Origin of the sequence: Flavobacterium sp. Leaf359, assembly GCF_001423985.1 — a bacterium.
Taxonomy (GTDB): domain Bacteria; phylum Bacteroidota; class Bacteroidia; order Flavobacteriales; family Flavobacteriaceae; genus Flavobacterium; species Flavobacterium lindanitolerans.
In genome coordinates this window covers 4,194-59,340 of sequence record NZ_LMPW01000010.1, presented here as the reverse complement: position 1 = coordinate 59,340, position 55,147 = coordinate 4,194, and the positions used below count along the sequence as shown (strand labels likewise).

Genomic DNA, 55,147 nt, shown 5'->3' with positions numbered 1-55,147 from the left:
AATTGCTTCCACCCTTTTTGCCCCAAATCTACCATAAACTTAACCTACTAATGCTATGGTCCTCCAAATATAAGATAATTTGCGCCAACAGACAAAATTAAATAGATTAACTATTTCATAAAGTCGACCAACTGCATTATTTCGCCTGATTTTAGTATGCTCTCGAATCTTTTCCTTCGTAAAAATTCATGAAAGCTCTGTTGACCACCCTGTTCCCTCCCGGAGTTGGATAATTTCCTGTGAAATACCAATCACCCAGATTTTTAGGACAGGCAACGTGAAGGTTTTCGACCGATTGGAAAATAATCTTTACTTCAGCCTTTATTCCTTCCGAACTCAGCATTTGGGCAATCTTGTCTGAGATTTCCTCCGGCTGAAACGGAGCATATATTTCATTGACATAATTGATCACATCTGTATCCTTAAAGTTTTCCTGTGCCTTACATTTGGCATAGACTTCATCCACAATATGATACAGGTTTCTTTCTTTCAAAAGTTCTAAAGCCGCCTGAAAAGCAACCAGGCCTTCCAGCTTGGCCATATCGATACCATAACAGTCCGGATAGCGGATTTGTGGCGCTGAAGAGACTATCACAATCTTTTTAGGATTCAGCCTGTCCATCATTTTTAGGATACTTTTCTTTAGCGTGGTTCCCCTTACGATACTGTCGTCGATAATAACAAGGTTATCCTCCGGCTTAATTACGCCATAGGTAACATCATAAACATGGGCAACCAAATCGTCACGGCTACTGTCTTCCGTAATAAACGTTCGCAGCTTGGCATCTTTGATAGCTACTTTTTCAGTACGTATCTTAACGGCAAGCAACTGCTGCAGCGTTTCCTTGGTTAGCGTATTCCTATTTTCGAGTATGTAATTGTTTTTTCTCTGGTTAAGAAAATCCTGGGCAGCTTCCACCATTCCGTAGAAAGAGGTTTCTGCCGTATTTGGAATATAGGAGAAAACCGTGTTGTCAGTATCCTGATCAATTGCTTCCAGCACGGCAGGAAGAATCAGTTTTCCTAAATCTTTTCTTTCCTGATAGATTTCCGCATCGCTGCCTCTGGAGAAATAAATCCTTTCAAAGGAGCAGGCTTTCTTTTCTACCGGAGCAATAATTTCTTCTTTGGATACTTTACCGTTTTTCTTGATAATTAAAGCATGACCCGGATCAAGTTCCTGTACTTTGTCAAACGACACGTTAAAAACCGTCTGGATTACCGGTCTTTCTGAAGCTACTACTGTAATTTCATCGTCTTCATAAAAATAGGCCGGACGAATTCCTGCCGGATCTCTGAAAACAAAAGCATCTCCATGTCCAAAAAGACCTGCCATTGCATAACCGCCATCCCAGCCTTTTGAAGCTCTGCGGAGTATTTTGGCAACGTCTAATCTTTCAGCAATAATTGGAGAGGCATCTCTTTTGGAAAACCCTTCATTTTTACAATCCTGATAAAGACCTGTCACTTCATCATCCAGAAAGTGGCCTATTTTTTCCATTACAGTAACAGTATCTGCCATTTCTTTTGGATGCTGCCCCAATTCGACAAGACTGTCGAAAAGTTCCTTTACATTGGTCATGTTGAAGTTTCCGGCAACAATAAGATTTCTATGCATCCAGTTGTTCTGGCGCAAGAACGGGTGTACGCTTTCTATACTGTTTTTTCCGAAAGTTCCGTAACGCACATGGCCCAAAAAAAGTTCTCCTATATAAGGTATATTTTTTTTCTGAAGCGCTACGCTTTCGGCATATTCGGGATGATTGGATAATTCGTCATTAATGCGGGCATTGATTTGGGCAAAAACATCCTGAATCGGTTGTGGGTCATTGGATCTGACACGGCTGATATACCTTTCGCCCGGCTCAACATCAAATTTGATACTGGCAAAACCTGCTCCATCCTGTCCTCTGTTGTGTTGCTTTTCCATCAGGAGATACATTTTCTGTACTCCATAAAAAGCCGAACCGTATTTTTCTTTATAAAACTCTAACGGTTTTTTCAATCTTAAAAGGGCTATACCACACTCGTGTTTTAAAGCGTCGCTCATTGTGTTGTTGTGTTGTTGTAGTTGTCGTGTTATTAAAGCAATTCTTGTACCAATTTGTTTTTCAAGTCTTTGTGGCAGTTATAAAGTTTTTTATGGCATAAAAACTTTATTATATAAATAAAAAAAAGCCCCATCATGAGGCTTCGGTCTTATCCGCTATTCTTCCAATACGATATCGAACTGGGTGAGGGCCTTAAACTGTTGCAGTCTTTGCTGCACTTCAGTTTTGCTCAGGTTTTCCATTCTTTGCGTCCCGAATTTTTCGACACAGAAAGAAGCCAGGTTCGAACCGTAGATAATTGCATTTTTCATGTTTTTGAAAGATATGTTTTCACTCTGCGTAATATATCCTGCGAATCCACCTGCAAACGTATCTCCCGCTCCGGTCGGGTCAAAAACTTCTTCCAATGGCAATGCCGGTGCAAAGAAAATTTCTTTACTATGGAAAAGTAATGCTCCATGTTCGCCTTTTTTAATTACGACATATTCCGGACCCATTGTGTGAATTTTTGCTGCCGCTTTTACCAAAGAATATTCCCCTGTCAGCTGTCTTGCTTCTTCGTCGTTGATTGTAATCACATCAACACGCTTCATTATTTCCAGTAATTCCGGCAGTGCGCAATCCATCCAAAAATTCATTGTGTCCAATACAACCAATTTCGGTTTCTTCTCCATCTGATCCAAAACACTTGCCTGAACCAACGGGTGCAGGTTGCCCAACATTACAACATCAGCATCTTTGAAATCCTGAGGAACTTTTGGCTGAAAATCGGCCAATGTGTTTAATTGTGTATCTAATGTATCTCTGGAATTAAGATCGTTATGGTAGCGTCCGCTCCAAAAGAAAGTCTTGCCTCCTTTTACGATTTCCAATCCTGAAATGTCAATATTTCTTGCTGTCAGCAAATCCAAATACTCTTGAGGAAAATCATCACCCACAACAGAAACTATGGCAGATTTAAGGTTAAAAAACGAAGCGGACAATCCGATATATGTTCCTGCTCCCCCTAAAATTTTATCTGTCTTCCCGAAAGGAGTTTCTATAGCGTCGAAAGCAACTGTTCCAACAATCAGTAATTTATTCATATTTAGATTTTCGAATTAAGGCGCAAAGATACTTTATAACTTGCAAACATGCAATGTTGTTGTTTTATAAACTTTTTTACTCCAACCTATTTCAGAACAAGCCTATACAGTTATCGCAAAAACAACTTATTATCACCAAAATTTCCACCAAGCCTTTTTAGAAGTTAAGGCTAATTTGTTGTCTTTAGTTTTTTGAAGCATCATTTTAATCCTGCTCTCAGCTTCTTTTTTACTTATTCCATTATAGTAATCTCTTACAAACGGATGGTCAAAACTCTCATGAGGAAAAATTTCAGGCCTTTGATTCCCCTTTTTTGTTACAACTGTTGTCGGAATACTTTCAGGAAACTTATATTCAGGTATATCATTACAAAGCCAACCAAAATATTGCACCTCATGATTATCATTATCAAAATTCTCCATATAATCTTGAAAACTTTTCTCGCTTAATGAAACCCAAAGACCATATTCTAAACCTTCGCAATGATCATTAACATGCTGCGTCAATGTACAACGAATAAACCTATCTGTTTGATTTGGGTGATTGATTATACATGTGTCACTTTTTAATTCTGCGATATTTTTCTTATCGTCAGCGGAAAGAAAATCATAATTATCAGGTGAAATAAATGTCAGCGCTGGCCAATTTTCATGTATGTCTCCACAACATTCACAAGTATACTTAATTGGGCCATTCATTTTATCCATCTATAATATATTTGAAATCAACTATTCTAAACAATTGTGAGAAATCGGACAAATAGCCCTAAACTCACAGCAATCCCTTCTCTTCCCTCTCATAAAAAGTATCCACAGACAAATTCGGTAATCCTGATGCCATAACCGCCAACTGGTCGCAACGTTCGTTTTGCGGATGATTGTTATGCCCTTTTATCCATTTAAAATCAACCTGATGCTTTCTGTAAACAATCAGGAAGCGTCTCCATAAATCCGGATTCTTCTTGTCTTTATAGCCTTTCTTTTCCCAACCAAAAACCCAGCCTTTGGTAACGGAATCGACTACATATTTAGAATCGGAAATGACCAATACTTTGGTATTTGGCAATTTGAGTTTTTCCAAACCTACAATAACCGCCAGAAGTTCCATCCTGTTGTTAGTGGTCAGGCGAAAACCTTCATAAAATTCTTTTCTGTAGGGCCTGCCCACCCATTCCATCACCACGCCATAGCCTCCGGGACCGGGATTTCCTTTGGCAGCGCCATCGGTATAAATATGTACTTGGTGCATAGTAAACTTTTTTAATCGGTGGTATCAGTTATTGCAACCAAAAACCAGGAATCCTTTTTACAGACAAAGGTATACTTAATATTTATTGGGTTATTAATTCCCTTTTTGTAACAAAAAACGCTATCTGTTTTCTTGTCTATACTAATTTCATACGGCTTACCGCTGCTTTTAGCGTTTTTATCAAAATGGATAATTTCAAAACTATCTTCATCCGTCATCCTTTCCATCATATCCAGCGGAAAATCCTCATCGGAGTAATATTCCATAATTGGAAAATCCACATGTTTTTTTTGGAACACACTATCACTAGTGAATTTTTCAAAAAAGGAATCGAAATCGGCATTACACGAAACCTGAGCCTTATTTCGGTTTCCGCAACCTGTAAGGCAAACCAAAACTAAAAGCAACAGGCATTTCATTTTATGGACATAAAAGTTCATTAATTATTTGAGGAAAATGCAAATGTTCCAATTCCTGCACTTTTACCGCTATTTCTTCCGGGGTCGTACAACCGTCAACTGCAACCTCTGCCTGAAAAATCATAGCACCCTCATCATAATTTTCATTCACATAATGAATACTGATTCCGGAATGCGATTCCTTATTTTCTAAAATGGCCCTGTGGACATTCATTCCATACATGCCTTTTCCGCCATATTTTGGCAACAGTGCCGGATGGATATTGATAATTTTATTCGGATATTGGACTACAATGTCGGTTGGAAATTTCCATAAAAACCCGGCCAGCACAATCAAATCCGGATTAAGCGTCATCACCTGCTCCAACACTTTGCCCGTATTGAGTTCTTCTTTGGTAAAAACATAACAAGGCACTCCTAGTTTTTCAGCTTTTTCTAAAACTTTAGCATTCGGATTATTTGAAAAAACCGCTACCGTTTCGGCTGTTTTCTTATCCTGAAAATAGCGGATAATGTTTTCGGCATTGGAACCCGAACCCGAAGCAAACAGGATGATTTTTTTCATGGAAACGTCATTAATTATAGCACAAAAAAAAGAATAATAAATGATATTAAATAGATTTTGAAAGCCTTTGTGAAATATTTTTTTTAAATTAGTACTCACATTTATCAACTAAAACGTTGTTTTAAAATAAAGTTTTTTATTTTTGCCAACAATTAAATTCAAAAATTAAAAGATTATGTCAGACATTGCATCAAGAGTTAAGGCGATTATCGTAGACAAATTAGGCGTTGACGAAAACGAAGTTGTAACAGAAGCTAGCTTCACAAATGATTTAGGAGCTGATTCATTAGACACTGTTGAGCTTATTATGGAATTCGAAAAAGAATTTGACATTCAGATTCCAGACGACCAGGCTGAAAACATTGCTACTGTAGGTCAAGCAATTTCTTACATAGAAGAAGCAAAAAAATAATAACAATTGACATCCCGTGTTTTCTTTGAGAATTCACGGGAGTTATTATTTTTACAAAAGATTCAATTTGATTGCTTTCAATCATTAAGATATTATGCAATACCCCTGTCTCTTTTTTACGACTAAGAAGAAAGCATGGGTATTTTTTATATAAATTTATAACTATAAAATTTTAAGTATGAAATTAAGAAGAGTTGTAGTAACCGGTTTAGGTGCCTTGACGCCCATTGGAAATAACGTCCAGGAATATTGGAATGGACTTATCAATGGTGTTAGCGGCGCTGCTCCTATAACTTATTTTGATACCACTCATTTCAAAACTAAATTTGCATGCGAGCTGAAAAACTTTAATGCAGAAGATTTTATAGACCGCAAGGAAGCCCGCAAAATGGACCGTTATGCGCAGTATGCCATAGTATCATCTGACGAGGCTGTAAAAGATGCCAATTTCGACTTTGACAAATTAGACAAAGACAGAGTTGGTGTAATTTGGGGTTCCGGAATCGGAGGTCTTGAAACATTCCAACAGGAAGTAATGGACTTTACGAAAGGGAATGGTACTCCAAAATTCAATCCTTTCTTTATACCAAAAATGATTGCCGATATAGCCGGTGGACATATTTCTATTAAATATGGCTTCAGAGGACCTAACTTCACGACAGTTTCTGCGTGTGCTTCCTCTACCAATGCGCTTATCGATGCTTTCAACTACATCCGCCTGAATCATGCTGATGTAATGGTTACCGGAGGTTCTGAAGCTGCTGTAACTATTGCCGGAATGGGTGGATTTAACGCTATGCACGCGCTTTCAACCCGCAACGACGATCCAAAAACAGCGTCAAGACCAATGGACAAGGACCGTGAAGGATTTGTTTTGGGAGAAGGAGCCGGAGCTTTGGTTCTTGAAGAATACGAGCACGCTATTGCCCGTGGCGCTACTATCTATTGCGAAATAGGCGGTGGCGGAATGTCGGCTGATGCGCACCATATTACAGCTCCGCATCCGGAAGGATTAGGCGCTAAAAACGTAATGTTGAACTGTCTTAGAGATGCCGGTCTAAAGCCGGAAGATGTAGACGGAGTTAACATGCACGGAACTTCAACTCCGCTTGGAGATATTGCAGAATCGAAAGCGATCCAGCACGTATTTGGAGAGCATGCCTATACATTAAACCTGAATGCTACCAAATCGATGACAGGACACTTATTGGGAGCTGCCGGTGCTATTGAAGCAATTGCAGCCATTTTGTCTATCAAACACGGTATCGTACCTCCAACCATCAACCACTTTACGGATGATGAAAATATTGACCCAAAATTGAATTTCACATTCAATAAGGCTCAAAAAAGAGACATGAAAGTAGTAATGAGCAATACTTTCGGTTTTGGAGGACACAATGCCTGCGTTTTGGTTAAAAAACTAGAACTATAATATTCGGATGAACATCATCAGAAAAATATTTCCAAATTCCCGTTCTCATGAAGACGGGATTTTTTTTAGCGACATCTATAAAATACTAGGTTTCAAACCCATCAACCTTGAATGTTACCGCAGGGCTTTCACGCATCGCTCTTCCAACAAACTGGATGCTGACGGAAATCAGATTAACTACGAACGCCTGGAATTTCTTGGGGATGCCATGTTGAGCTCTGTAATTGCCGCTCACCTATTCAATCAGGTTCCTTCAGGAGATGAAGGCTATCTTACTAAAATGCGTTCTAAAATAGTAAGCCGCGAACATCTGAATGAGCTGGGGCGCGACCTGAACCTCATCCGTTTCATCGAAAGCAAAGTTCCGGCCCAACATTTTGGAGAAAACATTCACGGAAATATCTTCGAGGCGCTTATCGGTGCCATATACCTCGACAAAGGTTATACCTACTGCGAAAAATTCATCAAAAAAAGGGTTATCACTCCTTATGTGGATATTGCCAAACTGGAAGGTAAAGTTATCAGTTATAAGAGTCTTCTGATTGAATGGTGCCAGAAAGAAAAAAGAGCTTTCCATTATGACGTCTATGAAGATAATGGCATTGACGGACAGCGTTTCTTTGGAGTCAAGTTAAGTATAGACCATAAAGTAGTTGCGAAAGCCAGGGCTACTTCAAAAAAGAAGGCTGAAGAAAAAGCTTCCCAAAGAGCATACTTCGCGTTTCAAGGAAAAATTAATGGTAAATAAAACAGGATTATTTATGCGACTTTCTTACCATGACAAAAAATAATATAGGAAAGAGAACCAATAAAAGGCAAAAACGAGACTATTAAAACAGAAAACAAAAACCTAAGTTTCACTTCTCTCCTAAATATTAGAATTAAGGAATATACCAAAAGCGATATATACAACAATAACAAAAAAAGAATTGTGTAAGAACTTACTTTTCCCATATCATTTTATTTAGTTATTAATTATCCCCCTTTTATATCTTGCTCTCTCATTTTCTGCACTATCGAATTTTTATATATTCCACCACACAAAAAGATACATTCATTTTAAATGCCTCCAATACAACAAATAAAACCTTAGTAAACCACAGAAATACAATATACTTATAATAATTTTAACCCCAATATGAATGCCTTTTTCAAAAATGAAATGTGCAAATATAAATGTAGACAAAAGCAGTAATATCATGTAGGTTTTCATACTTTTCGAATTTATATAATACTAAAATTATTTATTACAACCACCCGCACATCCTAACAATATTACACTTGTATAAGTAGCCGCAACTGCTCCGCAAGCCACACACCCAAAACCAGCAGCTACACCCATCCCTATTATCACTCTACCTATCGTAGTATGAGCGCTCAATCCTTTTTCCACACAACTCCCAAAACAGTCACTCCACTTACTTTTTCCTTTTGCAGTCTTATAAACAGAAACTGTATTATTTTTAAAATCAAAACTACCGTTTATTAAAATATAATTCTCCAAAGCTTTAGCATCTTCAATTACCATTAAATATTTAGAATAATCATCTTTTGAGTATTGGACAGCGTAAACATTTATAAGATTTAAATCAGATTTGGAATATACTTCAACATGTGTAACATTATAATAATGTCTTTTTCTAAACCCATTTGCTCCAAATATGTGGGCAAGTTTATTGGTCTCTTACTATCTGCTTTTAGAAGCTCACCATCCGATTTTATTTTGAAATCTTCTTTAAATTCATTTAACTGCCTATTATAATCTTCAAGAGTTTGAGCTACACAAAATGCTGAAACAGACACATATACCAAAATACTAAATAATACTCTTTTTATTTCCAATTGTTTTAAATTTATAAAAATTTTAAAAAACACTATTTTTTTATAAAAACTATTTTTTTTATAAAATTAAAGAACGTAAACTTTCCATTTTGGAAAAAACAATGTGCAAATCGGAATAAACAATACAAACATGTATTTTTATCACATGTATATTAAAACAATTAAACGCCATGAGAATAGGAGAAAAGCTACGACTATTACGCAAACTGAAAGGGTATACACAAGAAACAATGGCAGGAAAGCTGCACATGGAGCGGCGTTCCTATGCTAATCTTGAAAATAATGTCACTAAAATTGACATGGAAAGAATGACACAAATTGCTGAAGTCTATGGAATTGAATTAGAAGAATTACTAGCCTTTGACGAAAACAAGATTTTCGAAAAATGCTTTAATAAAAATATCGAAAGCTTTTTTTCGGTTCAAGAATTTAAATCCACAACCTCGATCGAAGAACGCGAATTTTTTATTCAGCAGATTCAACAATTATTAGAGACCTTTGATAAGGAAAGAAAAGTATTTATTGAAACAATTGAAAATCTTAAAGCTGCTATTAAAAAACAAAATAACACTGACTAAAGTTTGTTTTACTTTTCTCAATGCTAAATAATCATAAATCCCTTAAAACTATATCGTTTTCGTTGATAAATTAACGTTAACCTAATTGTATTTTGTATAATTCCTCAGTAAATATAGCTATATTTACGACTTATTTAATTTCAATATGGGCATCCATAAGTTACATCTTGACGAATTTGATGAAGTTGATTATGAGCTTATTGCTATCCACACTTCATTAGAAGATTTCAGATTGGCTTACTTCATCAATCAGCAATTACCTATTCTCTTAAGCCGAAGCAATGACGAGATTGGCATTACGACCAAAGATGGAGAAGCTGCGTTTACAAAATTCAGCTATGATGATGTGGCAAAAGACATACTTTGGAGTCTCGTCCAAAATAAAAATGAAATTATTACCTATAAAAAAAATAACACACAGGATCTTTTCCTGGATGAGAATGTAGAGATTGCCACAAAAGTATATCTGCTTCCTGAACTTAAAAAAGTGGATTACTTTTTGAAAATAGAAAACAACTGCAGCAGTTTTGAAATCGAAGAGATTGTACAGCAATTAAATAAAATAGAATGGATCACTACCGTTTATGAAGTGATTCCGGATAATATAAAATCTAAAAACAACTTAATTTTCTAATAATGTCGACAAGAAAAAAAACAAAGATCGTAGCTACATTAGGCCCCGCCTGCAGTACCAAAGATGTCCTTAAAGACATGATTGATGCTGGAGTAAATGTGTTTAGGATTAACTTTTCCCATGCAGATTATACCGACGTGAAAGCCCGAATAGATATGATCCGCGAACTGAATGAAGAATTTGGATACAACACCGCTATTTTAGCTGACCTTCAGGGCCCTAAACTTCGTGTTGGTGTAATGAAAGAAGACGTCATTGTAAGCAAAGGAGATATCATTACGTTCCAGACCGCCGAGGATGTTCCGGGAACAGCCGAAAGAGTCTATATGAATTATAAGCAATTCCCGGCTGACGTAAAACCGGGAGAAAGAATCCTTCTTGATGACGGAAAATTAATATTTGAAGCACTTGAATCCAATGGTGTTTCCGAAGTAATCTGCCGTGTCGTTCAGGGTGGCCCTCTAAAATCTAAAAAGGGGGTAAACCTTCCAAATACTAAGGTTTCATTGCCAGCCTTGACACAGAAAGATATTAAGGATGCGCTTTTTGCTATAGAAAACCAGGTAGACTGGATTGCTCTTTCTTTTGTTAGGACATCTGAAGACCTTCAGGAACTACAGGACCTGATTTCTAAAAATTCTGCACATAAAATTCCAATTATTGCCAAAATTGAAAAGCCGGAAGGCGTTGAAAATATAGATAAGATTGTTGCATTTTGTGACGGATTAATGGTAGCCAGAGGAGACCTTGGTGTTGAGATTCCTGCACAGGAAGTACCGCTGATTCAGAAAAAATTAGTCCACAGGGCAAAAACTGCCCGTATACCCGTAATTATTGCTACCCAAATGATGGAAACAATGATTACAAGCCTTACACCTACCCGTGCTGAAGTAAACGACGTGGCCAACTCTGTAATGGATGGTGCTGATGCCGTTATGCTTTCAGGAGAAACTTCCGTAGGAAACTATCCGGTACAGGTAATCGAAAAAATGACACAGATTATTGAAGCTGTGGAGGATTCTCCACTGATTCAGGTACCTCAAAACACGCCACAAATCAGGACTAAACGTTTTATTACAAAATCCATCTGCCATCACGCCGCTTTGATGGCCAACGTAATCAAGGCGAAAGCAATCTGCACGCTAACCAACAGTGGCTATACTGCTTTCCAGATTTCGGCCTGGAGACCACAATCGCATATTTTGGTTTTTACATCCAACAAAAAAATCCTGACACAATTAAACCTTTTATGGGGTGTCAATTCTTTCTATTACGATAAGTTTGTCAGCACAGACGATACCGTTACTGACGTCAATGAAATAGCAAGAGAAAAAGGATATGTTGACAAAGGTGATTTCCTTATCAATCTTGCCGCAATGCCGGTAGTTGATAAAGGAATGGTCAATACTCTGAGGGTTTCCGAAATGGAATAACACCAACTGACAAATAATCAAATCCGTTAGCTCCTCTAACGGATTTTTTATTGCTGCCGCAAGGAAAATAGAAAAGAAAAAATTATATTTGGGCTGATATTAAAATAAACGATTATGAATTTCAAGTCAAATAATCCATTTTTGGGCAATAAGAATTTTAGCAAACCAACTGTTCATTCATACAGCCCGGACGAAAACTCAACCCTGATTGATTACGGCCAGGAAATGACTGTTTCCGGAACCATCAACAAGAGTTTCTTTATGCTTTTGTTATTAACTGCCACTGCTTCTTTAACATGGTGGCTGGCTTTTAACGGTTTTAATCCGCTTCCTTTGGCAATAGGAGGAGCAATTGTTGGATTTATATTAGTCTTGATTTCATCATTCAGACCTCAATATTCTTCCTACCTGGCTCCGGCTTATGCTTTAGTTGAAGGATTATTTATCGGAGGTATTTCTGCCGTATTTGAAGCCATGTATCCAGGAATCGTAATACAGGCTGTTGGCGCTACCTTCGTCACGTTTTTAGTGTGTTTTGGCCTATATAAATATCAGATTGTAAAAGTAAACGAGCAATTCAAATCCGTAGTTATTGCTGCCACATTAGCTGTTGCTACGTATTACTTAATTTCATGGCTGCTTTCAATGTTTACCAGCTTTGTGCCGGTTCACCATGGCAATTCGCTAATGAGTATCGGAATCAGTGTTGTCGTAATTATTATTGCTGCCCTGAACCTGTTCTTAGATTTCGACCTGATTGAAAAAGGAGCAAAAAACCGACAGCCAAAATATATGGAATGGTTTGGAGCTATGGGATTAATGATTACTCTTGTGTGGCTTTATATCGAGTTCCTAAGATTGCTTTCCAAGCTTTCCAGCAGAAACTAAACAATAAACATATAAAATCAAAAAAGGTTTGACTTGAGTCAAACCTTTTTTTTTCCAGATGACTTTTGCAAAAACAGCCACTAACCCTGTTATGCTTGAGTCATACACCCCCATTATAATTCAACGACACATTGTTTGGGAAAGTTTGAGTTTGTGCAATTCATGTAAATTCCCAATGCCTGTGATTATGTTACAAAGCTATGCCGATGGTAAAAACGAAACAAGGGGAAATTTCCCCTTTTTTTCAGGGGAGAAAAACTTTAAAGATAAACATGATGTTATAAGGAACTAAAACATGTGTTTGATAAAAGAAATTTTCCTTATAAAGTTCGCGTCTCTGCAACTTTGCCAGCTAATTTCCACACTAAGGCGCAGAGAAGCAAAGGATAAAATTTGTTTAGAAAAAAATCTGGTTGGATTGGAGGTTTAGGCTGCTTTTTCAAACGCGATAAAATTCACAACCTGCTTCTTACGGTTAAATATTGGAAAAGCCTTGATATGGCAGGAATAGGTTTCCCCGTTTTTTTTGTAGTTTATGATTGTTTTTTCAAAAGGAATCCGGGCATCAATTGCTTCACGAATCTGTTGCAGTTCTTTTTTAGAAGTTTCGTCGCCCTGAAACATTTTAGGGCTTTTCCCGAGTACTTCTTCTGAAGCATAGCCTGTCATTCCTATAATATTTTCTGAAGCAAATACTATATTCAAAGAAGTGTCCGTCACAACTATAACATGGTCTTTTTGTAATTCTTCTTTAAAATCCCAATTCAACTTCCAGTGATTGGATTTTGAAAGCATCTTCAATTTGGATAAGTCAGAAAGGGAGTTCTTGAGCTGTTCGAGATATTCTCCAAAAAAATCCCACGAATATAAAGGCACGGGAATAGCATTCTGCGTAGCGGAATACCCCTTTTGTGCGTTTTCATATTCATTTAGGTCAAACATGGTAATATTTTTAGCAAATATAAATCTTTGATAGAAAGTAGTTCAGAAACTTTTCTTATTTCTGATTTTTGATTTTTGATTTTTGATACCACAAGTCAAAAATCTTAAATCTTAAATTAAAAATCAAACTTCAACTGTACAACTACCGTCTTTTTTACTTCCGTATTCAAATTCCCAAGTGATATTCCCAGCAGACGAACCGAGTCTTTCATTTTTTCCTGATAGAGCAATTCTTTGGCCACATCCAAAATCAGACTTTTGTCAGAAATAAAATAGGGCATGGTCTTGCTTCGGGTTTGTAATGTAAAATCGCTGTATTTAATCTTTAACGTGACCGTTTTCCCTGAAATATCATATTTCTTCAGCCTTCGTTCCAAAGTCGCGGCAATCGATTCGAGGCGTTCCATCATAAAAATTTCCGAAGTCAGGTTTTCATGAAAAGTATGCTCGGCTCCTACAGATTTCGCTATGCGTTCCGGCTTTACCGCGCTGTTGTGAATGCCCCGGACTACCGAATAATAAAAGGCTCCCGATTTGCCAAAATGTTTTATTAAAAAGTCTATTGTTTTTTCTTTCAGGTCTTTACCCGTAAAAATTCCCAATTGGTACATTTTTTCTGTAGTCACCTTCCCTACTCCATAAAACTTCCTGATGGGGAGTTCTTCCAAAAAGGCAAGCACTTCATCAGGATTGACCGTTTTTTGTCCGTTAGGCTTATTAAAATCCGATGCGACCTTAGCAATAAATTTATTTATGGAAATTCCGGCAGAGGCAGTCAATCCTACTTCATCCCATATCCTTTTGCGAATTTCGCGGGCAATTAGTGTGGCACTGGGATTTCCTTTTTTATTGACAGTAACATCCAGATAGGCCTCGTCAAGAGAAAGCGGTTCGACCAAATCAGTATAATCATAAAAAATCTGACGTATCTGTTCGGAGATTTCCCTGTAACGTTCAAACCTGGGTCTTACAAATATTAATTCGGGACAATTTCTCTTGGCCTGATAGCCGCTTATGGCACTGCGTACCCCAAATTTTCGGGCTTCATAGCTTGCTGCTGCAACAACACCCCTGTTTCCGCCGCCACCAACGGCAATAGGTTTTCCTCTCAATTCCGGATTGTCCATCTGCTCAACAGAAGCATAAAAGGCATCCATATCGACATGGATGATTTTGCGATTTTGAATTTGTTCCTGCTCCTCCATAACCCAACTGCCAATTTATCAAACCGACTCTATATCACAGTCCAATTGATATAAATCAAACCCTTCATCCCAGAAATCTTTCACAACTTCCCTGAGCCTGAGCCCAAATTTTTCATAAAACGGATAAACAAGCTGCGATGTTCTCACAGATAAAGTCTTAACCTGTTTGTTTTCTTTTATCTTCTCAATCCTGAATCGGGTCAAAGCACTGCCAAGTCCTTTTCCTTGATAGCCCGGGTCAAAAATATCCCAGGATATTTTTGCCGTTTGGCTATCTTCTGTCAGATTAAAGCCTCCACATCCAACAATCTTACCTTCCATGACAAGAACAAAATAATTATCCGCCTCATTATCCAAATAATACGACAAGTCCTTCTCTTCATTTGGAGAAAAGAATTCCGGTGTATTCAGTCTTAAAAGTTCCAATATTCTGTTTTTGTCAGAACTGGCATACTCTCTTATTATCATTTTTTATTTTTTGTATCTAAAGCCAAATACTCTTCCTCTGTTTGTGTTTTTATCTTTCTTTCTGATGGAAAAAAGAAACTCATAGGTTTGCTTTTGAAATGTTTCCAGATGGACAAGATAACAAAACGTATTTCACGCAACGGAATATTTCTGGAACGGAAAGCCAACCCCAAAGACAACGCAAAGCTTACGAGGAAATTGACCAACCCGATTACGCCAATTCCAATAATGCACCAGATTACCAATGACAAAGTTACCATAAAATCGGCTCCATAAAGCCCTAAAGCCATATTTCCACTTGCAAAAGTAATGTGCCGGATATCAAGATTTAACCCAAAAAACAATCCGATGGATGCGGTCGAGCCCATGAACACCCCAAACCAAAAATTGGAGATAATACCTGCCCATTTCTTTTCATACATATCGGCAATTTTTTTTGTCTTCTCCCTGCCAAAAGTCATCTTCAGTACAGGATGTTCCTGTATTCTGTAATACACCTGATGATGCTTGTCCCTATTGGCAATACTTCCTGAAATAATACCGGAAAGAAAAAGAAACACACCGGCGATTGCTGCGTGAAAAATAGCCGGCGAATGAACCGGACTTATATCTGTCAGCAGTTTTGTCCATTTCGAAGCGGCAATATTATATTCAAAGGCATAATCAATCAGCCAGATTCCCAACAGCGAAACCGGAAATGCCATAACAACGTTCCCTACAAAAGCAATAAACTGTGACCTGAAAACCCGCGCAAAAAATACCGCAAATGCCTGGTGTTTTTCAGACGAATTTCCTTGTTTTTTCATACCCTGCTCTAACGCCCTGACCAATGCTGATGCTGTCATGGCCGGCTGTTTTGTAGCCAAAGTAAACCCGCAGAGATAAATGGCAATGAATCCAATCGAATAGTTCATACTATATAAAAAAGCATGTCCAAAACCGCTGGTTTCTACCTTGCCCAACATCACTTTGATGATACACAAAAGACCCACTATGAGTCCGCCTCCTAAAGCTGCCCTGAACATCCTGAAATATTCCTGCCGTGTTTCTGTAATGTACTTTTCGCCTGTTTTTGCAGTATGCTGTGTAACTTCATAGGACAAAAGCTGCGTACTTTCGCTTACTAAACCTCTGATATCGTTTTTATAACAGTTGTATTTTATGAGTTTTAACGCAAGCTGAATCCCGTTATTTTTTTTGTTTTCTTCTCTATCCACAACCAAAAGCGGAATCAGTACTTTTAATCGGTATAGCTGTTGGCGTATGCGGAGCAGATTTTGGTTAACGCGAAGCGAAATACCGTATTTTGAAGAATTGGCAAAGGCTTTTTCTACAAAATCATTGCATTGCTTGTGCAATATCAAAAGTTGTTTGTAGTATAGGTCTGTGGATGAAATAAAATGATTGCTTTCCGCATTCCTCACCGTATCATCAATCTGATGGAGCTCTTTTTCCAAGGCAGCAAAAGGACTCTCCAGATTGTCATATTCCGGAACCATTTTTATAACGTCCGTTTCCATGGCACGACCACTAATACGTTGCGTAATAATATTCATAGAAAGCAACATTTCGGACAATACGGAATCTTCTTCTACCGTGTCATAAATCGAATTGAAAAGTAAAAGGTCATAAAGTTCTTCGATTTGGGAAACCGGAATTTTGTTTACCCAAATCGTGTCGGTTGCCAGATAAAAAACCTGATTTAAAATATACTCCAATGAATCTTTACTGGGCTGATGGGGAAGCAATTTGGAAAAAATCCTTTTTCGGACCTCAAAAATAAAATCAACATCACGGAGGATTCCCGCATCTGAAAGAAACTTATTGAATTTTTTATTGTGCAGCAGCTTTTTGACATAGTAAGAAAACTGTAATCGTATGAAATCATTTTGTTGAAGAAACTCCAACAATTCCTGGATATCGACGACTAAGACCGCTTTTGGTTTTTTAGGTCTTATAATACTGACCAGCTGCACCAATAATTCAATTTCGTCATTTGCCTTCGTCCATAGCTGGCTTTCATCAAAATAATGCTTCATAAAGGAAGCAATGGAGATTTTTGGCTTCGATTTTCTAATTTTCATGGGGTTTTAACTTAAGCTTTATCGTAAAAATACAAATAGAAGAGCATTTATCAGTAACTTCGTTAATAAAAAGATACCCATGCTTGAGATTGAAAGAAAATTCCTTGTCAACTCTGACCAGTTTAAGACACTTGCTTTTGCTAAAAATCATATTGCCCAGGGCTACCTCAACAGCCATCCGGAGAGAACCGTGCGTATCCGGATTAAAGGAGAAAGCGGTTTTCTGACCATCAAAGGAAAAGGAACCGAATCCGGGGTTTCCCGCTTTGAGTGGGAAACTGAAATTCCGCTTATGGAAGCCAGACACCTGATTCAGCTTTGTGAAAAGGGTGTTATTGACAAAATACGCTATGAAGTGCGGTCCGGAAACCATGTTTTTGAGGTTGACGAATTTTTTGGAGATAATGAAGGCCTCGTTATAGCCGAAGTTGAATTGAAATCTGAAGATGAAACCTTTGAAAAGCCTGATTGGTTGGGAAGTGAGGTTACAAACGATGAACGTTACTATAATGCTTTTTTAAGCCAGCATCCTTATAAAACCTGGAAATAATTTGTTTTATTATACGTCAATAAACTATAATTGATTACCCCACTTACAATGAAAAAAATCCTGATTGCCTTTTTGTTTCTGTTGTCTTTTCATGCAGGAAATGCCCAAAAAATGACAACATTGACTTATTTCCAAAACGATACCATTAAGTTAGACCTTGATTTATTTCTTCCGGCAAAAACGTCCGGCAAGAAACTACCATTGCTTTTGTATGTGCACGGCGGCGGATTTTCAGGAGGAGAAAGACAATCCGGTCACAGTCTTTGCCGTTATCTTGCCCAAAATGGTTATGCAAGCGCTACGATAACCTATACGCTGTATGCCAAAGGCAGGAAATTCAGTTGCGACGGTATTCTTTCTGAAAAGATTAAGGCATTTCAATATGCAGTAAACGATTTATGGCTGGCCACTTCCTTTTTTATAAAAAACAGTGAAAAGTATGCTATCGATACTTCAAAAATATTTATTGCCGGTTCCAGTGCCGGAGCCGAAACTGTGCTTCATGCTGCTTTTTGGGATTTTAAAACGATGAATTTATATGATAATTCACTTCCTGCCGGATTTAAATATGCCGGACTCGTTTCGGGTGCAGGAGCTATTATGGACTTAAATCTGATTACTGAAAAAAACATAATTCCTATGTTTTTCTTTCATGGAAATGGTGATACAACCGTTCCTTATGGTACTGCTCCACATCATTATTGCAAGACAAATGCTTCAGGATGGCTAATGCTCTTCGGTTCCTATTCTATCTATAATCATATCGTGAGCTTAGATGGTTCCGGAGCGCTCTATACGTTTTGTGGTGGCGGACATGAGTACAGCGGTTATCTTTTTGAAAAAGAGCACTACATTGTTTTAAATTTTCTGAATGATGTTTCGTCCGGAAAGAAATTCCAAAAGCATGATATTGTGCCAACCGGAAAAAAGAATGAGCTGTCTGCTACCTATAAATTTTGCGATTAAAGTTATTATTCACCGTTAAAACCATACAACAGGCTTCGGGTTTCGTTATGACTGTCATAGCTATGGTGGTAAACGAAAAACAAGGAGAACGAAGTCAATAACACCGCTAAAAAAACATAAAAAAGAGACTTGCTTATAACTTCCGTTGCTTTTAGGAGGGCTCCAATTAAAAAAGCCACAAAATAAAAGCCGAAGAGTGCCAGCACAAAAATCCCTAGAGAATGTTTATGTCCTGACAACCTTATAGTCACCAATACTAAAACGATTGTGATTATTGCTATGGTTATTTTTCCTATTTTATTTTCTTTCATCATCTTCTATCTTAATTTTACAATATGCCAAAAACTAATCTTTCGTCTTGTTATAAAATCCAGCTTTTCATATAATTTTATGGCACCTTCATTGCTTTCAACCACATGAAGGTAAGGCATCTTTCCCTGTTCTATTATAGCATTAGCCGTATGGGCAACCAACTGTTTTGCCAGGCCTTTTCCGGTGTGTTCAGGATGTGTGACCACCGCGCTGATTTCTACAAAATCATCCATTTTCATCCGCTCTCCGGTTACGGCTATCAATTCTCCTTTTTCAAAGATTCCGTAATAGTTTCCCAGTAAAGCTGTTTTCTCTTTAAAATAACCCGGCTGTACCAGATTAACCAGGTCAAATAAAGCTTTGGTATTGTTTGAGGTCAATGACACAATAGTATTTTTATACTCCATATCTATTTTATTCTCAACAATCATTTGTGCGCAAATCAGCTCATTTTTTAGTAGCAGTTTATCAGACAACAACGGTTTTTCACCAACAACAAAAAAACTATCTGTCAGGTGCGAATAAGAATCAATGCTTTCAGAAATATCATCTGGACTTTGAAAACCTCCAAACGGGCAATAATCCGGATGGTAAAACTTTATGTTATTATAATTAATTGCAAAATCCCGATGGCTTTCTGATAAAGAATACCAAACAGGATTGTCTAATTTTTTATATTTTTCAGGTTTCATAAATAATGTACTGTTTTAAGATTATTCCCAATCGCGCCAAAATCAATACCAATAGAACCCTTAAAACAAAAAACCACCGAACATCGAAATGTCCGATGGTTTTGAACAAAAACAAAATCAATCATAATCCCGCAAGCGGAACTATATTATTGCCATCCGCCACCTAAGGCTTTGTATAATTGGATAATGGCATTGTACTGTCTGTATTTATTGTCAATCAGATTCAGTTCCGTATTCAAAGCATTGTCTTTAGCTGTCAATACTTCCAAATAGTTCACCAAACCATATGTTAATAGTTCGTCTGAATAATCAGCCGCTTTTTTAAGTGCGTCTACTTGCTTTTCGCGGATTGTTATTTTAGCCGTTTCGTTGTTGTATTGTGCCAAAGCATCCGAAACTTCTTTTCCTGCAGTTAACAGAGATTGTTCAAATTGCAGATAGGCTTTTTCCTGGTTGGCTTTTGCCACTTCAAAACGCGTTCTGATTTGTCTCTGGTTAAAGATTGGCTGTGTTAATCCGGTAACTACATTTGAAAAGAACGAATTGGCACTGAACCATTGTTGCAAATCGATACTTTGGAAACCGCCTGTAGCCGTTACTTTTAGTGTAGGATAGAAATTACTTCTTGCAACATTAGTCTGTTCAAAAGTAGAAATCAGGTTGTATTCTGCCGCAATAACATCCGGTCTGTTTCTTAACAGGGTTGCCGGAACGCCAAGCGTAATTTCCGGCTGCATTACCTGAGATTCGAAAGTACCTCTGGCAATTTTCTTAGAACCTTCACCCAAAAGATTATTCAGGGCATTTTCTAAGATGATTACATTGTTCTTTAAATCTGCAATAATGATTTCTGTCGCATATTTCTGTGCTTCGGTCTGTTTTACACCCACTTCATTTACATTTCCTGCATCTTTAAGTGCAATAATCGTTTCGATACTTTCATTTCTGTTAATCAACGATTCTTCAGCTACCTTAATCTGGGCATCCAGAGAAAGCAATTGATAATAGGTAGAAGCAATGCTGGCAATCAACTGTGTTTTAACCGCCTGATTGGCTGCTATTGACTGCAGATAAGCCGCATTTGCCGCACGCTTGTTACTTCTGATTTTGCCCCAGATATCTGCTTCCCAGGAAAGTGTTCCTGTCAACTGATATTGGTCTGTGCTTCGGTCCTGCAGGAAAGCTCCCAACTGGCTGTTTTTAGAAAGCTGCTGGTGTGTCCAGTCAGCATTTCCCGAAAGTGTTGGAAAGTAACCTGCTTTGCCTTGTTTCATTGTCGCTTCTGCGGCTGCAATGTTCTGCATCGCAATACGGATATCCAGATTGTTCTGCAATCCTTTTTTGATATAGTCCTGCAAGATAGGGTCAGTAAATATCTTATCCCATGAAACATTCGCAAGCGAGGTAGAATCCGCAGAAACAATCTCTGTTCTGTATAGGTCTTCTGTTTTTAGTTCCGGCCTTTCGTATTTTTTTGCGACGAAACAAGATTGCATTACGGCTGCAGCGAAAACGAGCAAACCTATTTTATATATCTTATTCTTCATATTCTTCGTTTAAAAGTATAACATCAGACTCTTTTTCTTCAAATGGCTTGCCTGAGATTCTTTCCTGCAATGATTGGAAGATAACGAACAATACCGGAATTACGAATACTCCAAATACGGTTCCGATTAGCATTCCTCCAACAGCTCCCATACCAATAGAACGGTTACCTACTGCTCCAACTCCGGAAGCAAGGGCTAACGGCAACAGACCAAAAATAAAGGCCAATGAAGTCATTAAGATTGGTCGAAGACGCGCTTTTGCACCTTCGATAGCCGCCTGCATCAGGTCCATTCCGTGGCGTCGTCTCTGTATGGCGAATTCCACAATCAGGATGGCATTCTTCGCAAGGAGACCAATAAGCATGATTAGTGCTACCTGGAAGTAGATGTTGTTTTCTAATCCGGCAAGCTTCACAAATCCGATAGCTCCGGCAATACCAACAGGTAATGATAACAATACCGATAATGGCACCAGATAACTTTCATATTGCGCACTCAAAAGGAAGTAAACAAATATCAAACTCAAAAGGAATACGCCTGCTGCCTGTGATCCTGCCAAAATCTCTTCACGGGTCATACCTGAAAATTCATAAGTATAACTTTTTGGCAAGTGCTGTGCTGCAACTTCCTGAATTGCCTTAATCGCATCACCTGAACTGTAACCCGGTTTCGCTTTTCCGTTAACGTTTACAGCTTTTAGCATGTTGAATCTTGCTACAGCTTCCGGTCCGTAAATTCTCTTGAAGTCAATGAACTGGCTGATTGCTACCTGCTGGTTATTGGCATTTCTGACATAAATATTGTTAATCGATTCTTCAGTAGCCCTGTCAGACGGTTTTGCCTGAATCATGACACGGTACTGCTTCCCGAATTTATTGAAATCTGTTGTATACAATCCTCCGTAATATCCTTGCATGGTGTTAAAGATATCCGAAATAGATACTCCAGCATCTTTTGCCCTTTCCACATTAATATCCATTTGGTATTGTGGGAAGTTCGGGTTAAAGTTGGTCATCGCATACTGAATTTCCGGTCTTTTCATCAATTCGCCCAGGAACTCGTTGCTGACTTTACTAACTGTTGCCCAATCGTCATCACCTTTATCCTGTATTTTGAATTCAAAACCATCGGCAGTACCAAAACCTTGTACACTCGGAGGTGTAAAGAATAAGGCTCTTGCATCTTTAAAGTGGGCTGTTCTTCCAAAAAGTTCTCCCACTACTGCATCAACCTGCTGGTTAGCCTCTTTACGATAGGCCCAGTCTTTCAGTTTGATTACCGTAAAGGCGTAAGAACCACCGTTTACGTTGTTCAACAAACTGAATCCTACAACGCTCATTCTGGCTTCAACGATATCCATCGAGGCTAAAATAGAATCTAATTCGTTTACTGCTTTTTGTGTTTTTTCTAATGTTGTTCCAGGAGGCAGTGTCAAATCCGCCATGATGATTCCCCTGTCTTCGTTAGGAATAAATCCTGACGGAGTAGACTGGAACAAGAAATAAGTAATACCACAGAAAACCAAAAGAGCTACTCCTGTTACCCATCTTTTTCTTACCAGGAATCGCAACGAGCCTGTATATTTCTCGTTCATCTTATTAAAGCCTGTGTTGAAGGCCAGGAAGAATCTGTCTTTCAGGTTCTTTTTATGATGGTCTGAATCTTTATGCGGTTTCAGGAACAGGGCACACAAAGCCGGACTCAACGTTAACGCGTTTACTGCCGAAATCAAAATCGATATCGCCAACGTAATTGCAAACTGTTGGTAGAATACTCCCGAAGGTCCGCTTAGGAACGATACCGGAATAAATACGGCCGACATTACCAATGTAATCGAAACAATCGCACCAGAGATTTCGCTCATCGCAGACAGCGTAGCTTCTTTCCCGGACTTGGCTCCTTCGTCGAGTTTGGCGTGTACCGCCTCCACGACGACAATGGCATCATCGACCACAATACCAATCGCGAGAATCATCGCAAACAGGGTCAACATGTTAATTGAGAATCCGAATAATTGCAGGAAGAAGAACGTTCCGATAATGGCTACCGGTACAGCGATAGCAGGAATCAGAGTAGAACGGAAATCCTGTAAGAATAGGAATACTACAATAAATACAAGAATGAAAGCTTCTACCAAAGTAGAAATTACTTTGCTAATGGAAGCATCAAGGAATGTTTTGGTGTTGTATGGAATTACATAATCTACTCCCTGAGGGAAATCAGGTTTTGTTTCTTCCAAAATCGACATTACTTCTGTGATGATGTCCTGCGCATTGGAACCCGATGTCTGGAACACCCCTACGGCAACACCTTCCTGCCCCATGGCAATGTTTTTGGTACCATAGTTGAAGCCTCCCAATTCTACGGTGGCCACATCTTTCAGGTGAAGGAAGTTTCCGTTTCCTGTAGACTTGATTACGATGTTTTCATAATCTTCAATTACAGAAAGTCTTCCTTTGTATTTGATTACATATTCATAAACTCCATCTGCATTTTCACCAAATTTACCCGGTGCCGCTTCTACGTTTTGCTCTTGTAGCGCTGCCTGAATATCTTTTGGCAATACGCCATAAGTTGCCATTTTCTCCGGATCAATCCAGATTCTCATCGAGTAATCTTTTGCTCCGAATACGTTAACCTGTCCAACACCTTTTACACGTTGCAGTTTTGGAACCAGGTTGATTTTAGCGTAGTTCTGAATATACGTTTCGTCGAATTGCTTGTTTTTAGAATAAAGCGCAAAGAACATCAAGGCACTGGTCTGGCTTTTTAGCGTGGTAACCCCTGTCTGAACAACAGCCTGAGGCAATTTGCTGGTAGCACGGGAAACCCTGTTCTGAACGTTTACGGCAGCAATGTCCGGGTCAACCCCAAGTTCAAAGTAAACTGAAATTTTTGCTGAACCGTCATTCGCAGCAGAAGACGTCATATAGGTCATTCCTTCTACTCCGTTGATTTCTTCTTCTAGTGGCGTCACGACACTGTTCAATACCGTTTCGGCATTCGCTCCAGTATAGGTCGCATTAACCTGAACCGTCGGTGGGGCGATTTCAGGATATTGTTCTATCGGCAGGGACATCAATCCCAGGATTCCTAAAATGGTAATCAGGATCGATATTACGGTCGAAAGAACCGGTCTTTCTATAAATGTCTTTAACATTGAGAATTATTTTTTAGCTGATGGTGTGGTTGTTTTTGCAGCATCTTTTGCCGCAGTATTTTCTGCCGGAGCCGCAGCTTCCGGTTTTCCTTGCTGTGGCACGATTTCCATATCGTCTTTTAATTTAGAAGCCCCTTCGACTACGATTAACTCGCCTTCTTCAAGTCCTCCGCTCACGATGAAATTCAATCCTGATGTTCCTTTTGTCTCGATGATTCTTGATTTTACCTTGTTGTCTTTTCCAACTACATAAACCATCTGTTTTCCCTGTACTTCAAATACGGCATTCTGTGGCACAAGCATTACGTTTTTCTCATCAATTGGCAAACGAATGATACCACTGCTACCGCTTCTAAGGATTCCTTCCGGATTTTTGAATTCGGCTCTGAACTGCGTTGTTCCTGTTTGTGGATTAACCAATCCATTCATTGTTGCCAATCTTCCTTTTTGGTCGTATTCTGTATTGTCAACCAAAAGCAGGGAAACTTCCGGAGCTGATTTCAGCTTTTCTGCCGTTGTAGCTCCTTTAAAGGTTTTGTTGAAAAACAAAAGTTGTTTCTCGTTCATTGAGAAATAGGCACGGATAACTCTCGTATCAGAAACGGTTGTCAAAGGCATTTCACTGGTTGAGCTAACTAAACTACCTTCTCTGAATGGAATACCGCCAATTACTCCATCAACGGGTGATGTGATTGTTGCAAAACCTATGTTGGCAGCAATAGCTCCATAAGAAGCTTTAGCCTGCGCTAACTTAGCTTTAGCCGTTTCCAACTGTACGTTGCTGATGATTTTTCTGTCAACAAGCGGCTTCAATCGGTCTACTTCAACCTGAGCTGCCTGTACGGCTGCCTTTGCTGCTGAAGCATCCTCGTTTTGAGTTTGGGTTTCTAATTTGAATAACAATTGTCCTTTTCTGACAACCTGTCCTTCGTCAACAAATATTTTTTGGATAAATCCGTTAACTTTTGGACGGATTTCGACATTCTGTTGTCCCTCAAGATTGGCTGTATATTCCTGATAAACAACCGCATCCTGTTTCGCAACAGCCTGTACCGGAAACGGCATTGGTCCCTGAGGAGGCATCTGCTGTTCTTTTTTACCGCAAGAGTAAAGTGTAATTATTGCGATTACAATACTGAATAGTGATTTATTCTTCATCTGCATTTTTATAAAGGTTGATTGATTTATTTGTTCTCTACTTTTTCTAACTTCTGAATCGTTTTATTTAAAAATTTTTCAAATTCCAGGATGTGTTCCTGATAAATCTTAATTAGTTCCAAATTGGCACAGTCTCCGTCACTCACTGTCTTTTTTCGGTAATCTATCATTCTTTCCACCATTTTCTTTTCGTCAAGAACCATCTGCAGATGATTTTGCATCCTGTCGCCAAAAGAAGACGGTCTGTAATATTTCTTTCTGTCACCGGGAAAAGTATAATATTCTATTTTTCCTATCTTCAGCAACAGATTTAAATTGGTAGAAACCGAACTTTTGCTGGCTCCAAGTGTGGAAACCAAATCGTCAAACGTCAATCCTTTGGCGTCATTCCAAACAATAAGGCAACCTAATATTCGTCCTGACAAAGGTGAAAAGTTCCAATACTTTTCAAAATGAACACCAAACATCTCCACCAATCCTTCTCTTTCTTTCGCTATGTCTGTCATTTGATATGTTAATTTTGGCGCAAAGTTAAATCAGGTTCGGTAATTACCGAACTAAACGAACTTAAATTTATGTTAATTTTTAATTGTCCGTTTTAAGCAATAAAAAAGCCAGCATAATGCTGGCCTGGTTAGTTTATAATTTCAATGTTCACTCTTAATGAACCATGATTTTTATTATCTGCAATTTCCATAAAGGCTTTTTTAGTGAGGTCGATTTCCCTGCCCGGCACAAATGGCCCCCTATCGTTTATTTCAACCAAAACCGATTTTTCGTTGGCGATATTGGTTACTTTGACTTTTGTTCCGAATGGTAGTTTTTTATGGGCGGCTGTATAATTGCTATTGTGGAATTTTTCCCCACTTGCTGTTTTTCTCCCGTTGAATTTGTCGGCATAATAGGAAGCATGGACATTCTTCTTATATACTTTTCCGGATACCGATTTGGCAGACGAACAGCTTGCCAGCAGGCTTCCAAGTACTCCGATAAATAAAAACATCCTGGCTTTCATGATTACTGTACAATTTCAATAGTTACTTTTAAATGCCCGCCATATCGGGAAGAAGCAATTTCCATAAAGGCTTTTTTGGTAAGGTCAATTTCTTTTCCCTTAGTAAACGGACCTCTGTCTGTTACTTCTACAATAACCGATTTCCCGTTGGCTTCATTTGTTATACGGAGCTTGGTTCCAAAGGGAAATTTTCTATGGGCTGCGGTATATTTCTTATTGTCAAAAATTTTTCCGCTTGCTGTGCGCCGTCCTGTAAATTTGTCCGCATAATAAGATGCATGGGCATTTTTCTTATGGAGCTTATATTTTTTTGATTCTGCTAATTTTAAGCTATCTTCTATTGCAACTTTCTTTACCGAATCCTGAAATGCCTGGGTTTTTTCCGGGGGTGTTTTTTGAAAATTTCTATCCTGTATGGAAAAACCGCTCGAAAAGACCAAAGCAATAAAGGCCAGCAACAGAATGGTAGTCTTATACTTCATGATAAATTTTTTTATGTTTGGCCAATTCATCTTACAATTACTATACCTAAAATGAAAAAAGCTCAAAAAATTGAGCTTTATTTTTTATGAGAACCACACATTCCAAGGAATTCTTGACAACAGCAACAGGAATCCCAAAGCATAGAATATGGCTATTTTCTTGAATTTTTTATTGGAATCATCGACTCTTTTGTGTGTGCTCCACCCAATAGTTATCAGCACAATTGCCAGAATATTTACGAAGGGATGTTCTACGGCCATCATACGAAGCTCACTATTTCCCATAATTTCTTTCATGCCTGCCTGTCCAAACAGGGCAATTCCTTTTGGCGAAACAAAATACAGTATCAGTCCAAAAACAAATTGGAGATGAGCAGCTATCAGACCAAAAAGGGCAATCCTTCTGTCTTTTGGTTTGAATTCGTTTTTAGCAGATAGCCCTATCAGGGAATTAATTGTTGCAACGCCAATTGTAAAAAGGGCTACATAGGCAATACCGGAGTGGGCTTCAAGAATAATTTTGTAAGTATCCATGGTCAAAAATTGTTTTTTACAAATATATCAAAAAATGAAATGCTCCAAAATTATGGGAACACGGCAGACCAATAAATAATGAATCCAAATTACGAAATAAAATCTTAATAATTAACATTTCTTTAATTGAATTGGTCACTGTTTTAAAATCCAATATCATAAATTTGCGGAAATGATGAAAAAAGCCGTACATATTACTTTTTTGTGCTTATTCTTTCTGCTTGGTATGCGTTGCGATGCCGGCAATAAGAAAAACTTGTCATTGACTTTTCCCGAAACCAATTGCACACCGCAATTAAAAACATGCCAATACGGTCTTTCAAAAAAAGAATTTTCGGTTGTGCGTGACACATTGGATAAACTCCATAAAAAGAAGAAATTTTCTAACCCCTATCGTTATAGTATGGCCAGGCTTTCAAAATGCCATGGTTTGACTTTACTTTTTGGAGCCGTTTCTTCTTCAAAATTTGTTTTCCATACTTATTTTGCTTTGGCAAACCCTTTTGAAAAACATTCCCTGTTTGGTTCTTTCTGCCATAAAGGAAAACTACTATCCATCTTCTATCCCTTTCAGGCTTTTTGGTAATAAATAATTGATTTTCTTTTTTAAGATTCTCTCCCTGAATCTTCCTAAACATTGTCCAATTAAATTATTACAGATATGAACGAATTAGAAAATACGGCAGCAGCCTCACATCACCTTTATCCACTTATAAGTGATTTGGGACTAATTCTTATGACTGCCGGTGTTGCCATTTTACTTTTTAAGAAAATCAGACAACCTTTAGTTCTTGGATATTTAATTGCGGGATTTCTTGCGGGCCCTTATTTTACGTTATTCCCTTCTGTAAAAGACGTACAAAACGTTGAAGTCTGGGCAGAAATCGGGGTTATTATATTGCTTTTCAGCCTGGGCCTCGAATTTAGCTTTAAGAAATTGATGAAAGTGGGCGGAACAGCCTCCATTACTGCCCTGGTACAAATTTTCTCTATGGTATTTTTGGGATATTGGTGCGGTCAGCTCATGGGCTGGTCTTCTATGGACAGTATCTTTTTGGGTGTTATCCTCTCCATTTCGTCAACTACTATCATACTTCGGGCTTTTGATGAATTGGGTGTTAAAGGACAAAAGTTTGCCGGAATTGTTTTTGGTGCGTTGATTGTTGAAGATATTGTAGCCATCCTGATGATGGTTCTGCTTTCAACCATTGCCGTGAGTCAGCAATTTTCAGGAATGGAACTTTTTGAATCAGTATTAAAACTTTTGTTTTTCCTTATATTATGGTTTGTAGGCGGTATCTTTTTCATTCCTACCTTACTAAAAAAGGCTAAGAATCTTTTAAGCGATGAAACCCTGTTGATTGTTTCCTTAGCTTTATGCCTTATGATGGTAATCCTGGCTACTATGGCCGGTTTTTCGCCTGCTTTGGGTGCTTTTATCATGGGTTCTATTATTGCTGAAACCACCAAAGCGGAACGCATTGAACACCTCGTTAAACCTGTAAAAGACCTTTTTGGAGCCGTTTTCTTCGTATCCGTAGGAATGCTTATCAATCCTAGTACATTGGCAGAATATGCCGTTCCGGTAATTATTATCACCTTGCTGACCGTTTTTGGAAAAACTTTAAGTTCCACTATCGGAACCCTTATTTCCGGACAGCCCTTAAAACAATCTGTACAAACCGGGATGAGTTTAGCTCAAATTGGTGAGTTTTCGTTTATCATTGCTACTTTAGGGATGACATTGGGCGTAACCAGCAATTTCCTTTATCCTATTGTAGTTGCCGTTTCTGCCATATCAACATTTACGACTCCTTTTATGATTAAGCTTTCTATTCCGGTTTCCAATATGCTGGAAAGAAAACTCCCTAAAAAATGGATTAAGGCAATCGACAGCTACAGTTCCAGTTCACAGACTATAAAAGCCACAAGCAACTGGGTTTTATTTTTAAGATCCAGCATCATTCAGATTATCATCTATTCTGTAATTATAATTGCCATTATTCTGCTTTCTTCAAGAGTAGTACTTCCTCTTGTAAACGGTTCGCAATGGGCCAATGTCGCGATAGCAGTATTGACGCTTTTGTGCATTTCACCTTTCTTATGGGCTTTATCGTTCAGAAAAGTTGCGCCTACCGCTTATGAGGAATTAAAACGGGAAAGGAAATTTTTAGGACCAATAAAAATTGTCAATATTATCCGAATACTGTTTACCCTGTTTTTTATTGGATTATTGCTCAACAGTTTCTTTTCTAATTTCATTGCCTTTACTGCTTTGGTTATTTTTGCCGTGGCTTATATGGTTTTCCCTAAAAAGCTGCAAACATTATATGACCGAATCGAAAACCGATTTATGCAGAATCTTAACGACCGGGAAAATACGGAAGCTTCAAAAAGCAAGCGGGAGCTTTCTCCCTGGGATGCGCACATGACTACTTTTGAAATCAGTGCCGAATCCAATATTGTTGGGAAACCGCTACACCAGCTGGAACTCCGTGAAAAGATAGGAATCAATATTGCGGCAATCAAACGCGGAAATATTACAATTAATGTTCCTAACCGAAATGAACAGATTTATCCAAATGATATTCTCTATGTCATAGGAACAGACCGACAGATAGAGAAATTCAAGACCTATCTGCAGCAGAGTTTTGTGGCAGTTCCTGAAAACAATTCTGAAACTGTCCTGAAAAATTTCGAATTGAAAAACGAAGATTTTATTGGCAAAACCATACGCGAATCACAGCTTAGAGAAAAAACAGATGGCCTGGTCGTGGGAATTGAACGGGAAGGTCGCCGAATGATGAATCCGGAATCCCACGTCGTACTTGAAAGAAACGATATTATCTGGATTGTAGGCGATAAGAAAAAAATGAATTCTATTACACTAAATGCTTCTTAATAATTATTTACTTAACTAAATTCTAAAATGGATAATTTTGATTGGAAACAGCTCATTAACCCTGAATTCTACATTGCAATGGAACTTGGGGGCGTTAGCGTTGGACTGTATGTTGTGCTTTTTATTGTTTTTGCAGAAACAGGATTGTTTGCCGGGTTTTTCCTTCCGGGTGACAGCCTTCTTTTTCTTGCCGGAATCTACAGCCGTGAACTTGTAGAAAATCTTGTTATCATTGAAAGTGACTTTGGCAACGTTGCTTTACTGGCTACATTGGTTGCTATTTCCGGAATTATCGGAAACACGGTGGGTTATTGGTTTGGTGCAAAAAGCGGATGGTATCTTTATAAAAAAGAGGACAGTTTCTGGTTCAAGAAAAAGTATCTGGAGCAGTCGCGCGTATTTTTTGAAAAATACGGTGGGAAAGCGATTATCATTGCACGTTTCATGCCTATCCTGAGAACCTTTGCCCCGATTATTGCCGGAATCGTGCAAATGGACAAAAAACGTTTCATATTCTACAATATACTAAGTTCGTTCTTATGGGCTTTCAGCTTAATTATGGCTGGACATTATCTTTATGGTTTGTTTTTAAGCAAATTTGACATTGATTTAAAGAGCCATATTGAAATCATTATCCTTATCATCGTAGCGGCTACTACCATTCCGCTAGTGGTGAAATTCTTGAAAGGAAACAAAGAAACTCCGGAAAACAATAGGGAAGAATAAAAACCTTTTAAGCAAGGTAATAATTTATAGACAAATGGCTTGATATTTTATCAAGCCATTTGCGTTATTATAATATTACTTTCTTTTAGAATCTGATTACAATCTGGCTTTTTACAACTCTTACATAAGATTAAGCAGCCCTTTAGCTGTTTATTATTAGGCGGGCAGAAGTACAAACTTGGAGTTTTGTGCTTTTAATGTCCCACCCAACGCACAGTTCCAAGCCGTAAATCTTTAGGCGAAAGCATTTACCAACATTCTGCACAAAACGAACTGAGCACAAATTTTGGACGCCTTGATCAAAATTTACTAACTTAGCGAACTAAAATTTTTAGCAATAGCAAAATCAAAAATGGCAAAAAACAACAAATTAGTAGCACCATTTCTAAAATGGGTTGGAGGCAAAAGGCAACTTATGCCTTCAATTGTTGAGCATTTGCCCGAAAATATTAAAGATTACAAATATATTGAGCCGTTTATTGGTGGCGGAGCAGTATTATTTAATTTGCAGCCTAAAAATGCAATTATTAATGACCTTAATGAGGAATTAATCAATGTATATCAAGTCATTAAAAACAATCTTGAAGAGCTAATTACCAATCTAAAAAAACATAAAAACGAAGCCGAATATTTTTATGCAATAAGAGGTTTAGACAGAAATGCAGAGTTTAAAAAACTTAATGCTGTTGAAAGAGCTTCAAGAATAATTTACCTAAATAAAACTTGCTTTAATGGGCTTTACAGAGTAAACAACGCAGGCGAATTTAACTCGCCTTTTGGCAGGTATAAAAATCCAAATATTGTAAATGAACCAACATTAAAAGCTGTAAATAAATTTTTGAATAGTAATAATATTGACATTAAATGCGGTGATTATTCTGATGTTTTAAAACAAGCAGATAAAAAATGTTTCGTGTATTTAGATCCACCATATCATCCAATTTCTGAAAGTTCAAACTTTACAGGTTATGTTCAAGGCGGTTGGAATATGTATGACCAAATTGACCTAAAAACTGCTTGTGATGAATTAAATAAAAAAGGTGTAAAATTCTTACTTTCAAATTCATCAGCAGAGTTTATTATAGATTTATATAAAGACTATAAAATAACTATTGTAAAAGCAAACAGAGCAATTAACTCAAACGGTGCTGACCGTGGAGAAGTTGATGAAGTATTAATCAGAAACTATGAGTAAATCCAAGAATGACCTTGCCTGGGAAAAGATATTTGAAAAGCACAAAATCCTTGAAAAGATTTTGAAAGACGGTCATATTGAGATTACTGCAACAAAAATTAATGAATTTCGTGAAGCAAGACTGATGACGAAGTTTGATCACAAATCTCAACTCCCAAAACTTTTTGCAGACAACAAACTTTCAATTTTGCCAACTTCAAGAGGCGGTTATGTTATTGGTGAATTTGAAACATTTTGTGACTTCAATACTGACGACATAGAAGTTTCGCCAATTGAATTTCCTACATTTTTAGAAAGTCTTGATTATCGTGACATAACAAGCGAAGCAACAGCTATCAACTGTGCTTTTGTTTCTAACATTCTTCACGATTTCACAAATGAAAAAAATTTGTTACCAACTGTTAGCGGACGAATGAGTTCATCAACATTTAATTTTGGCATCAACTCATCCAGGGGATTATTTAATGTTAATGTAGGTAATTCTCAAGTAGAAATTGATGGAGGTTATGAAGGCGACACTTCATTAAATTTAATTGAAGCTAAAAATTATATTTCGGATGATTTTCTTGTTAGGCAACTTTATTATCCATTTAAACTTTGGAGTGGTAAAATTCAAAAACAAGTTCGTCCAATATTTTTGACTTACTCAAATGGCGTTTTTCATTTAAGAGAATATGCATTTTCTAACGTCGAGCATTACAACTCTTTAGTTCTTGTTAAACACAGGAAATACGTAGTTCAGGAAGGTAATTTTAACCTTGAAGCGTTAGCCCAAATTATTGACACCACAAAAACTATTAAAGAACCTGAAATTCCTTTTCCCCAAGCAAATAGTTTTGAAAGAGTGATCAACCTTTGTGAACTTTTGAATCAGAAAGAATTTATCTCAAAAGAGGATATTACTCAAAACTATGACTTTGACAGACGACAAACAGATTATTATTCTAATGCAGGGAAGTATTTAGGATTAATTGATACGGGACGAGATCCATTTACAGGACAAACAGGCTGTTTTTTGACAAAAAAAGGAAAACAAGTTTTTAATTTAAACCTTATTGACAGGCAAAAAGAATTTGTAAGGCTAATCGTTTCTCACAAAGCATTTAAAGAAACATTGAAACTTTATCTTAACAACGGAGAAATGCCAGAAAAAGGAATTATAGTTGAAACAATGAAACAATCAAAATTATACAATGTTGATTCCGACTCAACATATTTCCGAAGAGCATCCACAATTATTGGTTGGACAAACTGGATAATAAATCAAACCGAAGAATAAGAAAGCCATCGCCTAACAGCAAAATGGCGGATTCAGTGTTAAATTGAATATTCAACTTTTCAAATTAAATTTAGTGCTAAATTAAAATAATCACTTAAAAAACAACTACTTATGCAGAATCCAAACCGTTAGCGGTAATTTTTCAAACATTATGTCAAAATTCCGACCAATAAAAATTGAATTAAAAAACGGGAAGGTTGTTCAGATCAGACAAGCAGAGTTGGATGATGCTGAAAAACTTTTGCACTGTATAAAAACATATATTCCCCAAAGTGAATATATTCCAAAACTTACACACGAAATCAAATTAACAATTAACCAAGAAAAGGATTGGATCAATTCTTTTTTAGTAAATAAAAACTCATTACTACTAATTGCAGAATATAACAATGAAATAATAGGCAATATTGATTTAACAGGTAATCAAAGAAAACTAATGGAACACACTGCTGTTATAGGAATGGGAATGTTAAAAGACTGGAGAGATACCAGATTAGGAACCGCATTGCTTTCTAATGTAATTGAATGGGCAAAACAAAACGAAATTTTAGAGGTAATTTGGTTACAGGTTTATACAGAAAATATTGCCGGATTAGCTCTTTATAAAAAGTTAGGATTCTCTGAAAATGGAATAATAAAAAATTTTTTCAAACACGAAAATGAATATTTCGACAATCTCACTATGAGTTTGAGTGTCAAATAAAAAAACTACAGCTAACAAGGGTTTGGCACAATGGCGAGTTGTAGTTCAAGTTAGTTCAAATTTAAAGTTTTGGTTTTCTAATCCACCACTATTGCCAGGCCGCTGGGTCGATGTGTGCCATTTTACAGACCAACTGTAAACGAACAACATAATTGACAAGCGGAATCTATTGACAGACTAAACATGATAACAAAGGCTTGAATCCTTGTGTAACATAATTCAAAACTTGCTGACAATTATTGGGGACAAAACTTTCAACGAAAAGTAAATCCTGAAAAATGGAGCAAAAAAGAAATAATTGAACATCTTATTGACAGTACGACCAACAATCCATCAGCGTTCTGTATGGGCACAATTTAAAGACAAACCAATAATTGCTTACCACCCGTTCGTTTTCTGTTATTTTCGGGACAAATATTTTTTATATGATTCAAAATAAATTTCAATTTCTGCCGTCATTTGAATTGGACATGAAAACGACTGTACACAAATTTGTTTGCTAACAGCTATAAAACTTTTATTTACAAGCGTTTTCCCTTTTTAATCTTTGATGTTTTTGCTGAAAATTTATTTTAAACTAATTGATTAACTCTGTTTCTTATCTAAAAAATAACGCAGCAAAAGAGCCGTTGAACTGTCATGTTGTTTTACAACGCCTGAATTGATTTCATCGAGAATTGAATTGGCTAATTGTTTGCCAAGCTCAACACCCCATTGGTCATAACTGAAAATATTCCAGATTACACCCTGAACAAAAATTTTATGTTCGTATAATGAAATCAGTGAACCTAAAGCTTCTGGCGTTAGCTGTTGGATTAGCAATGTATTGGTTGGCTTGTTTCCCTGAAAAATCTTAAATGGTGTCAGGAACTCTGCTGCTCCTGAGGAGAAGTTTGTTTTTGTAAATTCTGCCCTTACCTGGTCTTCCGTCTTTCCATTCAGCAAAGCTTCTGTCTGGGCAAAGAAATTCGACATTAGTTTATTGTGATGGTCTTCATCGCCATATAGCGGCTTCACAAAACCAATAAAATCAGTAGGAATCAATTTGGTTCCCTGGTGGATTAACTGGAAAAACGCATGTTGTGAATTGGTTCCCGGTTCCCCCCAAATGATTGTTCCTGTCTGGTAGTTTACCGGATTGCCGTCTCTGCCAACACTTTTTCCATTACTTTCCATGATTCCCTGTTGAAGGTAGGGCGCCAGTTTCTGGAGGTATTGTGTATATGGAATCAGCGCTTCGCTTTCTGCGCCAAAGAAGTTGTTGTACCATATGCTTAAAAGTGCCAGAATAACCGGTATGTTCTGGTCGAATTCTGCCGATTTGAAATGTTCATCCATTTTATTCGCACCTTTCAGCAGTTTATTGAAATTGTCGAATCCTACAGCCAAACTGATGGACAGGCCTACAGCACTCCACAAAGAGAATCTTCCTCCAACCCAATCCCACATAGGAAAAACATTATCCGGATTGATTCCGAATTCTGTTACCTTCTGGATATTTGTAGAAACAGCCACAAAATGCTTGGCAACGTCTTCCTGTTTTGCTGATTTTAAAAACCATTTGCGTACCGTTTCAGAGTTTGAAAGCGTTTCCTGGGTGGTAAATGTTTTTGAAACCACTACAAAAAGTGTCGTTTCGGGATTTAGGTTTTTGATTTTTTCCTGTACGTGGTCACCATCAACGTTAGAGATAAAATGAACATTCAGGTGGTTTTTATAAAACTGAAGTGCTTCTACAACCATTGCCGGTCCTAAATCTGAACCCCCAATTCCAATGTTCACTACATCTGTAAAAGCTTTTCCGGTGAAACCTTTCCTTTGTCCGTTAATAACCTCATCACAAAAGGCCTTAATCTTGTTTTTTACGCGATATACCTCCGGCATCACATTTTGTCCGTCTGCAGTGATTACAGCAGATTCAGGAGCTCGTAAAGCAGTATGAAGTACCGCCCGGTTTTCGGTTTCGTTGATACTGTCGCCATTAAAATATTTGGCAATGGCATCTTTCAGATTTACTTCCTCAGCCAAAGACAAAAGCAAGCTTATTGTTTCTTCTGTGATAATATTTTTAGAATAATCTACAAGAAAGTTATTCCATTGAAGATTAAATTTTTCTGCTCTGGAGCTATCGTTTGCAAACATTTCCTGCATTGAAGCATATTGCATTTCAGCGAAATGTTCACGCAGTTTTTGCCAAGCAACTGTTCCTGACGGATTGGTTCTGCCTAAAGCCATGGTAATAAAAAATTAGATTTGTAGTCTTTTGAAGGCTCAAATTTAGGCAATAATGAATTACTTTTTGAATTTAATTGCAGCGATACTGTCTAATTCTTTTTTGAGAGGTGCCATTTCAGCCATGAATCTAGGCTTGTATTTCGCATCCATCGGGATTGAATTCGGGAGTTTCTGTTTAAGGGCATCAACCTGTACGCCGTTTTTCCAGAAACGGTAACAAACGTGCGGTCCGGTTGCCAGACCTGTACTTCCTACTTTTCCAATAACATCCCCCTGAGAAACCCGTTGTCCTTTTCGAACCAATATTTTAGACATATGGAGGTATTGCGTCGAATAGGTCGAATTGTGTTTGACTTTTACAAAGTTTCCGTTTCCGGCGGTATATCCGGTTTTTTCAACCACACCGGTTGCCGTCGTTATAATTGGCGTTCCCGCCGGCGCAGCATAATCAGTACCGTTATGGGCTTTGAATCGCTGTTGTACGGGATGGAATCTTCTTGTTGAAAATTTTGAGGAAATCCTGAATCCGAATTTTAAAGGTGCTTTCAGGAACATCGTCTTGAGCACTTTTCCTTCCTCGTCATAGTAATTTACTTTTTTTGCCGTAGTATCCTGCTTGAACGGAAAGGCATAGATTTTTTTTCCTTTGTATTCAAAAAAGGAAGCTTCCAGGCTTTCTACACCTGCATAAATTGTGTCGCTGATGTATTTCTCATTAAAAGTAACAGCAAACTTATCGCCTTTCTGAATTTTGAAGAAGTCGACAGAATAAGCATAAATATCGGCAAGATTTTGAGCGAGTGAAGCGTCAACACCTGCCTTGCTTAGAGTTTCAGACAATGAACTTTCGATTTCCGTAGCTATTGTTCTTCTTTTAATCGTTATTGGTTTTTTATTTCTATAGGCCACAATAGAATCTCTTAAATCAATAACGTTGTAATGAATATTATCCGGTTGGTAAATAAAAACCTGAACCGTATTGGGTGCTGTTTTTGTTTTTAGGATGGTATAAGGTCTACCGGCACGGATATCTCTGAAGTTAAAAGAATCTCTGGCTTTTTCTGTTATTTCGTGTACTTTGTATTTGCCCAGATTATGTTTGTCCATCAATGTTCCAAACGTATCGCCACTTTTGACTGTATCATTCACAACCAAAAAATCATTTAGTGTAAAACCAAATTCAACAACGATTGGCTCTTTTACAGGAACTTCTTTAATATTATTTTCTTTTTCGGACTTTTCTTCCTTGTTACAGGAAACCAGGGTAAATAGCAATAGTAAGGTTAAAACAGCGTATTTCAAATCGTATTCTTTAATCTAATTAGACGTTTTTTTCTTCTCCCCAAGAGGCCAGCTCTTCCGGAGACCATAATTCTGGAAAAAATATCCTTCTTTGGTATTTTGGATGCATGTATTTTTTCCAATCGCTTCCGCCGGTGGCTTCTCCGTCACCTTTGCCGCTTCCGTCAATATATTTTTTTGCGGTATTCAAATGCTGCATGACCCATGTAATGTTGACCGTATGGTCATAATGGCGCATGGCTTTGATTAATTCTTCATTTTTCTGGTCCTGTTCCGGCAATTCTTTGAATTTACGCCATACGTTTATCGTATTGTATTCTTCCATATAGCGTAAGAATTGAGGTTTGTATTTTCTTTCAAATTCTTTAAGCAGGTATGATTTTTCGCCGGTATGATAATCTTTTCCTGCGGCTTGCCAATAAAGATGTTCTAAGGCATGCTCATAAGGCGTATTTCTGTCAATTGTTTTTCTGAAACGATAATCAATCAGGTTAATCAAATCTGTAGAACAAAACTCAATCAATCTGTATTGTGCACTTTGGAAACCGCTGGCCGGAGTCAGCGTATTTCTGAATTTCATATATTGTTCGATTTCCATTCCATCGCCCATAATGTCGAATGAAGTGGTCAGCATATCGAAATAACGGCTGATTCGCATCAGCTTTTCTGTAAAATATGATGTTTCCGGTTTTGGGGTATGGCAAAGCTGCTCCATTTCCCATAAAATCATCTTGAACAACAACTCGTTTACCTGATGGTACATGATAAAAACCATTTCATCCGGTAATGTTGTTCTTTGAATCTGTAAATTTAATAAGGCATCCGTTTGAATATAGTCCCAATAGGTTATTGGTTTGGACCAAAGCAACCCTTCGAGGTGGGTTTCGGTTTTTTGATTTATTGCCTGAAATTTTTCTTCCAGTTGATCTAACTGATCTTTAATATTGGGAGTAATATCCATTTTTATTTATCTGCTATAATTTTGAAAGGATGTATCAATCCTTTGTATCCGTCCAAATCGGCTTTAAGAGAACCTACGGCCAGACTGGCCTTGATTCGTAACGGAATTTTATTCTCATCGTCTGAAATCCAGACTGTTAAACTTTCTTCTTCTTTAAAAACGCGACCTGCCTGAACATAAGGTCTGAAGATCATCGTATTTACTTTTCCAAATTTAGTTTTTAAAACTTCTCGACCCATAAATTTTAACTTAAACTTTGTGGTTTCGTCGTCAAAAAACATATCAATAACAATTGACTCGCCTACTTTTAATTTGTCGATTGTTGGGTGGTTTCTTAAAAAATAGAATGAGGAAACTATGTCCTGAACGTTCTCAGGAACAGAAATGGTTTTTTCTGAATTTTTCTTGTAGTCTTTAACCAGTACGTTATTTGCTGACTGGTTAAAAAAACCTTCCTGATTTTTGGTATAGCCGCCTTCATTAATCTTTCTGACAAATTGGTAAGGCTGTCCGGTTTTTTTATCGAAATAACTCTGGTAATCGTCATTTACCTTAAAGAAAAATTTTGTCATGCCGGTCGTATAACCGTTTCCTACGGCATGAAAAACTTTTTTCCCGTTTTTGGTAGCTTCTTTGACTTCAAGCGTGGCGTAACCCGCATTGATAAGGCCGTAATGTATTCTGAATTTGAACCATTCACCAACATCAAAAGCTTTATTGTCCTGGGCCTGAAGGTTCGCAGTTGCAAACAATAATAATATTATAATCTTTTTCATAATTCAATTTTATATGTCTTCCAACTGTTAATACAATTTCTATTCCAAAAGTATTAAAACAAAAAAACCCAGTCAAAGATTATGACTGAGTTTTTATGCTATTAACCAACCAAAAAACTATAAATTATGAAAAATTTACATAAAAATCGAAGGAAACCACTCCCTCTCTTTTTGCGGGTGCAAAGGTATGCAATAATTACATTATTACAATTAAAAAATCAACTTTAACACAATATTAGCAAAAAATAGTTTTTTGAAAGGTTTGATTTTGCATTATTCTCAGAAAATTATACCATTCTATAAAGTTCCTCTTTTTTCTTGCTCTCTTTCGATAGATTCGAATAAAGCCTTGAAATTTCCTGCTCCGAATCCGCGGGCTCCCATTCTCTGAATGATTTCAAAAAACAGCGTTGGACGGTCCTGAACCGGTTTTGTGAAAATCTGAAGAAGATACCCTTCCTCATCTGCATCAACCATGATTGCCAGCTTTTCAATTTCATTCAGGTCTTCCTTCATCATTTTCATGTGCTCGCCCAATCTTTCCGGAACTGCTTCATAATAGGCTTTTGGCGGAGCCGATAAGAACTCTACTCCACGAGCTTTCAATTGAGAAACCGTTTTGATGATATCGTCTGTTGCTATAGCGATGTGCTGTATACCAGGACCTCCATAGAATTCCAAATACTCTTCAATCTGTGATTTTTTCTTTCCTTCAGCAGGCTCGTTGATAGGGAATTTGATTCTTCCGTTTCCGTTTGACATTACTTTACTCATCAAAGCAGAATACTCTGTGTTGATTTGCTTGTCATCGAACGAAAGGAAGTTTACAAACCCCATTACATCTTCATACCATTTCACCCACGTATTCATTTCGCCCCAACCTACGTTTCCAACCATGTGGTCAATGTATTTGAAACCTGTTGGCTCCGGGTTGTAATCTGATTTCCATTCTTTATATCCCGGCAGGAATACACCTGTATAGTTTTTTCTTTCTACAAACATATGGACTGTTTCGCCATAGGTATAGATTCCGGCACGAACCACTTCTCCGAATTCATCTTTTTCAACAGTTGGTTCCATAAAAGGTTTTGCGCCTCTTTTTGTAGTTTCTTCAAATGCACTTCTTGCATCTTCTACCCAAAGCGCAGCCACTTTCACACCATCTCCATGTTTTCTGAGGTGGTCATTCAATACTGAATCTCCGTTTAAAGGTGTAGTCAACACCAAACGGATTTTATCCTGTTTTAAAACATAGGAAGCCCTGTCGCGAACTCCTGTTTCCAAACCGGCATAGGCCAATGACTGGAAACCGAAAGCTGTTTTATAATAATGTGCGGCCTGTTTTGCATTGCCTACATACAATTCAACATAATCTGTTCCTAACAGCGGAAGGAAATCCTGCGCTCCTTCAAATATTTTTTCTAATCCGTATTCTACTGATTTTACTTCTTTACTCATTTTAGTATGTTTTTTCTAACCCTGGCAGGGTCGAAGACCCTGCCAGGGTTGTTAGTTGTTTTTTGTCTTATTGTTTTTTATTCTACCCAGGACTTATAGTATTGCCCGTCGTCCAATCCCATTGCTTCTTCGGTTACCATCAGCGGACGGAATGTATCTACCATAACTGCCAGTTCTTCGGTTTCTGTTTTTCCAATACTTCTTTCCATCGCACCCGGTGCCGGACCGTGAGGAATTCCTTTCGGATGCAACGTAATGTGCCCCTGCTCAATGTTGTTTCTACTCATAAAATCACCGTCAACATAATACAGTACCTCATCACTGTCAATGTTACTGTGGTTATAAGGAGCCGGAATCGATTTTGGATGATAATCATACAGTCTCGGGCAGAAAGAACAAACAACAAAAGTTGATGTTTCAAAAGTCTGGTGTATTGGCGGCGGCAAATGCACGCGTCCTGTTATTGGTTCAAAGTTATGAATACTGAACCCGTAAGGAAAGTTATATCCGTCCCAGCCTACTACGTCAAAAGGGTGAGTAGCATATACTACTTCATGAATCATTCCTTCTTTTTTAATTTTAATAAGGAAGTCTCCTTTTTCATCGTAGGTTTCCAGTTCGGATGGCAATTTGAAATCTCTTTCACAGAATGGCGAATGTTCCAAATGCTGTCCGGATTGGTTCTTATATCGTTTTGGTGTATAAAAAGGCGCGAACGATTCTACATAAAACAAGCGGTTATCCGAAGTTTCAAAGTCGATTTGGTAGATAATCCCTCTTGGAATGATAAGATAGTCTCCATATTCAAAAGGTATATTTCCCATCATCGTACGCAGGGTTCCTTTTCCTCTGTGGATGAAAATCATTTCATCAGCATCGGCATTTTTATAGAAATAGTCGCGTAATGATTTTTGTGGAGCTGCCAAACCTATGGTACAATCCTTATTGACAAGCATTGCTTTTCTGCTATCCAAAAAATCTTCCTGAGGCTTCAATTCGAAACCTTTGAACAGTAATGACTTGATATTTTTACCAATGGCAATTTTAGGTTCTACCGAATACGAAGCTTTGATTTCCTTCACTTGTGTTGGTCTGTGAACATGATATAACAGAGAAGAATGCCCATGAAAACCTTCTGTACCAAAAAGCTGCTCGTAGTAGAGTCCGCCGTTCGGTTTTTCAAATTGCGTATGTCTCTTTTGGGGGAAATTCCCCAATTTATGATATAGTGGCATAATTATTAGATTTATGAATTATGAATTTAGTTTTTGGATATAGAATCCAAAAACTCATTCCGGGTTTCTCTTAATAAGAAACTTTAAATGTGCCAATAAACCTTCCCAACTCGTATTCATAGTCACAAATATCGGAAAAATTAATTTTTTCACCTTATTTCTTGTGAAATATTTATAAAAAGGAAAAAGGCATTACTGATTGTAAAATTTTTCAGTAATGCCTTTATTTATTTTAGAAAAAAACTATCTGCTTTTTTTATAGCTGTAAGCATAAATCAGGGCATGAATTGCCGCGAAAATCAATGAGAAATAATACAAGAAAGTATCATCTATGTTCGGGTCTCTATGGTGGATGATTGCCACTATCACTAAGGCTACAACCATTCCTAATCCGGAACCGGCTACTACTTTAAAGCTGTCTAAGTTAAAGTTCCCTTTGTTTAGTATACTATGTTTCATTCCGTAAAACAGGTAAAGGTCAAAGCCAATCATCATCCAAACGATTAATCGAATCCAAGTATCCAATGGTAAAAATACCATCATAAACAAGCAAACCAGTACACCGGCAATAGGCACAAAAGGAACCAAAGGTGTTCTGAACGCTCTTGGTGCATCCGGCATTTTTTTACGCATTATCAATACGCCAATACAAACTAATATGAAAGCGAATAATGTTCCAATACTTGTCATTTCTCCTACAACCCTGGCAGGCACAAAGGCCGCGAAAAGGCTCACGATTACCATGAAAAGGAAGTTGTTTTTTGCAGGAGTTCTAAATTTTGAATGTACTTCAGAGAATACTTTTGGCATAAGTCCGTCTTTACTCATAGAGAAGAATACACGGCTCTGACCCATAAGCATCACTAAAATTACCGATGCATATCCTCCTAAAATTGCCAGAAGAATTGCATTGTTAAGCCATGGATAGGCTGGTGTAATCATTCCATCTGCTCCTGCAGGCCCCATTGCTTCAACCGCAATTGCCACAGGCGCGATACCATCTTTTCCGGCAAATGCCTGATAATTTACTACACCTGTCATAACGTGGGCAAAAAGAACATATAAAACTGTACAGATTGCCAAGGACAATAATATTCCTATTGGCATGTCTCTTTTTGGATTTTTAGCTTCTTGGGCTGCTGTAGAAACGGCATCAAAACCAATATAAGCAAAGAATACAATAGCTGCTGCCCTGATAATTCCGGAAAAACCAAATTCGCCAAAGGTTCCTGTATTTTCAGGGATATAAGGTGTATAGTTTTCAGGTCTGATATATTGCCATCCAACAGCAATGAAAATCAATACGACACTGACTTTTAAAAGTACGATGATTCCGTTTACGAAAGCCGATTCTTTGGTTCCTCTAATCAATACCAGGGACATCACCATAACAATCAATACGGCGGGAAGATTGATTATTCCGCCTTCAAACGGCGAAAGCATATAGGATTCATCCAGATGGATGCCGTAACTGCTTAGAAATTTTCCCAGATATCTGGACCAGCTAATCGAAACCGTAGCGGCACCAACCGCATATTCCAGTACCAAATCCCAACCAATAATCCAGGCAACAAATTCTCCCATTGTTGCAAACGAATAGGTGTAGGCACTTCCGGCTACCGGAATCATTGAAGAAAATTCCGCATAGCATAAACCGGCAAAAACACAGCCAAATGCGGCTACTAAAAAAGAAATCGTAATTGCAGGACCTGCATTCATCGATGCGGCAAGACCTGTTATCGAAAATAATCCAGCTCCTATTATCGCTCCTATTCCTAAGGCTACTAATCCTGGTGCGGTTAATGTTTTCTTTAAGCCTTTTTCATCTTCCGATGCTTCTGCCAGTAATTGTGGTAATGATTTTCTTTTCCAAATAGACATAAATTTGATTAGTTTAGTGTTTATTGGTTCCAAATATAGTTTTTTTATGGAATAATTAACACATAAACAAGAGATATAATTTTTTGGAACCGATTCTTTAAAACCAGAATCCTATGCTAAACCATGTCTGATGGTCTTTGGTTTCCGGCGACCATGAGTGCTTGATTTCTACAGGCCCAATAATTGTTTCCAGGCCATATCCAAAAGCATATCCTGAAAAATTCGGCCTGTCAATCCAATTGCTTGTATCAAAAATCTTATTGCCAATGTTGGCATAGTTTGCCGTGAAGTTTAGGTGGTTTTTTCGGAATATCTCATAATCAACGCCAACAGCTCCTTTGATATAACTATTTCCGGAAAGGCTTACGAAATCATATCCATAGAAATGCCTGAAATTATTAATCATATTGTAGCCATAGCCTCCCAATACGAAATCAAAAAACGGAACGGTTTGTTCGCCTACCGTAAAGCCGGCTTCTGACTGCAGATTTAACGTAAATCGGTTAAAGAAGGTTTTGGAGAAAGCCATTTCTCCTTTCAGTATGCTGAAATTCTGGTATTCTTTCGTATAATCCGACGAATACACAAAAGACTGGAAATCACCACAAAAAAGGAATCCGTTTTTCGGAAAATATTTCTTGTCAAAAGAATCGTATTTCAGATAGGCAATAATGCTTACATAATCACTGTTTTCCAAAATAGGGTCTGTTGCTTCAAATGTTTTTGTCTTAATCTTCAGATGTTTAAATTCAGCCCCGGCACCAATAAGAAACTTCTGTGCAAAAATAGTCTGGAAATAGGCCTGATTGGTAAAATCAGAGTAATCAATATTGATAGAGCTCAAGCCAAAAAGATTCAGGAGTTCCCCATTATTAAAATCGGTAAGTATGTTACGGTTAAAGGTATTGTATCGGGATTTAAGACCAAAGCTCCAGTAAAACCCATTATCAATATAATAGTCCAGATAATATCTGAAATTATCACCCAACCCTATATCTAAAGAAACAATATCGTTTTTAAACAGAAGCTTTTTTTGGGTAACGTTCAACAAAACGGCACTTTTGTACAAGCCATCATAATGAAGCCCGAACTTCAGATAAGTCTTTATAGGATTTTCTACCAAAGTCATGTTCAACACATCATTTCCGGATGCCGATTTGGAAAACGAATAGCCAATACCGCTAAAGTTTTGGGTAGCGCTCAATGTACTGATTCCCTTATCGAGGTCCTCGTAGCTAATTTTAGTTCCTGCCTTAAAACCAAGTTTCCCGATTACGTAGGTGCGGTTATAATTTTCAAGCTGATTCGTTTTAATTTCACTGACAAACAGGCTGTCTCTTTGCAACGGAACCATTCTTTTTACAGGTTTTTCGGCATTTCCTACTTTTTGAATCTGGTCGATTACTTTTCTTGCTGCATCTTCTCCTGTTTTAATAATCTCATTGCCTTGAGAGAAAGAAATAACAGAATAGGCCGTAATATCGGGTTTTATGTAAATATCCGTCGCTTTCCTTTTGCGGTCCATTTTCTGAATCATCTGCATATTTGATATCTGGACCAGGATTTTTGTAGCATCTGTCAAGGCATCCCTGTCTTTCAAATCGTCCTGAACATCAACCCCAATAATGACATCTGCCCCAAGATTTTTTACTTCCAGAATCGGATAATTATTGGTTACACCTCCATCAACCAGCAATTTACCGTCAATTTCAACAGGCATATATAATGATGGCAGTGCCGCACTTGCTATCATTGCCTGTGGCAGTGAACCTTTGTTCAGCAGAACTTGCTGCCCGGTTTCAATATCTGTGGCAATACACAAAAACGGAATGGGCAATTGGTTAAAATCCCGTATATGCCTCACATTGTGCGTCAGCTTGTTGAGCATATTGAAGTTATACAGTCCTTTTGACAAAGCTCTAGGAATACCAATCTTCATTTTTTTGAATGGTAATGTGAGCGCATACAGCTCATCGTTCCTTTTTTCGTAGAAGTTTTTAGTCGACCTTGGAATATAGTCCTGAATCAGGGCATCGTAATCTGTCGTCTTGAAAATGGAGTCAATTTGGGTGGCGCTGTATCCCGAAGCATAGAGCCCTCCAATAATCGCTCCCATGCTGGTTCCCCCAATATAAGAAATCTCCACTCCCGATTCTTCCAACACCTTTAAGACGCCTATGTGGGCCAGTCCTTTTGCTCCTCCTCCGCTTAAAACCAATCCTACTTTTGGTTTTTTCTGCTCTTGTGAAAATACAACCGAGACAGAAAACATCAGCAGAAGTATAAGAGCTATTTTTTTCATAGGATAAGTTACTTGGTGGAATTGTAAAAGTCGGTAATTTTTTTGGCTTTTGAAACACCTACAACGTCAGAAATTTCTTTTTCTGTTGCCTGAGACAATCTTTTAACAGATTTGAAGTGTTTTATAAGTGTAATCATGGTTTTTTCACCTATTCCGGGTATAGTTTCTATTGATGTTTTTAAGGCACCTTTGCTTCTTTTATCGCGATGGTGTGTTATTCCAAAGCGGTGTGCCTCATTTCGCAATTGCTGTATTACTTTCAGGGTTTCGGATTTCTTGTCCAGATACAACGGAACTGAATCACCCGGATAGAATAATTCTTCCAGACGTTTGGCTATACCAATAATGGCTATTTTGCCTCTTAAATCTAATTCTTCCAGACTTTTTAATGCGGAAGACAGCTGGCCTTTTCCTCCATCGATAATGATGAGTTGTGGCAATGGCTGATTCTCATCCAACAGCCGTTTGTATCTTCTGTATACGACTTCCTCCATAGAAGCAAAGTCATTGGGCCCTTCAACGGTTTTGATATTAAAATGGCGGTAATCCTTTTTGCTTGGCTTCCCATCCTTGAAAACCACACAGGCAGCAACGGGATTGGTTCCCTGAATATTGGAGTTATCAAAACATTCGATATGTCTTGGTTCGACAGAAAGACGGAGGTCCTTTTTCATCTGCGCCATGATTCTGTTGGTATGGCGATCCGGGTCGACAATCTGCAACTGTTTCAACTGGTCCATACGATAGAATTTCGCATTTCGGATGGAAAGTTCCAGAACCTGCTTTTTATCACCCAATTGCGGAACCGTTACTTTTATATTTTCTCCCAAATCAACTTCAAAAGGCACAATCACTTCTTTTGACAGCAGTCTGAAACGTTCTCTCAATTCCACTATAGCCAATTCCAACAGTTCTTCGTCTGATTCGTCCAGCTTTTTTTTCAGTTCCATGGTATGGGAGCGGATAATGGCGCCATGGGAAATCTGCAAAAAGTTGATATAGGCCATGCTTTCGTCTGAAACGATAGAAAAGACATCCACATTTGAAATCCTCGGATTGACAATTGTAGACCTTGACTGGTAGTTTTCCAGGGTTTCAATCTTGTCTTTTATTTTTTGCGCCTCCTCAAATTTCATTTCTGCTGCGAGATTTTTCATCAGCGTCTTGAAATCTTTCAGGCTTTCTTTAAAATTTCCTTTTAATATTTCACGGACAGCCTCAACATTGCCTTGATATTCTTCCAAAGACTGATATCCTTCGCAAGGTCCTTTACAATTTCCTATATGATATTCGAGACAGACTTTGTATTTGCCTGAATTGATATTTTCACGCGAAAGGTCATAATTGCAGGTCCGTAACGGATAGAGCTCCTTAATCAAATCCAAAAGCGTATGGACTGTTTTAAAGCTTGTATACGGACCGAAATACTCTGAACCGTCCTTTATCATATTTCTTGTGGTGAATATCCTTGAAAACGGCTCTTTCTTGATACAAATCCACGGATAGGTCTTATCATCTTTGAGCAAGACATTATATCGTGGCTGGAGTTTTTTTATCAGGTTGTTTTCCAGCAGCAGCGCATCTGTTTCTGTAGGCACCACTATATGCCTGATGGAGACAATTTTACGAACCAACACATTGGTCTTACCATTGTCGTGCAGCTTATTGAAATAGGACGAGACACGTTTGCGAAGATTTTTTGCTTTTCCTACATACAGAATCTTATCATCCTTGTCATAATACTGGTACACGCCCGGGCCGTCGGGCAAAGTCTGAATCTGAAGTTCAAGAGGAGTTCGCATCTTACAAAGTTAGTTTCAAAAATCCCGAATTGCAAGTGCCGCTTTTCAATTTTTATATGGTTTTGGGAAATATTTAGCGTTCAGAATCCCAATTTTTATACATTTATATTTTTAAACACAACATGGCGCAACCTACTTATAAAAGCCTTACTATTTTGGGCGAAACCATACTTCCTGGCGAGAGCCGGACCCTGAATATGGAAATTGCAAAACTCCATACGATGACGAAGCTGAAAATTCCCGTAATTATCGAACGCTCCGAAATCGAAGGCCCGACCGTTTTATTTTCGGCAGGACTGCATGGCGACGAAATTAACGGAATCGAAATTGTCCGGCAGCTTATCGTTCAAAAAATCAACAGGCCAAAAACAGGCACAATTATCTGTATTCCGGTCATCAATGTTTTTGGCTTTTTGAACAGAAGTCGGGAATTTCCGGATGGGCGAGATATGAACCGGGTTTTTCCAGGCAGTAAAAATGGTTCACTGGCCAGTCGTTTTGCTTACTATCTGCTGAAAGAAATCATTCCTAATGTTGATTATTGTATCGATTTTCATGCGGGAGGTGCCAGCCGTTTTAATGCACCGCAAATACGCATTGTTCCCAACAACCATGAACTAAAAGCATTAGCCGATGTATTCCATGCGCCTTTTGCCCTGTATTCCAAAAATATTTCTGGCTCCTTCCGAAATTCCTGTGACCGACTGGGTGTAAAAATGCTGTTGTTTGAAGGCGGAAAATCACTTGACATCAATGAATCAATCACACAGCAGGGTGTTGAAGGAACCAAACGTTTTCTCGATTATTTCGGAATGCTGAATCCCAAACGAAAGGCAACTAATGCTGAGCAAAAAATTATTTATATTGAAAAATCGACCTGGGTACGAGCCAAAGCATCGGGTTTGTTTCATGGTCTGACAACCATAGGCTCTTATGTAGAAAAAAGTCAGGTACTGGCTACCATTTCTGATCCTTACGGAAAAGTTGAATATAAAGTAAAAGCACCAAACTCAGGATATATTATCAATGTTAATGATGCTCCAATTGTATACCAGGGCGATGCCATTTTTCATATTACAACGGCATTGGAAAATCAGGGCTGAAAAACAAAACAAATGCACAAGAAAGAATTACGATTAAAATACAAGGCTTTACGCGCTGAACTTTCACATGAAGATATAGAGGAACGAAGTCTGGCCATTGCCAATCAGGTTGTCCGGATGGATATCTGGGATAAATTATACTATCATACCTTTCTGCCTATTAGCGAACACAAGGAAGTAGACACCGAATTCCTATTACAGGTACTGGCCGGAAAGGACAAAGAAATTGTAGTTTCAAAATCAGATTTCGAGACCCGAAAAATGACTCATTTTTTATTGACTGACAATACCCGATTCCAAAAAAACGAATACAATATTCCGGAGCCTGTGGACGGAATCGAAGTACCTCCTTCAAAAATAGATGTAGTTTTTGTGCCGTTACTTGCTTTTGATAAAAAAGGACATCGTGTGGGTTACGGAAAAGGATTTTACGATCTTTTCTTATCCGGATGCAAAAAAGACGTGCTGAAAATCGGATTATCATTTTTTGAAGCGGAAGAAGAAATTACCGATGTCTTTGAAAATGATGTTAGGCTTGATTTTTGCATAACACCTAATACCATTTATAAATTCTAAAATCGTAACTTTAAAACAAAAAAGATGAAAACTACTTTAAAACTATCTATCGGATTGCTTTTGCTTTGTTTTGCCTTTTCAATTTCAGGATGTAGTGCAAGCATTAGCACCGGAACATCGAGCAGATCCAGTAAGTCAAAACCGTTACCTCCTGGACAGGCAAAAAAAGTGACTGGCGAAAAAAGTGCTAAAAAATATGCTCCGGGACAGAACTAAGCCAGTTCTGAACGTTTGTTAGAGCCTGAAAATGCTTTTTTATTAAAAACAATCAATATACCTACTCCGGTAGATATGGCCATGTCTGCTATATTGAAAATAGCATTAAAAAAGGTAAAATGTTTGCCTCCCCAGATTGGAAGCCATGTAGGAAGATTGCCTTCCCAGATTGGAAAATAAAGCATGTCAACTACTTTTCCGTGAAACCAGGTACCATAAGGCTGATCCGAGAAAAGCGTTGCAGTCTGACCTGTGCTGTGGTCGAAGATTACTCCGTAAAAAACAGAATCGATAATATTTCCGAAAGCTCCTGCCAGAATAAGCGAAATAGCTACAATCAGGTATCGGGAACTGTTTTTTCTGACCGAATCCCAAAGCCACCAGCCAATTCCTGTCACAGCTACCAGCCTAAAAAGCGTCAGAATCAGTTTTCCATAATCTCCAGGGATTTGTGTTCCCCAAGCCATTCCTTCGTTTTCAATCAACAAAATCTTAAACCAGCTGGCTACGTTTATCTGTCCTTCTTCACCATAGATAAAATTGGTTTTGATATATATCTTGGATATCTGGTCAACGATAAGAATTAGGATAACTAATAAATATGCTTTTTTTAATGACATTTTCTTTACTTTATTGCGCAAAAATAGAAATATTATTTATAAAATCACTTGCCGTGATGAGTTCGTTTTGACTCTGCTTTTAAATATTAAAAAAACGCTCCTTATATGGGAGCGTTTTTGTTATCTGTTATTTTAAAAGCAACTATCGCTGCAGGTTTTTGGCTTCGATACTCATTGTAGCATGAGGAACGATTTTAAGCCTTTCTTTGCTGATCAGTTTTCCTGTCACTTTGCAAACACCGTAGGTTTTGTTTTCTACTCTGAAAAGTGCATTTTTCAAATCGCGGATAAACTTTTCCTGACGGATTGCCAACTGAGAGTTCGCTTCTTTCGACATCGTTTCGCTTCCTTCTTCGAATGCCTTAAATGTAGGAGACGTATCGTCTGTTCCATTGTTAAGGTCATTCATATAGGCGCTTTTGATCAAATCTAAGTCTGCTTGTGCTTTTTGTATTTTTTTTAAAATAATTTCTTTGAACTCTGCTAGATCAGCGTCTGAGTATCTTGCAACTTCATCTACCATATTATATTATTTTGAAATTAATATACTTGTTTTTATATCGTCAAACTCAATTTCTATACCGTTTTCTACTTTATCCAGAATTATCAGCTCTTCTGTCAGCGTTTCAGCCTTGATATAATCCTGATTTGCCTGTAACGCTTCTTCGATAATTCCGTCTTTCTGGACCTGTACCTTAATCTTGTCCGTTACCTCAAATCCAGAGTCTTTCCTGATATTTTGAATACGATTGACTAATTCCCTTGCAACTCCTTCTTTTCTCAATTCATCCGAAATGGTAATATCCAAAGCTACAGTAATTCCGTTTGCTTTGGCTACCAGCCATCCCTCGATATCCTGAGAGGAAATCTCTACGTCTTCAGAGGTTAAATTAATACTTTTCCCTGATATAACAATATCCAGCGATCCGTTTTTATCCAATTCATTGATCTGCTCCTGAGAGAAATTTTGTATTTCTTTGGAAATCAGACCCATATCTTTACCAAAACGTGGTCCTAATGCTTTAAAATTAGGCTTAATCTGCTTCACTAACACACCGGAAGCATCATCAAGCAACTCAATTTCTTTTACATTTACCTCTGCTTTTATCAGGTCAGACACCGCTTCAATCTCTGCTTTCTGTTTGGCATCAAGCACCGGAATCATTACCTTTTGCAGGGGTTGACGCACTTTTATCATCTCCTTTTTACGTAGTGACAACACCAATGATGAAATCGTTTGTGCTTTCTCCATTCTGCTTTCTAACGATTTATCAACAAAGTTATCAGCATACTCCGGAAAATCGGCCAAATGTACGCTATCGAATGTTTCCTTATGTGTTGCCTGTGTTAAATCTCTGTAAAGCCTGTCCATAAAGAACGGAGCGATAGGAGCGCTTAGTTTGGCAACCGTTAAAAGACAGGTATACAGTGTCTGATAGGCCGCAATCTTGTCTTGTGCGTATTCACCTTTCCAGAATCTTCTTCTGCACAAACGAACGTACCAGTTGCTCAGATTTTCCTGAACAAAGTCCGAAACAGCTCTTGCTGCTTTGGTAGGTTCGTAATCCGCATAATAACTGTCTACATTTTTAACCAGAGTATTCAATTCAGACAATATCCAACGGTCAATTTCCGGTCTTTCCTGTAATGGCACTTCGGCTTCCGAATAAGAGAAACCGTCAATATTGGCATATAAGGCGAAGAACGAATACGTATTATATAAAGTTCCGAAGAATTTACGGCGTACTTCGGCAACTCCTTCAATATCAAATTTTAAGTTATCCCAAGGATTGGCATTTGAAATCATGTACCAACGCGTAGCATCAGGACCGTATTCTGCCAGTGTTGTAAACGGATCTACGGCATTGCCCAAACGCTTAGACATTTTTTGTCCGTTTTTGTCCAATACCAAACCGTTTGAAACCACATTCTTATAAGCTACTTTATCAAAAACCAAAGCAGCTATAGCATGAAGCGTATAAAACCATCCACGGGTCTGGTCTACTCCTTCTGCAATAAAATCAGCAGGAAAGTCTTTGTTTCCGTCAATTTTGTCTTTATTCTCAAAAGGATAGTGCCACTGTGCATAAGGCATCGCTCCCGAATCAAACCATACATCAATCAGGTCGGTTTCACGTTTCATCGGTTTTCCGGAAGGCGAAACCAAAATAATTTCATCCACCACATTTTTGTGCAGGTCTACCAAATCATAATTCGCTTCCGACATGTTTCCGATTTCAAATCCTTTAAATGGATTTTCTTTCTGGAAGCCTGCTTCGATTGATTTTTCAATAGCATTATACAGTTCTTCAACAGAGCCAATGATTACTTCTTCTCTTTTGTCTTCGGTTCTCCATATTGGCAATGGAATTCCCCAGTATCTCGAACGTGAAAGGTTCCAGTCGTTGGCATTTTTCAACCAGTTTCCAAAACGACCTTCTCCGGTAGATTTCGGCTTCCAGTTGATCGTTTCGTTCAGGTCGAACATCCTGTCTTTTATATCCGTAACCTTGATAAACCAGGAATCTAACGGATAATACAACAATGGTTCGTCTGTTCTCCAGCTATGCGGATAGCTGTGTACGTATTTTTCAACCTTAAAGGCTTTGTTTTCTTCTTTTAAACGGATCGCAATTTCAACATCTACCGATTTCTCCGGAGCCTCACCTGTATTATAATATTCATTCTTTACATATTTGCCGGCAAACTCACCCATATGCGAAGTGAATTTTCCTTGCAGGTCTACCAGCGGAACCGGCGAACCATTTTCATCCAAAACTAACATTGGTGGGACTTCCGGTGTTGCCTCTTTCGCCGCTTTGGCATCGTCTGCACCAAATGTAGGTGCCGTATGAACGATTCCGGTACCATCTTCTGTGGTAACGAAATCTCCTGAAATTACTCTAAAAGCATTTTCAGGGTTCTGGTATGGTAATGCAAACGGCAATAGCTGCTCATAACGGATACCTACCAGGTCAGCGCCCAAAGCCTCGGCTACTATTTTATACGGCAATTGCTTGTCTCCACTTTTTACTTTATCAAAATCAGCTTCTTCCGTACTTTCAAAATAACCTTTACCAAATTGTTTTCCTACCAGGTTCTTTGCCAGAATAACGTTTACCGGTTCAAATGTATATTGGTTAAATGTCTTTACAAGAACATAGTCAATTTTTGGCCCTACAGTAAGCGCCGTGTTCGATGGCAATGTCCAGGGCGTAGTCGTCCATGCCAGAAAGTGGATATCGCCAAAACCTTGCAAAAAGGATGGTAATGTTTCCGGAAGAGCTTTGAACTGTGCTACTATGGTAGTATCAGTCACATCACGGTAAGCTCCCGGCTGGTTGACTTCGTGTGAACTTAATCCTGTTCCGGCTTTTGGAGAATATGGCTGGATGGTATAACCCTTATAAAGCAAACCTTTATCATAAATCTGTTTCAATAGCCACCATACCGTTTCCATGTATTTTGACTTATAGGTCACATACGGATCCTGCATGTCCACCCAATAACCCATTTTTTCGGTCAGGTCATTCCATACATCGGTATAACGCATCACCGTTTTTTTACAGGCTTCGTTGTATTCTTCAATAGAAATTGTCTTTCCTATATCTTCTTTGGTAATTCCCAATTCTTTTTCGGTTCCCAATTCTACCGGCAGTCCGTGCGTATCCCAGCCAGCTTTTCTTTTTACCTGAAAACCTTTTTGAGTTTTATAGCGACAGAAAATATCCTTAATAGCACGCGCCATTACGTGGTGAATACCCGGCAATCCGTTTGCTGAAGGTGGTCCTTCAAAAAACACATATGGGCTATTCCCTTCTCGTGTGGTTACGCTCTTTTCAAATATTTCTTGTTTTTTCCAAAAATCAAGCACTTCAGATGCCACTGTTGGCAGGTCAAGTCCTTTGTATTCAGTAAATTTTGTACTCATTTTTATCGCTTTGTAAAATCAATTTGCGAAAGTAATGAATTTTTTAATTAGTTATACCGTATCAGATGTTCGTTTTTCAGAAGATTCCGCTGACTATCAGGACTACTTTTCATGTGATCATGATTTAGAAATCAAAATAGGCTCCCATCATAAACTTTAACAATTTTTACAGATTTTCTGTAATGGGAGTTTTCCGCATGAACCTAGATTTGCCAAAAATTATATTTTTATCCGTAAAATA

Annotated in this window: 51 protein-coding genes; 18 read left to right on the top strand and 33 right to left on the bottom strand. The window is 38.0% G+C overall.

All coding sequences use genetic code 11. From position 1 onward, the window contains the following. Window positions 1-151: 151 nt before the first annotated feature. The 6 genes from ASG38_RS04570 to ASG38_RS04545 form a co-directional block, all read right to left on the bottom strand. Window positions 152-2,050, bottom strand: a complete 1,899-nt coding sequence (locus ASG38_RS04570; protein WP_056067598.1) for an amidophosphoribosyltransferase — start codon at window positions 2,048-2,050, stop codon at window positions 152-154. A 156-nt stretch (window positions 2,051-2,206) separates the two neighbouring features. After that, a complete protein-coding gene (locus ASG38_RS04565) occupies window positions 2,207-3,136 on the bottom strand; it encodes a PfkB family carbohydrate kinase (protein ID WP_056067594.1) in 930 nt (309 codons plus the stop codon). A 132-nt stretch (window positions 3,137-3,268) separates the two neighbouring features. Continuing rightward, window positions 3,269-3,844, bottom strand: coding sequence for a DUF2199 domain-containing protein (locus ASG38_RS04560; RefSeq protein WP_235498564.1), 576 nt, complete (start codon window positions 3,842-3,844; stop codon window positions 3,269-3,271). Window positions 3,845-3,908: 64 nt separating this feature from the next. Beyond that, window positions 3,909-4,385 carry a ribonuclease HI gene (gene rnhA, locus ASG38_RS04555; protein ID WP_056067592.1) on the bottom strand — a complete coding sequence of 159 codons (477 nt, stop codon included), beginning with the start codon at window positions 4,383-4,385 and terminating at the stop codon, window positions 3,909-3,911. A gap of 11 nt (window positions 4,386-4,396) precedes the next feature. Continuing rightward, window positions 4,397-4,825, bottom strand: coding sequence for a DUF4348 domain-containing protein (locus ASG38_RS04550; RefSeq protein ID WP_056067590.1), 429 nt, complete (start codon window positions 4,823-4,825; stop codon window positions 4,397-4,399). Further along, window positions 4,806-5,369 (bottom strand): phosphoribosylglycinamide formyltransferase, encoded by a 564-nt coding sequence (locus tag ASG38_RS04545; protein WP_056067587.1) that lies wholly within the window; start codon window positions 5,367-5,369, stop codon window positions 4,806-4,808. Before ASG38_RS04545 ends, ASG38_RS04550 begins: the two co-directional genes overlap by 20 nt. A gap of 175 nt (window positions 5,370-5,544) precedes the next feature. Between ASG38_RS04545 and ASG38_RS04540 the strand changes: the two genes are divergently transcribed. From ASG38_RS04540 to rnc, 3 genes are all read left to right on the top strand, one after another. Beyond that, the gene (locus ASG38_RS04540) at window positions 5,545-5,781 is read left to right on the top strand and encodes an acyl carrier protein (protein WP_007137004.1); all 237 of its coding nucleotides are present in this window, start codon (window positions 5,545-5,547) and stop codon (window positions 5,779-5,781) included. Window positions 5,782-5,959: 178 nt separating this feature from the next. Beyond that, window positions 5,960-7,213, top strand: coding sequence for a beta-ketoacyl-ACP synthase II (gene fabF / locus ASG38_RS04535; RefSeq protein WP_056067585.1), 1,254 nt, complete (start codon window positions 5,960-5,962; stop codon window positions 7,211-7,213). 7 nt (window positions 7,214-7,220) lie between these two features. After that, a complete protein-coding gene (gene rnc / locus ASG38_RS04530) occupies window positions 7,221-7,961 on the top strand; it encodes a ribonuclease III (RefSeq protein ID WP_056067583.1) in 741 nt (246 codons plus the stop codon). A gap of 492 nt (window positions 7,962-8,453) precedes the next feature. On the opposite strand, the gene ASG38_RS04525 is transcribed toward rnc, so the two are convergent. Both ASG38_RS04525 and ASG38_RS04520 read right to left on the bottom strand, forming a co-directional pair. Then, entirely contained in the window at window positions 8,454-8,741 is a 288-nt protein-coding gene (locus ASG38_RS04525; protein ID WP_056067581.1) for a hypothetical protein, read from the bottom strand. Window positions 8,742-8,797: 56 nt separating this feature from the next. Continuing rightward, the gene (locus ASG38_RS04520) at window positions 8,798-9,055 is read right to left on the bottom strand and encodes a hypothetical protein (RefSeq protein ID WP_157486035.1); all 258 of its coding nucleotides are present in this window, start codon (window positions 9,053-9,055) and stop codon (window positions 8,798-8,800) included. Window positions 9,056-9,225: 170 nt separating this feature from the next. On the opposite strand from ASG38_RS04520, the gene ASG38_RS04515 reads away from it, so the two are divergent. From ASG38_RS04515 to ASG38_RS04500, 4 genes are all read left to right on the top strand, one after another. Beyond that, window positions 9,226-9,633 carry a helix-turn-helix domain-containing protein gene (locus ASG38_RS04515; protein ID WP_056067576.1) on the top strand — a complete coding sequence of 136 codons (408 nt, stop codon included), beginning with the start codon at window positions 9,226-9,228 and terminating at the stop codon, window positions 9,631-9,633. Between the two features lie 145 nt (window positions 9,634-9,778). Further along, a complete protein-coding gene (locus tag ASG38_RS04510; RefSeq protein WP_056067574.1) occupies window positions 9,779-10,267 on the top strand; it encodes an IPExxxVDY family protein in 489 nt (162 codons plus the stop codon). 2 nt (window positions 10,268-10,269) lie between these two features. Beyond that, window positions 10,270-11,700 carry a pyruvate kinase gene (gene pyk, locus ASG38_RS04505; protein ID WP_056067573.1) on the top strand — a complete coding sequence of 477 codons (1,431 nt, stop codon included), beginning with the start codon at window positions 10,270-10,272 and terminating at the stop codon, window positions 11,698-11,700. A 114-nt stretch (window positions 11,701-11,814) separates the two neighbouring features. Beyond that, window positions 11,815-12,588, top strand: a complete 774-nt coding sequence (locus ASG38_RS04500) for a Bax inhibitor-1/YccA family protein (RefSeq protein WP_056067571.1) — start codon at window positions 11,815-11,817, stop codon at window positions 12,586-12,588. 426 nt (window positions 12,589-13,014) lie between these two features. On the opposite strand, the gene ASG38_RS04490 is transcribed toward ASG38_RS04500, so the two are convergent. The 4 genes from ASG38_RS04490 to ASG38_RS04475 form a co-directional block, all read right to left on the bottom strand. Continuing rightward, the gene (locus ASG38_RS04490; RefSeq protein ID WP_082482154.1) at window positions 13,015-13,530 is read right to left on the bottom strand and encodes a PAS domain-containing protein; all 516 of its coding nucleotides are present in this window, start codon (window positions 13,528-13,530) and stop codon (window positions 13,015-13,017) included. Window positions 13,531-13,646: 116 nt separating this feature from the next. Beyond that, on the bottom strand, window positions 13,647-14,735 hold the full coding sequence (dinB, locus tag ASG38_RS04485; protein ID WP_056067568.1) for a DNA polymerase IV: 1,089 nt from the start codon (window positions 14,733-14,735) through the stop codon (window positions 13,647-13,649). Between the two features lie 18 nt (window positions 14,736-14,753). After that, window positions 14,754-15,203: a GNAT family N-acetyltransferase gene (locus tag ASG38_RS04480; protein WP_056067565.1), complete on the bottom strand. Its 450-nt coding sequence runs from the start codon at window positions 15,201-15,203 to the stop codon at window positions 14,754-14,756. Then, window positions 15,200-17,287 carry a recombinase gene (locus ASG38_RS04475; RefSeq protein ID WP_056067563.1) on the bottom strand — a complete coding sequence of 696 codons (2,088 nt, stop codon included), beginning with the start codon at window positions 17,285-17,287 and terminating at the stop codon, window positions 15,200-15,202. The genes ASG38_RS04480 and ASG38_RS04475 overlap by 4 nt, the downstream gene beginning before the upstream one ends. A 79-nt stretch (window positions 17,288-17,366) precedes the next feature. Here ASG38_RS04475 and ASG38_RS04470 point away from each other — a divergent pair, with 79 nt between their 5' ends. Both ASG38_RS04470 and ASG38_RS04465 read left to right on the top strand, forming a co-directional pair. Next, window positions 17,367-17,837, top strand: a complete 471-nt coding sequence (locus ASG38_RS04470; protein ID WP_056067561.1) for a CYTH domain-containing protein — start codon at window positions 17,367-17,369, stop codon at window positions 17,835-17,837. Between the two features lie 48 nt (window positions 17,838-17,885). After that, window positions 17,886-18,803, top strand: a complete 918-nt coding sequence (locus ASG38_RS04465) for an alpha/beta hydrolase (RefSeq protein ID WP_056067559.1) — start codon at window positions 17,886-17,888, stop codon at window positions 18,801-18,803. A 5-nt stretch (window positions 18,804-18,808) separates the two neighbouring features. On the opposite strand, the gene ASG38_RS04460 is transcribed toward ASG38_RS04465, so the two are convergent. From ASG38_RS04460 to ASG38_RS04420, 9 genes are all read right to left on the bottom strand, one after another. Continuing rightward, window positions 18,809-19,117: a hypothetical protein gene (locus ASG38_RS04460; protein ID WP_056067557.1), complete on the bottom strand. Its 309-nt coding sequence runs from the start codon at window positions 19,115-19,117 to the stop codon at window positions 18,809-18,811. Between the two features lie 3 nt (window positions 19,118-19,120). Next, window positions 19,121-19,807 carry a GNAT family N-acetyltransferase gene (locus ASG38_RS04455; protein WP_056067555.1) on the bottom strand — a complete coding sequence of 229 codons (687 nt, stop codon included), beginning with the start codon at window positions 19,805-19,807 and terminating at the stop codon, window positions 19,121-19,123. Between the two features lie 146 nt (window positions 19,808-19,953). Continuing rightward, entirely contained in the window at window positions 19,954-21,354 is a 1,401-nt protein-coding gene (locus ASG38_RS04450; protein ID WP_056067553.1) for an efflux transporter outer membrane subunit, read from the bottom strand. Continuing rightward, the gene (locus tag ASG38_RS04445; RefSeq protein ID WP_056067551.1) at window positions 21,344-24,514 is read right to left on the bottom strand and encodes an efflux RND transporter permease subunit; all 3,171 of its coding nucleotides are present in this window, start codon (window positions 24,512-24,514) and stop codon (window positions 21,344-21,346) included. The genes ASG38_RS04450 and ASG38_RS04445 overlap by 11 nt, the downstream gene beginning before the upstream one ends. A 6-nt stretch (window positions 24,515-24,520) precedes the next feature. Further along, window positions 24,521-25,672, bottom strand: a complete 1,152-nt coding sequence (locus tag ASG38_RS04440; protein ID WP_082482168.1) for an efflux RND transporter periplasmic adaptor subunit — start codon at window positions 25,670-25,672, stop codon at window positions 24,521-24,523. A 26-nt stretch (window positions 25,673-25,698) separates the two neighbouring features. Further along, a complete protein-coding gene (locus tag ASG38_RS04435; RefSeq protein ID WP_056067549.1) occupies window positions 25,699-26,178 on the bottom strand; it encodes a GbsR/MarR family transcriptional regulator in 480 nt (159 codons plus the stop codon). Window positions 26,179-26,306: 128 nt separating this feature from the next. Beyond that, window positions 26,307-26,687 (bottom strand): septal ring lytic transglycosylase RlpA family protein, encoded by a 381-nt coding sequence (locus ASG38_RS04430; RefSeq protein ID WP_056067547.1) that lies wholly within the window; start codon window positions 26,685-26,687, stop codon window positions 26,307-26,309. 2 nt (window positions 26,688-26,689) lie between these two features. Next, the gene (locus tag ASG38_RS04425; RefSeq protein ID WP_056068434.1) at window positions 26,690-27,169 is read right to left on the bottom strand and encodes a septal ring lytic transglycosylase RlpA family protein; all 480 of its coding nucleotides are present in this window, start codon (window positions 27,167-27,169) and stop codon (window positions 26,690-26,692) included. 84 nt (window positions 27,170-27,253) lie between these two features. Next, on the bottom strand, window positions 27,254-27,703 hold the full coding sequence (locus ASG38_RS04420) for a hypothetical protein (protein ID WP_056067546.1): 450 nt from the start codon (window positions 27,701-27,703) through the stop codon (window positions 27,254-27,256). A 172-nt stretch (window positions 27,704-27,875) separates the two neighbouring features. Here ASG38_RS04420 and ASG38_RS04415 point away from each other — a divergent pair, with 172 nt between their 5' ends. The 6 genes from ASG38_RS04415 (at window position 27,876) to ASG38_RS04390 (ending at window position 34,508) form a co-directional block, all read left to right on the top strand. Beyond that, window positions 27,876-28,289, top strand: coding sequence for a hypothetical protein (locus tag ASG38_RS04415; protein WP_056067544.1), 414 nt, complete (start codon window positions 27,876-27,878; stop codon window positions 28,287-28,289). Window positions 28,290-28,364: 75 nt separating this feature from the next. Beyond that, window positions 28,365-30,605, top strand: coding sequence for a cation:proton antiporter (locus ASG38_RS04410; protein ID WP_056067542.1), 2,241 nt, complete (start codon window positions 28,365-28,367; stop codon window positions 30,603-30,605). A 27-nt stretch (window positions 30,606-30,632) separates the two neighbouring features. Continuing rightward, the gene (locus ASG38_RS04405; RefSeq protein ID WP_056067540.1) at window positions 30,633-31,331 is read left to right on the top strand and encodes a DedA family protein; all 699 of its coding nucleotides are present in this window, start codon (window positions 30,633-30,635) and stop codon (window positions 31,329-31,331) included. A 352-nt stretch (window positions 31,332-31,683) separates the two neighbouring features. Next, on the top strand, window positions 31,684-32,526 hold the full coding sequence (locus ASG38_RS04400; protein ID WP_056067538.1) for a DNA adenine methylase: 843 nt from the start codon (window positions 31,684-31,686) through the stop codon (window positions 32,524-32,526). Continuing rightward, window positions 32,519-33,805, top strand: coding sequence for a hypothetical protein (locus tag ASG38_RS04395; RefSeq protein ID WP_056067536.1), 1,287 nt, complete (start codon window positions 32,519-32,521; stop codon window positions 33,803-33,805). Before ASG38_RS04400 ends, ASG38_RS04395 begins: the two co-directional genes overlap by 8 nt. A gap of 151 nt (window positions 33,806-33,956) precedes the next feature. Then, on the top strand, window positions 33,957-34,508 hold the full coding sequence (locus tag ASG38_RS04390; protein WP_056067534.1) for a GNAT family N-acetyltransferase: 552 nt from the start codon (window positions 33,957-33,959) through the stop codon (window positions 34,506-34,508). A 585-nt stretch (window positions 34,509-35,093) separates the two neighbouring features. On the opposite strand, the gene pgi is transcribed toward ASG38_RS04390, so the two are convergent. The 9 genes from pgi to uvrC form a co-directional block, all read right to left on the bottom strand. After that, window positions 35,094-36,743 carry a glucose-6-phosphate isomerase gene (gene pgi / locus ASG38_RS04385; RefSeq protein WP_056067532.1) on the bottom strand — a complete coding sequence of 550 codons (1,650 nt, stop codon included), beginning with the start codon at window positions 36,741-36,743 and terminating at the stop codon, window positions 35,094-35,096. A gap of 57 nt (window positions 36,744-36,800) precedes the next feature. Then, a complete protein-coding gene (locus ASG38_RS04380; RefSeq protein WP_056067531.1) occupies window positions 36,801-38,045 on the bottom strand; it encodes a peptidoglycan DD-metalloendopeptidase family protein in 1,245 nt (414 codons plus the stop codon). 19 nt (window positions 38,046-38,064) lie between these two features. Further along, entirely contained in the window at window positions 38,065-39,006 is a 942-nt protein-coding gene (locus ASG38_RS04375) for a tryptophan 2,3-dioxygenase family protein (protein WP_056067529.1), read from the bottom strand. Between the two features lie 2 nt (window positions 39,007-39,008). Next, entirely contained in the window at window positions 39,009-39,782 is a 774-nt protein-coding gene (locus ASG38_RS04370) for a DUF3108 domain-containing protein (protein WP_056067527.1), read from the bottom strand. A 297-nt stretch (window positions 39,783-40,079) separates the two neighbouring features. After that, window positions 40,080-41,240 carry a 4-hydroxyphenylpyruvate dioxygenase gene (hppD, locus tag ASG38_RS04365; RefSeq protein ID WP_056067524.1) on the bottom strand — a complete coding sequence of 387 codons (1,161 nt, stop codon included), beginning with the start codon at window positions 41,238-41,240 and terminating at the stop codon, window positions 40,080-40,082. Between the two features lie 77 nt (window positions 41,241-41,317). Continuing rightward, window positions 41,318-42,475 carry a homogentisate 1,2-dioxygenase gene (locus ASG38_RS04360; protein ID WP_056067522.1) on the bottom strand — a complete coding sequence of 386 codons (1,158 nt, stop codon included), beginning with the start codon at window positions 42,473-42,475 and terminating at the stop codon, window positions 41,318-41,320. Between the two features lie 243 nt (window positions 42,476-42,718). Continuing rightward, window positions 42,719-44,356: an amino acid permease gene (locus ASG38_RS04355; RefSeq protein ID WP_056067520.1), complete on the bottom strand. Its 1,638-nt coding sequence runs from the start codon at window positions 44,354-44,356 to the stop codon at window positions 42,719-42,721. Between the two features lie 97 nt (window positions 44,357-44,453). After that, window positions 44,454-46,658, bottom strand: a complete 2,205-nt coding sequence (locus ASG38_RS04350) for a patatin-like phospholipase family protein (protein ID WP_056067518.1) — start codon at window positions 46,656-46,658, stop codon at window positions 44,454-44,456. An 8-nt stretch (window positions 46,659-46,666) separates the two neighbouring features. Beyond that, window positions 46,667-48,460 (bottom strand): excinuclease ABC subunit UvrC, encoded by a 1,794-nt coding sequence (uvrC, locus tag ASG38_RS04345; RefSeq protein WP_056067516.1) that lies wholly within the window; start codon window positions 48,458-48,460, stop codon window positions 46,667-46,669. 122 nt (window positions 48,461-48,582) lie between these two features. On the opposite strand from uvrC, the gene ASG38_RS04340 reads away from it, so the two are divergent. Genes ASG38_RS04340 through ASG38_RS04330 form a run of 3 tightly spaced genes read left to right on the top strand, consistent with a single transcriptional unit; the run spans window position 48,583 to window position 50,355 of the window. Then, entirely contained in the window at window positions 48,583-49,563 is a 981-nt protein-coding gene (locus tag ASG38_RS04340) for a succinylglutamate desuccinylase/aspartoacylase family protein (RefSeq protein ID WP_056067515.1), read from the top strand. Between the two features lie 12 nt (window positions 49,564-49,575). Next, the gene (locus ASG38_RS04335; protein WP_056067513.1) at window positions 49,576-50,139 is read left to right on the top strand and encodes a 5-formyltetrahydrofolate cyclo-ligase; all 564 of its coding nucleotides are present in this window, start codon (window positions 49,576-49,578) and stop codon (window positions 50,137-50,139) included. Between the two features lie 24 nt (window positions 50,140-50,163). After that, window positions 50,164-50,355 carry a hypothetical protein gene (locus ASG38_RS04330; RefSeq protein WP_056067512.1) on the top strand — a complete coding sequence of 64 codons (192 nt, stop codon included), beginning with the start codon at window positions 50,164-50,166 and terminating at the stop codon, window positions 50,353-50,355. On the opposite strand, the gene ASG38_RS04325 is transcribed toward ASG38_RS04330, so the two are convergent. The 3 genes from ASG38_RS04325 to ileS form a co-directional block, all read right to left on the bottom strand. Next, entirely contained in the window at window positions 50,352-50,975 is a 624-nt protein-coding gene (locus ASG38_RS04325; RefSeq protein ID WP_056067509.1) for a lipoprotein signal peptidase, read from the bottom strand. The genes ASG38_RS04330 and ASG38_RS04325 overlap by 4 nt on opposite strands. Window positions 50,976-51,117: 142 nt before the next feature. Next, a complete protein-coding gene (locus ASG38_RS04320) occupies window positions 51,118-51,498 on the bottom strand; it encodes a TraR/DksA C4-type zinc finger protein (RefSeq protein ID WP_056067507.1) in 381 nt (126 codons plus the stop codon). 6 nt (window positions 51,499-51,504) lie between these two features. Beyond that, window positions 51,505-54,906 (bottom strand): isoleucine--tRNA ligase, encoded by a 3,402-nt coding sequence (gene ileS / locus ASG38_RS04315; protein WP_056067505.1) that lies wholly within the window; start codon window positions 54,904-54,906, stop codon window positions 51,505-51,507. Between the last annotated feature and the right edge of the window lie 241 nt (window positions 54,907-55,147).

Excerpts from the sequence above, each read along its gene's own strand:
- ASG38_RS04395 (WP_056067536.1), top strand. The coding sequence starts at position 32,519 with ATGAGTAAATCCAAGAATGACCTTGCCTGGGAAAAGATATTTGAAAAG.
- uvrC (WP_056067516.1), bottom strand. The coding sequence starts at position 48,460 with ATGCGAACTCCTCTTGAACTTCAGATTCAGACTTTGCCCGACGGCCCG.
- ASG38_RS04510 (WP_056067574.1), top strand. The coding sequence starts at position 9,779 with ATGGGCATCCATAAGTTACATCTTGACGAATTTGATGAAGTTGATTAT.
- ASG38_RS04420 (WP_056067546.1), bottom strand. The coding sequence starts at position 27,703 with ATGGATACTTACAAAATTATTCTTGAAGCCCACTCCGGTATTGCCTAT.
- rnc (WP_056067583.1), top strand. The coding sequence starts at position 7,221 with ATGAACATCATCAGAAAAATATTTCCAAATTCCCGTTCTCATGAAGAC.
- ASG38_RS04415 (WP_056067544.1), top strand. The coding sequence starts at position 27,876 with ATGATGAAAAAAGCCGTACATATTACTTTTTTGTGCTTATTCTTTCTG.
- ASG38_RS04350 (WP_056067518.1), bottom strand. The coding sequence starts at position 46,658 with ATGAAAAAAATAGCTCTTATACTTCTGCTGATGTTTTCTGTCTCGGTT.
- ASG38_RS04545 (WP_056067587.1), bottom strand. The coding sequence starts at position 5,369 with ATGAAAAAAATCATCCTGTTTGCTTCGGGTTCGGGTTCCAATGCCGAA.
- ASG38_RS04355 (WP_056067520.1), bottom strand. The coding sequence starts at position 44,356 with ATGTCTATTTGGAAAAGAAAATCATTACCACAATTACTGGCAGAAGCA.
- ileS (WP_056067505.1), bottom strand. The coding sequence starts at position 54,906 with ATGAGTACAAAATTTACTGAATACAAAGGACTTGACCTGCCAACAGTG.
- ASG38_RS04330 (WP_056067512.1), top strand. The coding sequence starts at position 50,164 with ATGAAAACTACTTTAAAACTATCTATCGGATTGCTTTTGCTTTGTTTT.
- ASG38_RS04335 (WP_056067513.1), top strand. The coding sequence starts at position 49,576 with ATGCACAAGAAAGAATTACGATTAAAATACAAGGCTTTACGCGCTGAA.
- ASG38_RS04390 (WP_056067534.1), top strand. The coding sequence starts at position 33,957 with ATGTCAAAATTCCGACCAATAAAAATTGAATTAAAAAACGGGAAGGTT.
- ASG38_RS04500 (WP_056067571.1), top strand. The coding sequence starts at position 11,815 with ATGAATTTCAAGTCAAATAATCCATTTTTGGGCAATAAGAATTTTAGC.
- ASG38_RS04430 (WP_056067547.1), bottom strand. The coding sequence starts at position 26,687 with ATGAAAGCCAGGATGTTTTTATTTATCGGAGTACTTGGAAGCCTGCTG.
- ASG38_RS04570 (WP_056067598.1), bottom strand. The coding sequence starts at position 2,050 with ATGAGCGACGCTTTAAAACACGAGTGTGGTATAGCCCTTTTAAGATTG.
- ASG38_RS04370 (WP_056067527.1), bottom strand. The coding sequence starts at position 39,782 with ATGAAAAAGATTATAATATTATTATTGTTTGCAACTGCGAACCTTCAG.
- ASG38_RS04425 (WP_056068434.1), bottom strand. The coding sequence starts at position 27,169 with ATGAAGTATAAGACTACCATTCTGTTGCTGGCCTTTATTGCTTTGGTC.
- dinB (WP_056067568.1), bottom strand. The coding sequence starts at position 14,735 with ATGGAGGAGCAGGAACAAATTCAAAATCGCAAAATCATCCATGTCGAT.
- ASG38_RS04470 (WP_056067561.1), top strand. The coding sequence starts at position 17,367 with ATGCTTGAGATTGAAAGAAAATTCCTTGTCAACTCTGACCAGTTTAAG.
- fabF (WP_056067585.1), top strand. The coding sequence starts at position 5,960 with ATGAAATTAAGAAGAGTTGTAGTAACCGGTTTAGGTGCCTTGACGCCC.
- ASG38_RS04320 (WP_056067507.1), bottom strand. The coding sequence starts at position 51,498 with ATGGTAGATGAAGTTGCAAGATACTCAGACGCTGATCTAGCAGAGTTC.
- ASG38_RS04560 (WP_235498564.1), bottom strand. The coding sequence starts at position 3,844 with ATGGATAAAATGAATGGCCCAATTAAGTATACTTGTGAATGTTGTGGA.
- ASG38_RS04340 (WP_056067515.1), top strand. The coding sequence starts at position 48,583 with ATGGCGCAACCTACTTATAAAAGCCTTACTATTTTGGGCGAAACCATA.
- hppD (WP_056067524.1), bottom strand. The coding sequence starts at position 41,240 with ATGAGTAAAGAAGTAAAATCAGTAGAATACGGATTAGAAAAAATATTT.
- ASG38_RS04455 (WP_056067555.1), bottom strand. The coding sequence starts at position 19,807 with ATGAAACCTGAAAAATATAAAAAATTAGACAATCCTGTTTGGTATTCT.
- ASG38_RS04515 (WP_056067576.1), top strand. The coding sequence starts at position 9,226 with ATGAGAATAGGAGAAAAGCTACGACTATTACGCAAACTGAAAGGGTAT.
- ASG38_RS04465 (WP_056067559.1), top strand. The coding sequence starts at position 17,886 with ATGAAAAAAATCCTGATTGCCTTTTTGTTTCTGTTGTCTTTTCATGCA.
- ASG38_RS04450 (WP_056067553.1), bottom strand. The coding sequence starts at position 21,354 with ATGAAGAATAAGATATATAAAATAGGTTTGCTCGTTTTCGCTGCAGCC.
- ASG38_RS04410 (WP_056067542.1), top strand. The coding sequence starts at position 28,365 with ATGAACGAATTAGAAAATACGGCAGCAGCCTCACATCACCTTTATCCA.
- ASG38_RS04480 (WP_056067565.1), bottom strand. The coding sequence starts at position 15,203 with ATGATAATAAGAGAGTATGCCAGTTCTGACAAAAACAGAATATTGGAA.
- ASG38_RS04550 (WP_056067590.1), bottom strand. The coding sequence starts at position 4,825 with ATGAACTTTTATGTCCATAAAATGAAATGCCTGTTGCTTTTAGTTTTG.
- ASG38_RS04440 (WP_082482168.1), bottom strand. The coding sequence starts at position 25,672 with ATGAAGAATAAATCACTATTCAGTATTGTAATCGCAATAATTACACTT.
- ASG38_RS04460 (WP_056067557.1), bottom strand. The coding sequence starts at position 19,117 with ATGATGAAAGAAAATAAAATAGGAAAAATAACCATAGCAATAATCACA.
- ASG38_RS04490 (WP_082482154.1), bottom strand. The coding sequence starts at position 13,530 with ATGTTTGACCTAAATGAATATGAAAACGCACAAAAGGGGTATTCCGCT.
- ASG38_RS04375 (WP_056067529.1), bottom strand. The coding sequence starts at position 39,006 with ATGGATATTACTCCCAATATTAAAGATCAGTTAGATCAACTGGAAGAA.
- ASG38_RS04475 (WP_056067563.1), bottom strand. The coding sequence starts at position 17,287 with ATGAAAATTAGAAAATCGAAGCCAAAAATCTCCATTGCTTCCTTTATG.
- ASG38_RS04405 (WP_056067540.1), top strand. The coding sequence starts at position 30,633 with ATGGATAATTTTGATTGGAAACAGCTCATTAACCCTGAATTCTACATT.
- ASG38_RS04325 (WP_056067509.1), bottom strand. The coding sequence starts at position 50,975 with ATGTCATTAAAAAAAGCATATTTATTAGTTATCCTAATTCTTATCGTT.
- ASG38_RS04360 (WP_056067522.1), bottom strand. The coding sequence starts at position 42,475 with ATGCCACTATATCATAAATTGGGGAATTTCCCCCAAAAGAGACATACG.
- ASG38_RS04400 (WP_056067538.1), top strand. The coding sequence starts at position 31,684 with ATGGCAAAAAACAACAAATTAGTAGCACCATTTCTAAAATGGGTTGGA.
- ASG38_RS04565 (WP_056067594.1), bottom strand. The coding sequence starts at position 3,136 with ATGAATAAATTACTGATTGTTGGAACAGTTGCTTTCGACGCTATAGAA.
- rnhA (WP_056067592.1), bottom strand. The coding sequence starts at position 4,385 with ATGCACCAAGTACATATTTATACCGATGGCGCTGCCAAAGGAAATCCC.
- pyk (WP_056067573.1), top strand. The coding sequence starts at position 10,270 with ATGTCGACAAGAAAAAAAACAAAGATCGTAGCTACATTAGGCCCCGCC.
- ASG38_RS04435 (WP_056067549.1), bottom strand. The coding sequence starts at position 26,178 with ATGACAGACATAGCGAAAGAAAGAGAAGGATTGGTGGAGATGTTTGGT.
- ASG38_RS04525 (WP_056067581.1), bottom strand. The coding sequence starts at position 8,741 with ATGGTAATTGAAGATGCTAAAGCTTTGGAGAATTATATTTTAATAAAC.
- ASG38_RS04445 (WP_056067551.1), bottom strand. The coding sequence starts at position 24,514 with ATGTTAAAGACATTTATAGAAAGACCGGTTCTTTCGACCGTAATATCG.
- ASG38_RS04540 (WP_007137004.1), top strand. The coding sequence starts at position 5,545 with ATGTCAGACATTGCATCAAGAGTTAAGGCGATTATCGTAGACAAATTA.
- pgi (WP_056067532.1), bottom strand. The coding sequence starts at position 36,743 with ATGGCTTTAGGCAGAACCAATCCGTCAGGAACAGTTGCTTGGCAAAAA.